Below are 55,752 nucleotides of genomic sequence, written 5' to 3' on the forward strand. Positions count from 1 at the left end.
TCTGGGATTTTAAGGTACGACAAGTGCCTGATTTCTCTACTTTAGATTGGCCTAGTTTACTGGGAGGAGGTCAACTCCCAAACGCACCCGCCGTCGCTACACGGCCGAGTTCAAAGCCGAAGTAGCCCTGGCCGCGCTCACCGAGCGCCAGCCTCTGGCCGAGTTGGCCGCCCACTACCAACTGGCTGTGGCCAAATCAGTCGCTGGGAGCTGCAGTTGCGCCAGCAGGCTGCCAAGGTCTTTGTCGAAGCGTCCGCGCCCGTCGCGGCAGCGCCGGATGTGGAGCCCCTGTACGCCGCCATCGGCCGGCTGCAGATGGAGAACGCGCTGCTAAAAAAAACGCTGGGGCCATGTCAGTAGCCCAGCAACGCGCCCTGGTTGCCTAGCCCGACCCCGGTCATTCGGTGCTGGCCCGCTGCCAAGCCCTGGGCTTGGCGCGCAGCAGTTTCTACTACCAGCCCTGCGGGGAGAGTGCGTATAACCTAGAGCTGATGCGCCTGCTCGACGAGGAGTTTACGCAGCACAATTTCAAAGGTGTGCTCGGCTTGCGCGACCATTTGCGCCTGGCGGGCCACGCCGTCAACGCCAAGCGTGTGCGCCGGCTCGTCCGCTTGATAGGCCACGAACCGGTCTATCCCAAACCGCGTTTAACTATTGCTGGTCAAGGTGTTATCCCCTATCCATGCCTGTTGCGGGACCGCCCGGCCACGGCCCCTAACGAGGTGTGGAGCACCGACATTACCTACGTGCCCATGGCCAAGGGCTTTCTTTACCTAGCCGCCGTGCTCGACTGGCACTCGCGCTACGTACTGAGCTGGCAGCTCTCTAACTCGCTTGACGTGTGCTTCTGCCTCCAGACCCAGACCCTGACCGAGGCCTTGCGCGTGGCCCCGGCTCCGCATATCTTTAATTCCAACCAGGGCAGCCAGTTTACCAGCCTGGCCTACGAACAGGCCCTGCTAGCCGCCGGCTGCCGCATTAGCCGCGATGGCCGGGGCCGCGCCACCGATAACGCCTTTATCGAACGCCTGTGGCGCACCGTCAAATGGGAGCTTACTTAACCCCGCCAACGATGGTCACCACCTGCACCACCAATTGCGGGCTTATTTTACCTACTACAATCACCGCCGACCCCACCAAAGCCTGGGAGGCCAAACGCCCGCCCAGGTCTTCGCACAACCCTCATTCACCCAAGCATAACCATATTACTTAACAAACCCCGCTAAACTGTCCAGTTTTTGGGGAGTAGTACAGCCTACCATTTGATATCAATAGGAGACCCAGGCTATAGACCTAGCGAGTGCGCCGCATTATAGGCGATAATATCATCAAGCCGGGAGTAGCGGCTAATCATGGCATCAGTCTTCTGCTTCGTCTGATTTTTGATAAACTCATTGGACTGTCCGTTGAGCTTGGCCGTGGTGATGAAGGAAGCCCGCAACGAGTGGGCCGAATACTTCTCGCCCAAATGCTCCTTTACAAGCAGATTCACGCGGCGGTCGGATAGCCGGCGGCGCGAGGGCGTGCCCGCTTCGCCGGTTTTGCCCCGCGCCAGCGACACGAATACTGGCCCTGCAGTGCGCCCGCCCAGCAATTCTACCCACGCCTTATAGGCCCGAATGGGGCAGAAAAGCGGATTGGAGGCGTAAAAAACGGCTTTTTGCTCCAACTCCCCGGCCTGATTGGTCTTGCTTTTGGGCAAACTCAGAATCAGCGCCGCATCGGTCAGCTCAATGTGCTCCAAATTTAGGCCCACCAGCTCGGAGCGGCGGAAGGCGCCGGTGAAGCCTATTAAAAGGAGTGCGCGCGCGCGTACACCCTCGGGCCTATTCAAGTCAAGCTCGGCAATGCATTTTTTTAAGTGGGCCACCGAAAACGCCGGCGCCTGCTTCTGCTTTTTACCCACCACGCGGGCCACACCCTTGCGCAGCACGTCTAGGGCCGGCGCGCTGATGGCCGAAGGCAGCCCGAGCAGCTGATGGTTTTTTTCGATGGCAGCCAGGTGCCGGTTGATGGTGGCCAGCTTACGCGGGATGTCAGCCAGGTGCGCCACGTAGCTGGCGAGCGTGGCTACGGCCGCGGGCCAGGGTGTGAACTCATGCTCGGCACAGAACGCTTCGTAACTCCGCAAGTCGGCCGAGTATGCGAGCCGAGTATTTTCTGCACCTTCGAGGCCAAGGGTCAGGTAGCGCCCGACGTTCGGCGCGACTTGGCCGGCCAGGTCGTTGGCCAGCGCCAGCGCCGGTAGGTCGCCGGTCACGGCCGGTAGGTTCTTTTTTCCTGTCGGGGCCATCTGTTTTTTGCAATTGCAAAATCTACTGGTTGCAAATGCGCTCTAAAGGTACAAAAAACTTAGGTCCGATAATGAACAGTTATGGTACCTAAGTTTGAAAACGAAAAGTTGCGATAAGTTAGTTCGGCTCGTCCCTTCTTAAGCCTAGTCACAGTAGGTCTATCAATTTGTCGGCGCTGGCTTTTAGGCTAAACTGTCGCTGTTGTCTCAGGATTTGAATAGTAGTTCTAGCAAGCTTCGTAAAAAAGTAAGCTTGCCGCAGGAAAGCCACTTAGTACTTGCGCTGAACGCCCACCGCTTTAGCTGCCGATAGCCAACTCCCGCAGCCGCTGGTGAAGCGCCGCCTGGTAGGTGTAATCCGCCCCATAGGGCACTGTTCAGGATAGGGCTTCGGCAAAAGCGGGGTGAGCCAGTAGTTCTTGCAACTGCTGCTGGGCATAGCCCCGCGCGCTGGGGTCTGCCTGGCTTAGCTCGGCTTGTAGCTCTAGTCGGTTAGCAACCAGGTGCACGATGTCTTCTAAATCCTGGCTCAGGCGTAGCTTACCCCAGCCGCGGTCCCGCAAGGCAACTAGCTTGGTGCACAGGAAATACACCGCAGCAGCCGAATGGTCGAGTTATCTGGCAGCGTATAGGGCATCGCCTGGGCAAAGCCGACTGCGTACCACGGGTTGCCGAAGCCCAGGATAGCGGGGTCGGTGGGCATCATATCGACGGTTAGCCCCTGGTGGGTCCAGCGACAAATCACGCCCGAGGCCACATCGTTGACGAAGCGCAGGGTGCGCAACTCTTCCTCCAACTGGTAAAAGGCTGGGCGCGGGGCGACTTCGACAAGGCAATCCACGTCCTCCGTGACGCGGGGCTCCGGCGGGCTAGCCGGCGTGGTGCTGTAGAGGTTAACCACGGCCCCACCCACTAAGACGACGCGCTCGCGCAAGGGCCCGAGTGCGTAAGCCACGGCCATGAGCCGGGGTAAGTTGAGGGAGTCGCTAGGCATTGGGAACTGGGGCTAAAGAATCGGCCATAATCTGCTGCTCCAGTAGTTGGCGCGCGAGGTTCACCTCCTGCGGCCGCCCCAGGCGCAGGGCATCGGTGAGGGCGAGCAGGCCGTAGAGTTGCGCATCCTGTTGCGCCGCGGCGGGGGCTTGGGCATAGAGCGGCTCGACGGCTACGCCCCACTGACTGCCAGCGGCCCCCGGCCACACGTAAGCCGGTTCGGGGCCGAACGTCTGACGCAGCGGCGGGGCACTGGCTCCCGTGGCTAGCCCCCGGGCCGGCGCGCCCAGCTGGACGGCAAACGCATAGGGCAAACCGTAAAAAAGAAAGTCGAGTAGGGCGTGGCGCTGCACAACCAGCGCGTGCGGGTCCGCCGCCAGTAGCCGACTAAAGCGGCAACGGGCGAGGGCTTCCGACACTTCCGAGGCACTTAGGTGCAATGCTCGAGCTAAGTCCTTGCCTAGCCAAGCCCGTTGGAGGTTGGCAATCAGCTTGAGCAGCAGTACCACATCCTGGGGGCGGAGACCATTGAATTTGCGCATGATTTTCAATTCGCGTATTGCGAATATAGCACCCAGTAGCTGAAGAAGCCGAGACCGTCGGCTTGTGGCCCCGCGCTTCTACTTTGAGGCTTCTGGATTTATGGTAGCCTTTGCCGAGCACACGTCGGCTTACTGGTAACAGCAGGGCGTGCTCCCGGACCTGGTGCCAGTGCTACTATCACGCTGGTTGGCACGGCGGCAAACTCCATTGTGCAACAGCAGCAGGGCTAAGCATGCTTACGGCCACGCGTTAATTAGGCGAGTTAGCGCGGGGTGGCTACCGGCGGAAAACCGGGACTCGCGAGGCTAGGACGGAGTACCGGTTAATGGGCTCATGATGGGCTCACCAAGAGCCGTTGCCCAACGATAATTCGCTGAATGAGCGCTGTATAAGCACTTTTTGCACTAACTGAATTGGCTCACGATTGGCTCATGCAGTGGGGTTCTGCCAGCCCGGCTTTCGAGGCCACTGCTCGCATTACTAGTAGAAGATACCCTCCGTACATGCGCCAGGAGTTGGGAACTAACATCATCTGTGCTAAACTGGAACCTGCGTTGTCCAAAACTGCTCAGACGAGTAGGCATACCGACTTCGCGATGACCTCGGTTTAGTCAATGGCTTTTTAGTGCGCTCCGCGCGCTGGAAGGTAAGCCCACAAGGGCGCTGGCTAGCGGTGCTGGGTAATTTCCTGGCTCATAAATTCTACCAGCTTTTCCTTGTCACCGGGGTCTCACTAGAGTTCGAGCAGAAACCCCCGCTAAGCTGCTTGCATTAGCAGAAGCCACTCGCATGAAGGCTGCGGAGCCTTCCCAAAATCAGCCAGCGCTTAAGGCTCGCAAAAGATTATAGGAAATAGGACAGCTAGCAACTCCTGCCCTTTCCTCATAAACTTAATACTCTGTGGCTGTTAGGTCTTTACAGTTGACTGTATTTCTTTAGCGGGGTTTTCTGCTCAAACGCTCATGCGACCTCTATTAAAGGTGTTCGGCGAGTCAGGCTACGCCTACGGCCGATGCAAGGTGAGCACGTAGGGCAGCAGCGCGTAGGGCGCGAAGCCTGGCTTGTTGCCCACGGCGAGCAGCCGGCCCACCAGCTTGCCCTCATGAGGAATTACTTTAATTTTCAAGGTGGTCGCCGCATGGCGTAGCGCATCCGGGGCCTCAATCAGCCCGGTGGTGGTCCCCGTAAAGGCGAGGCCTTCTTGCTGCATGTCCGTAATCGGTGCGGCGGGGTGACTGCCCAGCGCCAGCGTGGCCGACTGGCTCGCCGCCAGGTGCAGCCGCACCGGCATGGCGGCCCCGCCATCCGTGAGCGTGCCCTGCCACGGCCCCCCAAAGTCGCTGGTCAGCACAAACGGTGTGGGCGGCAGGTCGGCCGTTTCCGGCAGCGGCTGCCAGTCGGGCAGGTAGCTGGCCAGCACTTGGTTGCACACCTGCTCGGCGAGGGCGCGGCCGTTCGAGCGATTGGTGAGGACCAGGCACGCGAGCTGGCGTGAAGGGACCAGGTACATCAGCGCCGCTACGCCCGGTTGGCCGCCGTTTTTGAGGAGCACGGGCGTGCCCGACGGCAGGTGCCCGACGTTCCAGCCGAAGGTCGGAGCCACGTCGGCGCGCCCCTTCAGCACCGGCTGGAGGAGCTCGTCGAGCCAGCGGTCCGCCAGAATACGGGCTTGGCCCGGGGCCGGGCACTTCATCGTAAACTGCGCAAACCGGGCCAGGTCGTGCACGCTGGCGTACAGCTCGCCCGAACTGGGCGTGGCCGTGGTATAGAACGGAATCGGCTGGCCCCGCTCGTCGTAGCCCACCGCCCGGGCGGGCAATGGGGTAGTTTGAGGCCCAAAAAAACTGTCGTGCATCCCCAGCGGCTGCAGCACGCGGCGCGTCAGCAGCGTCCCGAAATCCGTGCCTGTCACGCGGGCCGCAATGGCCTCCAGGGCGGCAAAACCCAGGTTGCTGTACTCGTAGCACAGGCCGGGTGGAAAGGCTAACTCGCCATAGGCGTGCAACAGCGCCTCCGGGGTGGGTGCCAGGGCCGCTTCCGTCTGAAAGTATTGCTGGAACATCGGCGGCAGCCCGCTGGCGTGGCCCCCCAGGCGGCGCACAGTGGCCCCTGCCACCGGCCCGTTGGTGCCCACCAGCGGACTCTGCCGCAGGTACGTGTTGGCGGGCTCGTCCAGGGCCAGTTTTCCTTCCGCCACCAAGGTCATCAGCAATGTGGTGGTAAACGGCTTGGTGAGCGAAGCCAGGCAAAAGGGGGTACGCGGCGTTGCCTTCACGCCCTTGGACCGATTGGCCCAACCGAAGCCCTCCTGCCACACACTGCGTCCGCCATCGATAACCGCCACCGCCACGCCCGTCGCTTCTTCTTGCGCAATCGCGTGCTGAATGTGGGCGCGTATCGGCCCAAAATCAGGTTGTTTGCCGCCCGGCTTAAAAGCAAAAGAACGGTGCCCGGGTGCACCAACAGCGGGTAGCACGCCGCCAATCGAGGCGGAAAGGAGGGTGCGCAGGACATCCCGCCGGGTGGGAGAAGGAAGCATATCGTTGACGCTCATAGAAAAGCACCGCTAATGTCGAGCCAATAAATACAGCCAGCTCTTCCAGTAGTGGCTCCCTAGCAGATAGATAATGGCTGAGTCGGCTAGGTCCACAATGAATAACTAGACAAAGAAGCTTCTAAGAGCCTATCCGAATAGGTCGTCAGCATGACTGTTCTTTTCCAACCTATTTGGATAGCTTCTAAGTGTTCAGCCGGGCCGGCTACATAATGAAAGTCACGCTGGGCGCATGACATTGCGCATGTCGGGTGCTGCTCGTCACCCAGTCCTTTGTGGAAGAGCCTGCTGCTAAGTTACGTGCTGCCTTGTGTCCATCTCGCCGCTTCTGCTCACTGACTTTTCGGGCCGCGAGGCCCTCGACTACGCTACCACTCTGGCCCAACCGTTTGGGGCGCGGCTGGTGCTGCTGCACGTTCGCCGCGATTCGCTACTTGAACCGCAAGTATTCACTGGCTAAGCAACTGCCAACTCAGTAGTTGCTGTCTGCTCATCGTCCGACGCCGCCCTGCCGCCGCAGCTTGGCCGCCGGCTAAGGAAGCAAGCGTAAGGGTCCTCCTTGCCGCTGCGCTAACAGGAATTTATGCTGAACGGCAAGCAACGCTTCATCTGCCAATCCTGCGGCCGTACGAGCCGCAGGGAACTGCTAAAACAACCAAACGATAACAAAACCTGGCAAAAACTGCCGGCTCGGGCTTTACGGCCACCTCAACCGCAAGTGAGGTAATCAAAGGAGATGCTTAAGACTACCCTACTTGCTTGCAAAACCAATGTTCAAGTTAACCAGTCCGTTAAATCATGAAACGTATTTATATTCTATCAGTCATGTTACTGCTGTTCAATGGAATTGTAACCAATGGCTTTGCGCAAAGCAAAACTGATGCGGTCATCATGCTGAACGGAACAAAAAAAGAGGGAAAAGTAATTGTAGTTCAAGCAACTACCGTCAAGTTCAAGCATGCCGGGGAGGAGCTCGAGTACGAGCTGAAAAAAGAAGAAATCAGCAAAATTCAATTTGCTACCGGGCGCTTTGAGGTAATCAATGAGGCCCCACCAACTGCCGCATCTCAAGCCGCACAGCCTGCCCGGTCTGCTGCAAGTGCGACGGACCATAAAAACAAGCTAGCGGTATTGCCTTTCCAGTTTGTCACCAATGATTCCGGGTTTGAATCCGGCCAGATGGGCAAGCAATTGCAAGCTGATTGTGCCAGCTCTTTTCGTAAAAACACGTCCAGCGTACTCGTTCAGGACCCGCTAACTACGAATAGGCTGTTAGCAAAAAGCAAAATCGACATGAATGACCCCGCCGTCGTCGACCCTGAGGAGTTGGCTGCCGTGCTCGGGGTGGAGTATGTCGTATTTAGCAAAGCGGATATAATGAACAAAGGCACTAGTAGTACCGGGAGCGCCGTAACCACTTACAAGGATAAAGAGAAACAAAACCGGGATAAAAATAACCGGGACAAAAAAGCGACGGGCACGGCTGTAACGAGTACTAGTGCCATCACCTCCATAAATTACGAGACCAAGGTTGCCCTAACTATCTATACCGACCAAGGAAGCTCGTATTACGCCAAGTCTAAAAACGCGTTTGGCAACGAAGCAGATTCGTATTCAGGTTCCTTGGATTACCTGATTAAGCGTACCCCTTTCGGTAAAAAAGGCCGGTAATTCAGCCAATCCAACAAGTTAGTGAGGGCCTAGGCGCTGTCGTAGCAACTGCCACGCCGGCTCATTCTTTGCCGCGCGCCGTGAATTTGGTGCTCCCGCTACACCGGAGCGGCTACCATGTGCTTTTTTATTCACTTCACAACAAATTTCATGAAAAATCTCAAATTGTTTGCAGCAGTTGCTGCTTTCTCTTCGATTCTGTTTCTCAGTTGTGAAAAAGAAATGGATGGTCCGACTAGCCCGATTAACCCGATTTTAGATAAAGTGGAGCCAACTCCCTGCAATGTTGTCACGCCTGTCAATCTCTGGCTTGGTAAGCAATTTGCTGGTTGGAGTCCAGCGGCCAATAAAATTCTTACTAGTGAGGAGGTGGCCAAGATGGCTATTTTTCTTTCCGTGTTTTTTGAAAACAGTTCTGCAAACCAATATTATGGGGTTAAGGGGGAATACACCGTCCAGTTAACTAAAGGCTTTGAAGACCTGAAGCGTTTTTGGGACACTAAGTCGGACAACATCATTCTAGTCGCAGCGCATAGTGCCGCGCTGCAGGACCGGAATAAAATTTTTATAATGTATAAGGCCGAATATCGATACAGTGATGTAAAGGCTAATTACTACGCTGACTCGATAACCACTTTACTGAAAACCTATCCGGAGTACCTTAATGGGAATCATCCTTTTTTTACTTTCAATGGCTATGCCCACCAGGAAAAAAACTATCCTGTTGTTGGTCAAATTCAGGATAAAATTGTTTTTGGTGATGGCCTTTTGCAGGCTTTTGATGCGATTGGGTACGGCGATATTGCTCCGCAAGCTATTCTGGCCCATGAGTTTGCGCACCACATTCAGTACAATTTAGGTATAAAAGATTATGCTATCCCACTAGCCCCGGAAGGTAGCCGCCGCACCGAGCTAATGGCCGATGCGTACGCCGCGTACTTCCTCACGCACGCCCGGGGAGCAGTTCTGCCGTTGCAGCGTGTGCAACGAGCCGGGGAGGTGTTTTCTAATCTTGGTGATTGCGTGTTTGCGCTTAAAGAGCACCATGGTACTCCTACCCAAAGAAAGGCAGCCACCGCGTGGGGGTATAAACTGGCTGCCGACGCACAGGACCAAAGTTCTATTTTACCCAGCAGAGAATTTGCGAGACTATTTGATGCAGAATTGAAAAATATTGTTAAAAATTAGGCAGTGGTCTAAAATAATGTGATTGACGCGTTATGCTGGTCAATGACGATTTTGATGCGGGCGTGGTGCATGCTCAATGACTTGCTGAACGAATCAGAATTTGCGCACGAGTACACCGTAGCGCTGGCGCAAGGAGCAGTTGAGGGCTTCGACCACGTTAGTTTGGCCGGCCTCGTCACGCCGGTACGCGTACAGCGGTAGCACGGCGGCGTAGGCCGGCCACTCGTCGGTATGGTACCAGCAGTGGCAACGGTAGCGGGCCGGCAACGCGGCCCAGAGCCGGCGGCAGGTGGCCGTGCCGGGGGTGCCCAGCACCCAGGCCACGATGCGCCGGCTGGCCCTCTCCAAGGCCAGCCACAGCCACACTTTTCGCCGTTTGCGGCCCATAAACGTCCACATTTCATCAAGTTCAAGCACTTCCCAGCGCTTGCGTTGGGCTTTTTTGGGTCGCAGGCGCGGTAGGGCCGGGGACGCTTGCGCAGCTTTTTTTTGCCAGTTTAGCCACGGTCATGCGCGAAACGCCGGTGGCTCGCACGGTACTGCGCTGCGAGTTGCGCTCAGCCAGCAGCTTTTCCACTTGCGCGTAGCTGGCCGCCCGTGCCGGGGCTGCCGGCTGCAAGTAGCCCTGGTAGCCGCAAGCGGTGCATTGGTATTTGGCTCGTCCGCTATTGCTGCCATTTTTGCGAACATGCTCACTTGAACAGCGCCCGCACAAGTGAACCGTGATTATCATATCGCCAATACGCTATGCACATGAGGCTAGACCACCGCCAAAAATTTGTCCTCGGCACCGGGCAGCTTGGTTGTGGTAAAGACGCTTGATACGGTGTCGTTGAAGGAATGCAGGAGCTGGGCATCGGCCTGGAGGGCCGGAATGAGGGCCGCTTGGTTGGGGTTAGCCTGGTTTAGTCGAAGCTGGTATAGGATGTACTGGTCGGGTTTGGCTCGCAAATTCTGCGCCCCGATATTGCTATTGGGCGTGGGTACCGAGCTTAGATGTAAGGGAGCGGGCGGAGTGGGTACTTCTTCGTCTTGCGCGGCCATCGGGAGGGGATTAAGGGTTAGCAGAAAGCCGAAACTAACGGGGGCTCTTCACCGGAGCCACGTCCCTCCCGATGCTACCAGGCCATTGCCGGAACAGCGTCAGCTAGGGGTTCGACGCGACGAAACTAGCGGCCCCTCCCAAACGCCTGGCGAATACTTGACCAATGGTCAGAAATAGGGTCTGAGGTGCCGCTCCGGTACACGAACGGCGCCTAAAAAGGGCCCCTCGAACCCATGGAGCCTGCTCAGGTTTCTAGAAAAGACGCAAGTGGATTGGCCGCATTCTCCACTCAACCGCAAGCTTGCCCAGGCTTACCACATAGCTTGGTTATTGAAGTAGACAAACTAAACCGGACAGCAAGGGTCCAGAAAGTCCGCCTGGGCAAACCACCAGCCCCACGTTGCCGGGCTTAGGTGCCGAGCCATGTAATGATGCACGGAGTGACCATGCCGCTCCAGCAGATAGCGGGCGAACAAAGAGGAATCGTAGCGGCCAGGAAAGGCCTTCTTGGACGACAGTGCCTCGTAGAGCACTTGTTTGCGCTGCCAGAGCAGTTGGTCAGCAAACGTCACTGCGCACTGGTCCGCTTGGCGATAATAATTCAACTCGGCAGTTACGTCTTGCTCCGGCAGCGTTGGCCGGCTAGGCCGAGGTACCGCGAAGAGACTACGCTTGGGAGTATTCGTAGTAGCCATATGGGGGTTGCTCAAGAGTCAAAGGCAGGCTTGTTGGCTGGGCGCAGTTCCTACCAGTGCGCCCGGCGCAGCTTCTCGGGCTGCAACACCCGGATGTTCTTGGGCGTCAGTTCAATCAAACCGTTTTGGTTGAACTCGCTCAGGGTGCGGATGAGCGATTCGGGGGCCGTGCCCACCATGGCGGCCATGTCATCGCGCGTGAGCTGGATGCTAGCGGCCGGGTCGTCGCTGGTTTGGGCGTGCAGGTGCAGCAGGGTGTCGGCCACGCGGCGGCGGATGGAGTCGTAGGCCATGGCCAATAACTGCTGCTCGCGCTCGCGCACGCGGCCCGCCAGCAGGCGGATAAACTGCTGGCCCACAGCCGCATTGCGCAGCAATAATTGCCGAAAGTCATCGGCCGGAATGTAGACCAGCTCGGCATCGTCTAGGGCCACGGCCGAATCGCCGTGGGCGGTGTGCTCCAGCAGGGCCAGGTAGCCGAAAAACTCGCCGGGGCCGTAGAGGCCGGTTATCAGCTCCTTGCCGCCGTCAGTGGTTTTCACGGTTTTTACCCGGCCGGCTTGCACGAAGTAGACGCGCGCCGGCTCGTCGCCCTCGTGGTAGATGTCCTGCTTGCGGCGCACGGCGTGGGCGCGGCGGTCGGCCGAGAGGCCTTCGAGCTGGCCCACGGCGCGGGCATCGTCCAAGAACTCCCCTAGGCCGCTGGCGCGCAGGTCGTAGTCGGGCTTGAGGTGCTGGAAGCGGGCCAGCCGGCCGCTAATGGCGCTCAGCAGCTCCGTCTCGCTGAAGGGCTTGGTGAGGTAGTCGTCGGCCCCCAGCTCCATGCCGCGGCGCTGGTCGGTGCGCTCGGTTTTGGCGGTGAGAAAGATGAACGGCACGCCCGCGAGCTGCGGGTTTTGGTTGAAAATGTGCAGCACCCCGTAGCCGTCGAGCACCGGCATCATAATGTCGCAGATAACCAAGTCGGGCTTTTCGGCCAGCGCGTGTTCGACCCCGAGCTTGCCGTTTTCGGCGGCTTGCACGGCGTAGCCGGCCAGGGTGAGCAGCTCGGCGGTGTTTTCGCGGATAAACGCATCGTCCTCAATCAGCAGAATCGATTTCATAGGGAATGGTGACGGTGACGGTAGTACCCTGGCTCAGCGTGCTTTGCAAATCAATCGTGCCGCCCATTAGCTCCAGATAGCGGGCGATGATGTAGAGCCCCAGTCCAGTGCCGGGCACGGTGCTGACGTTGCGCGCCCGAAAAAAGCGCTCGAACAGGTGGGCCTGGTCTTCGGGCGAAATGCCCACGCCCTGGTCGGCCACACTGACCACTAGCTGGCTATCACGGCAAGCGGCCTGCACGGTCACCACCGAGTTTTCGCCCGAATACTTGAGGGCATTCGAGAGCAAATTCACCAAAATCTTGCGCAGCAGTGACGAGTCGAGCCGAAACGGGTCGGGGCAGGCCACTTGGCGCACGATGGTTTGGCCGGGCTTGCGCAGGCTCTGCACATCGGCTAGGGTTTCGGTCAGCAGCGTGTTCAGGTCAAAGGTGGCGGAGTGAGTTTCAACCTTACCCTCCTCGATGCGGCCCACGGAGAGAAACTCTTCCAGAATGGCATTCAGGTGGTTGACGGAGGTGTGGATGCGGTCGAGGTGCCGCAGGCGCTGAGGCTGCTGGTCGCCGCCGGGGTACTTGCCGATGAGCGTGGCCGAGGTGAGCACCGCCGTGAGCGGGGTGCGAAACTCGTGCGAGGCCATGCTCACGAAGCGCGACTTGAGCTCGCCCAGCTCCTGCTCGGCGGCCAGAGCCAGGGTCAGTTCCTGGCCGCGCTTTTCGAGTTGCTCCAGGGTGCTGAGCAGGGCGTGGGTGCGGTCGGCCACTTTCTGCTCCAGGTCGGCGTTGAGGCGAATAACGTGCTGCTGCTGGGTAAGCAGTTCCTGCTCAGCGGCGTGCTTCACCGTCGTATCCAGGATGTAGGCCACCACGTAGAGCTCTTCATCGAGGTAGAAGTAGCTCAGGCTCACCTCGACCGGAAAGACTGAGCCGTCCTGGCGTTGGCCATCCAAGGCGCGGTGCGCGCCCATGCTGCGCACCTGCGGGTCGTGGTTGAAGGAGGCGCGCAGCTGCTCGTGGTGGAGACCAGCGGCATCGGGCACCAGCATCTCGATGCGCTGGCCCAGCAGCGTGGCCTGCGAGTAACCAAACAGTTCGCCGGCTAAGCCATTGGCCGACACCATGATGCCACTCCTGTCGCAGACGATGATGCCGATGGTGGCGTTGGTAAACACGGCCTCAAAGCGGCGCACGCTGTGGGCCAGCGCCCGCTCGGCCCGCTGGATGGGGCTCTGCGCGGCCATGCACACCAGCAGCGCGGGCTGGCCCTCTGCCTCAAAATAGGTGAGCCGCAGGTAGGCCTGCACTGGCTCGCCGGTGTGGCGCCGGATGGCGGCCTCCTGCTCGTGGTGTCCCTCACGCTGGGTCAGTTCGCAGAGGGTACGCCACTCGTCGGTGGTCCAGGGTGGGGAGCGCAGCGAGTGGTCGGGGTCGGCCAGAAACTCGGTTTCCGAGGTGTAGCCCAGCAGCTGCACCGCCGCCGGATTCACCTGCGTAAACCACCCGAGGGCCACATCATAGATGCCCACAAACTCGCGCGAGTGCGTGTAGAGCAGGTTGGCGAGCGCGGGGGTGTAGGGAACGGGCAGCATGGGTAGGCGGGGCGGGCTAGGGCAGGATATCCGACAAAGGTCGACCTTAATGAGGCAGCAAAACCTGATAAAAATCAGGTGGTTGGGGTACCAAACGTCATGCCGGCCGGGTAGCTGGGGCCAATACTTTTGCGTCCTCCTCTATTCCCTAGCCGTGTCCGTTACCTCCCTGCTTGCCGAAACCGGCACCATCGCCCGGTTTGCGGGGCGGTTTTTCCGCGAGGGATTTCGGCCGCGCTACGAGGTGCAGGAGTTTCTGTATCAGTGCTATGCCATCGGCTACCAGTCGCTGCCGCTGGTGGGTATTACGGGCTTCATCATGGGGCTGGTGCTCACGCTGCGGCTGCGGCCCACCATGGTGCAGTTCGGGGCCGAGTCGTGGATTCCGGTTATGGTGGGCCTCACCATCATTCAGGAGCTGAGCCCCATCATCACGGGCCTGATGGTGGCCGGCAAGGTGGGCTCCAACATCGGGGCCGAGCTTAGCTCGATGCGCGTGACCGAGCAGATTGACGCCATGGACGTGTCGGGCACCAACCCCTTTAAGTACCTGGTGGTCACGCGGGTGCTGGCGGCCACGCTCATGGTGCCGGTGCTCACGCTGCTCTCCGATGCCATCGGGCTGTTTTCGGCCTTTGTGGGGGTCAATATGCAGGGCTCGACTACGCTCATGCTGTTTATCAACCACATAGTGGGCCGGCTCACCTTCGGCCAGGTGCTGCCGGCGGTGATAAAAACCTTCTTTTTCGGCTTCGCCATCGGTCTCATTAGCTGCTACAAAGGCTACTACGCCAGCAACGACACGGCCGGCGTGGGCCGCGCCGCCAATTCGGCCGTGGTGGCTGGCTCGCTGGCCGTGTTCCTGCTCGACCTGGTGGCCGTGTTGGTGAGCACGGCGCTGGGGCTTATTTAACTATCAACCAGGTAATTGCCTTGTTTTTTATGCTCCCCACCCCTGCTCCCGCTGCTGCCGTTGCCACCCCGCCCGCCCCGGCCGGGGCCGTGCTCACGGTGGCCGGTGTGAGCCTGACCTTCGGCGAAAACCACGTGCTGCAAGACTTTTCGCTGACGCTCAACCGGGGCGAAAACATCGTGGTCATGGGCAAGTCGGGCGCGGGTAAGTCGGTGCTTATCAAGTGCATTATCGGCCTGCTGCGGCCCGATGCGGGCACCATCACGGTGCTGGGCCAGGACGTGGGGTCCCTCGACCACGCCGGCCTCGACCGGCTGCGTACTAAGCTGGGCTTCCTCTTCCAGAGCAACGCCCTCTACGACTCCATGACGGTGCGCGAAAACTTGCTTTTCCCGCTGCGCCGCCAGTGGCTGGCCCACACCCCGGCCCAGGAAACCGAACTGGTGAAGCAAGCGCTGGAAGACGTGGGCCTGGCCGACACGGCCGAACTGCTGCCCGCCGCCCTCTCGGGCGGGATGCGCAAGCGCATCGCGCTGGCCCGCACCCTCATCCTGCGGCCCGACATCATTCTCTACGACGAGCCCACCACCGGCCTCGACCCCATCACGGGCCGCGAAATTGACCACCTCATCCGGGCCGTGCAAACCAAGTACAACACCTCGGCCCTCATCATCTCGCACGACCTGGCCTGCGTGCGCCTCACCGCCGACCGCGTGGCCCTGCTCGCCGAGGGCCGCTGCTACGCCGAGGGCACCTACGCTGAGGTGAGCGCGAATGCCGACCCGCAGGTACACGACTTTTTTGTCTGATTGTCAAAGAATTATAAAAAACAAAAGCCGTCATACTCATCTGGTGGCCACGCAGTGAAGCATCTCTATCGCTTGTTCCAAGCCATTCAACGAAGCGGTAGAGATGCTTCACTGCGTGGCCGCCAGATGAGCATGACCCGTATTTTTTAATCGGAATATACATTCCTCTCCCCAATTATGCCCCAAAACTCCCCCGGTAATACCGTGCGCCTTGGCCTGTTTATGGTGCTAGGCGTCGGCTTTTTGCTGGCGCTGCTGTACCTGATGGGCCGCCAGCAGAATCTGTTCGGCCGCAGCGTGGTGGTGCGGGCCGATTTTCGCAACGTGTCGGGCCTGCTCACGGGCAACAGCGTGCGCCTGGGCGGCATCAACGTGGGCAGCGTCAAAGCCATTGACCTGCTGAATGATAGCACCGTGCGCGTATCCATGAGCCTGAGCAAAGATGCCGAGGGCTTCGTGCGCCAAAATGCGGTGGCCACCATCGGCACCGACGGGCTGGTGGGCAACACCATCATCAACCTCACGGCCCAGGCCGCCCCCGCCCCGGCCGTGCAGGCGGGCGACGTGCTGCGCACCAAAACCCCGGCCAGCATCGACGCCATGCTCGGCACGCTCGACATCTCGAATAAGAACCTGGTGGTCATCACCCAAAGCCTGCGTCGGATGACTACCAAGCTCGACACCAGCGCCCTCTGGCAATTGCTGAATGATAAGCAATTACCCGCTAATGTGCGCCAAAGCCTGGGCCACATCGTGGCCGCCAGTGCCCAATTGCAGCACGCCGCCACCGATGCCGCGCAACTCACGCAAGGTGTGCGCCAGGGCCGGGGGCCTCTGGGCTACCTCGTGACGGACACCAAATTGCCTGCCCAGCTCGGGCACGCCGGCCGGCAGCTGGCCAGCACCACCGACACGCTGGCCGCCACCGTGGCCGGCCTGCGGCACCAACTACTGGCCGGCCGCGGCCCCGTCCACACGCTACTGGCCGACACGGCCGCCGCCCGGCAGGTGCGTCAGAGCCTACGCAACGTGCAGCAGAGCACCCAGAAGCTCGACCAGAGCATGACGGCCTTGCAGCACAACTTCCTGCTGCGCGGCTATTTTAAGAAGCAGGCCAAGCAAAAAGCCCGGGCGGCCGCCGACTCAGCGGCTCACCTAGGGCGGTAGCAGGAAGCTGATTAAACGAAAGCTACCGTTAACCTTAAGTCGATTAGTATGATACATATCAACTACTTGCGCCTGAATAGTCATACCGGGGGGCACGGAAAAATGGTAGTTTTACCGCTAGCTACTTTTTCTGCTGTAAGCCGCTCGACCGCCATGCCTTTAGCTACCGCTTTGCCTAATTCTTCCCCGGCCGCCGAGGCCACGGTGCTGCTGGTGCTGCTGCCGCCCGTGGGCACGGCCCAGCCGGTACGGGCAGCCACGCTGGCGGCGCTCCAGGCCTTGCAGCAGCGGCTGGGGAGCGTCATCCGGGTGCTGACCGTGGACGAGGGCAGCTACCCGGTGGTGGTGCACAGCTTTGCGCCCGTCGATTTGCCGGCCTTTGTGCTGGTGCGGCGCGGCGTGGAGCTGTGGCGCCGGCAGGGCCTGCCCGAAGGCGAGTTTATCGTGGCGGAGCTACTGAGCAAGCTCGCGCCGCCCGGCGCGGTGGAGCCAGCGGCCGGCTAGGCGCAATCGGGTGTTTTTTTGCACTCAAAATCAGCTGATAATCATGCTTAGTAGTGCAGTTTGCCTACTGCTACGTATGACGGGGACGGGGAAATTACCCGGCTGTTTCGGGTGGGCGCTACTTCACGCTGCTACTATGGGCCTCTACCACCTTCTTTACCAGAGCCAGGCGCTACGGCCCTTCGATACGGCGGCGCTCACCGCCCTGCTGCACCAGGCCCGCACTTTCAACCGCGCGCATCACCTTTCGGGCCTGCTGCTGCACACGCCCGATGGGCGGTTTTTGCAGATTCTGGAGGGCGAGGAGGAGGTGGTGCGAACCTTATACTACGGCCACATTGTGGCCGACCCGCGCCACCACCGCTGCCGTTTGCTGGGGGCCGGGGCCTGCGCCGAGCGCAGCTTTGCCGACTGGAACATGGGCTTCCGCATCGCCAACGCCACGGAGCTGCACGCGCTGCTGGCGGCCGCTACTCCCGCCGAACTCGTGTTATTCGCCCCGCAGCCCCGCGTGCGCCCCGAACTGCTTCAGGTGCTGCTGAACTTCGTGGCCAACCACGAATTCGAGCCTAACGGCTACTTATAGCCGTCAACCGACGGGTCATAAACAACAGGCAGCTAGCCAACTAACCCGAAGCTGCAAATTGTCACCTCCGGGCCTGATTTCCGTCATGCTACCCGCTTTGGAGGGGGCGTAATCTTGTCTGGCTACTCCCGCACCGCGCTCGCCGGCCCGGGCGGGCAGCACTCACTAAGTATTACCCCCTCCCTGATGAAGAACGAACCTCTCTTATCCAACCTTTACGACACGCACGAGCAAGCCGAGCAGGCCGTGGAGGAGTTGCAAGCCAGCGGCTACAACTTAAAGCAGCTCTCCATCGTGGGCCAAGGCGCGCACACCGAGGAGAAAGTGGTAGGCTACTACAACCTCGGCGACCGGATGCTGAACTGGGGCGGCACCGGGGCCTTTTGGGGCAGTATCTGGAGCCTATTGTTCGGCTCCGCTTTCTTCTTGGTGCCGGGGGTAGGGCCCCTGTTGCTGGCCGGGCCGATAGTGGCCGCCTTGGTCGCCGCCCTCGAAGGCGCGGTGGTGGGCGGCACCATCAGCGCGCTGGCCGGAGCGCTGGCCAGCATCGGCATCCCCGAAAACAGCGTGCTAGACTACGAGACGGAAATCAAGGCCGGCAAATACCTGCTCGTGGCCCACGGCACGGCCGCCGAGGTGGCCCGCGCCCGCGAAATCCTGGGCGTAGGCGAGCTGGCGGCGGCGTAGCCCGATAACCCAACCCATTGGCAGGCGCGGGCCAGGTGAACTTCACCTGGCCCGCGCTTTTACGGTCCGGTCGCCACGTTGTGGCTAATCATCAATGCGTTATGCGTCAGAAAATCATTGTCGGCAACTGGAAGATGAACACCACGCTGCCGGAAGCCACGGCCCTGCTGGCGGCCATCGCTCAGAGCCTGCAAGCGGACGCGGCCCCGCAAGTAACGGTGGTGGTGTGCCCGCCGGCACTGTACCTAACTACGGCGCGGGCCTACCTGCTGCCCGGCAGTGGGGCGTGGGTGGGGGCGCAAAACTGCGCCGCGCAGGCGGCGGGGGCCTACACGGGCGAGATTTCGGCTTCGATGCTGCACTCCGCCGGGGTAGCGTACGTGGTGGTGGGGCACAGCGAGCGGCGGCACTACTTCGGGGAAACCAATGAGGTAGTGGCAGCCAAGGTAACCAGCGCCCTCGCCAGCGGCCTGCGCGCCATTTTCTGCTGCGGCGAATCGGCTGAGCTGCGCGCCGGGGGCGATTACCTCGGCTTTGTTAAAAACCAGCTGAGCGAGAGTCTTTTTCAGTTACCGGCCGAGGCGTTTAGCCGCCTACTCATCGCCTACGAGCCGCTGTGGGCCATCGGCACGGGGGTGGCGGCCTCGGCGGCGCAGGCCCAGGCCATGCACGCCGCCTTGCGCCAACATATTGCTGGCCAGTATAGTATGCGTATCGCGCAGGGTATTCCGCTGCTGTACGGCGGGAGCGTCAGGCCCCAAAACGCGGCGGCGCTTTTCCGCAAACCTGATATAGATGGCGGTCTGATTGGCGGTGCTTCGCTGCACGCGCCCGAATTCCTGGCCCTAGTGCGGGCGGCGCAGCGGGCGGCGGCCCAGGCCGATGCCGTCGGGGCCACCCGCTAGCCGTAGAATGCGGGTAAAATCACCTGTCACCCCCATGAAAATCAGTCCTTTGGCCGGCAAGCCGGCCCCGCCCGAAATCCTGGTCAACGTGCCCCAGCTCGTCGCGGCCTACTACACCGACGCGCCCGACCCCGCCGTGGCAACCACGCGCCCATTGGCGGGCTGAAAGTAACGACGCAGAACGGCTGGTTTGCCGCCCGCCCCTCTGGCACGGAAGCCATCTACAAGATTTACGCCGAGAGCTTTTTGGGGCAGGAACACCTAACCTCAATTCTGACGCAGGCCCAAGCCATGGTCGATACCGCCCTGGCCACTTCTACCTCTCCCCAATCCCCGGCAGCATGAACGCGGATAACCTGAATTTCAGCCGCTACCACGGGTTTTTGCCTGCCGAAACGGCTGGCCTCGACACGCTGGTAGCGTTGGCCCTAGACCTGCAATGGTCGTGGAACCACGCGGCCGATACGCTCTGGCGGCAGCTCGACGCCGAGCTGTGGGAGCGCACCCACAACCCCTGGGTAGTGCTGCAAACCGCCTCGCGCGAGGCCCTGCAACAGTGCCTCGCCGCCCCCGCTTTTCAGGCGCAAATGGCCGCGCTGCTGGCCCACAAGGAGCAGGTTGCCGCTAGCCCCAAGTGGTTTCAGGCCCAGCACCCGGACTCGCCGCTCACCTGCGTGGCGTATTTCAGCATGGAGTACATGCTGAGCGAGGCGCTACCCATTTACGTAGGCGGGCTGGGCAACGTGGCCGGCGACCAGCTCAAAGCGGCCAGCGACCTGGGCGTGCCCGTGGTGGCGGTGGGCCTACTCTACCAGCAGGGGTATTTCCGGCAGGAAATTGACCGCCAGGGCGCCCAGCAGGCCCTGTTTCCCTACAACGACCCCGGCCAGTTGCCCATTACCCCGCTGCGGCTGCCCAGCGGCGAGTGGCTGCGGCTGCCGATTACGCTCTCGGGCTTCCCGGTGTGGCTGCGCACCTGGCAGGTGCGGGTGGGCAGTATTATGCTCTACCTGCTCGACAGCAACGACGCGGCCAACCTGCCGGTGCACCGCGGCCTCACGGCCGAGCTGTACGGCGGGGGCATGGAGCTGCGCATTCAGCAGGAAATCATCTTGGGTATTGGCGGCTGGCAGCTGCTTCAGGCGCTGAATATTAAGCCCGAAGTGTGTCACCTCAACGAGGGCCACGCGGCCTTTGTGGTGCTGGAGCGCGCCCGCACGCTGATGCAGGCCACCGGCCTGTCATTCGAGGCGGCGCTGGCCGTGACGCGCCCCGGCAACCTGTTTACCACCCACACGGCCGTGGCGGCGGGCTTCGACCACTTCAGCCCGGCGCTGATGAGCCAGTTTCTGGGCGATTACGCCCGGCAGGAATTAGGCCTTGATTTCGACGCGCTCATGGCCCTGGGCCGACTCAGCCCGACCAATCCGGACGAGAGCTTCAACATGGCGTTTCTGGCCATTCGGGGCGCCGGGGCCGTGAACGGCGTGAGCCGCCTGCACGGCGCGGTGAGCCGGCAGCTGTTCGGGGCGCTATTTCCGCGCTGGCCCACCGGGGAGGTGCCCGTGGGCCACGTCACCAACGGCGTGCACATGCCCAGCTGGGACGCCGAAGCCGCCGATGCCCTCTGGACCACCGCCTGCGGCAAGGACCGGTGGCGCGGCGACCTCGACGCCTTAGCCGCGCACCTCGGCCAGGTGCCCGACGAGCCCCTGTGGCAACTGCGCACCAGCTGCCGCCAGAACCTGGTGGCCTACACCCGCGCGCGGCTGACCCGGCAGTTCACCGTGTCGGGCCAGCCGCCGGAGCTGGTCGATATCGCCAGCAAAGTATTCGATGGGAATACCTTAACCATCGGCTTTGCCCGCCGCTTCGTGGCCTACAAGCGGCCTAACCTGCTGCTGCACGACCCCGAGCGGTTCATTCGGCTGCTGACCAACCGTGAGCGGCCCGTGCAGCTGGTACTGGCCGGCAAGGCCCCACCCTTCGACGAGGGCGGCAAGGCCCTGATTCAGCAGTGGATGCAGTTCATTGCGCAGCACAACCTGTACCAGCACGTAGTCTTTCTGAGTGACTATGACCTGCTGCTAGCCGAGCACCTGGTGCAGGGCGTCGATGTGTGGCTGAACACGCCCCGCCGGCCCTGGGAGGCCTGCGGCACCAGCGGCATGAAGGTGCTCGTGAACGGCGGCCTCAACCTCTCGGAGCTCGACGGCTGGTGGGCCGAGGCCTACACCCCCGCCGTGGGCTGGGCGCTGGGCGACGAGCAGGAGCACGGAGACGACCCCGCCTGGGATGCCGCCGAAGCCACCGCGCTCTACACCCTGCTCGAAACCCAGGTAGTGCCCGAATTTTACCAGCGCGACGCGCGCGGTATCCCCGCCCGCTGGGTCGAGCGGATGCGCCAGAGCATGGCCACCCTTACCCCGCAGTTCTCGGCCAACCGCACCGTGCGCGAGTACACGGAAGGCTACTACCTGCCCGCCGCCACCCGCTACGCCCAACGGGCTGCCAATAAGGGCGCGGCCGGTGCGGCCATCGTGCAGCTACGCCAGAAAATTGATAATGAGTGGGATAAGCTAGCCTTTGGTGTGGTGCAAACGGAGGCCGTCGCCAATGGCTACCTGTTTCACGTGCCCGTGAGGCTGGGCGTACTACCCCCCGACCAGGTGCTGGTGGAGCTGTACGCGAACGCCCTTCCCGGCGAGGCACCCCTGCGCATTCCACTGGTGCCGGACGCGGCCCGCAGCGCCGACGGTACTTACCACTACCAGGCTTTGGTCACAACCACCCGGCCCGCTGGTGATTTCACGGCCCGCATGCTGCCCACCTACGAGGGCATCGCGGTGCCGCTGGAAGACGGCCGGATTCTATGGCAGCACTGAGGGGCCCCGGCGAGCGTCGTTTTCCGCTCCTTTAACAATTGATTTTTCACGGGCCGCTACGCGGCGCTTATTTTCCACTTCCTCATGCAAGCCCCTACCCCTCCTTCCACGCCAGTAACCACTGGCCAAACCTTCAAACAGTTAAAAATCAAAGGACTGGCTATCAGCGCAACGGCCCTAGGAGCTCTCGCGGTCGGGGCCCTGGCCATCGGCGCGCTGGCCGTGGGCACCCTGGCCATCGGGCAGCTGCGTCTGAACCGGGGCACCATTCGTCGGCTGCGTATTGGCCGGCTGGAAGTAGACGAATTAATCGTGCATCAGCCATCACCACCCACGCGCGGGTAGACGCGGCAAGCCTCGCCTTATCACGCGCAACGAAGCGGTTTACTTACTGCCCCGGTGGTTTTACCCTATTTATTTAACAACACCCAACTTTTTTCTCCTATGACTACTCCCGCATCTTTGGCCGCCACCCCGGCCGCTGGCATCGCGTCGGCTCTGCTTATTACCGGCGCTACAGGCAACATCGGCACTGAACTCACCAAGCAGCTCGCCGCCCAGGGCGTGTCCTTCCGGGCGATGGTGCGCACCCCGGACGCACCGTCGGCGCAGGCGCTGCGGGCCTTGCCGGGGGCGGAGGTCGTGGCCGGCGACTTCGACGACCCGGCCAGCCTGGGGCGGGCGTTGGCCGGCATCGAGCGGGCGTTTCTGCTCACGCCCTCTTCGGCGCAGGCCGAAGCCCAGCAGCTGGGATTTGTCGAGCAGGCCCGGCAAGCCGGGGTTCGCCACCTGGTCAAGCAGTCGCAGTGGGCCGCTGCCGCCGACTCGCCGGTGCGGTTTTTGCGCTACCACGCCGCGGTCGAACAAGCCATCCGGGCCAGCGGCCTGGCGTACACCTTCCTGCGGCCCAATCTGTTTATGCAGGGCTTGCTGGCGTTTAAGGCCGCCATCCAGCAGCAGGGCCAGTTTTTTGCCCCTATCGGCGAGGCCCGCGTCAGCGTCGTGGACGTGCGTGATATCGCTGCTGCCGCCGCCGCCCTGACCGCGCCCGGCCACGCCAACAAAACCTACGACCTGACCGGCCCGCAGGCGCTCACCCACGCCGAGATGGCCGCCGGGCTGAGCGCAGCCCTGCACCGCCCCATCACGTTTGTGGACGTGAGCCCGGAAAATCTACGGCAGTTTCTGCTCAAGATGGGCATGAACGCCTGGATGGCGGACGGGCTGGTGGAGGATTACGCCCACTACCACCGCGGCGAAGCCGCCACCCTGGCCGGGGGCGTGCAGGAGGCAACCGGCCAGCCCCCGCGCACTTTCGCCGCGTTTGCCCGCGACTACGCGCCGGCGTTTGGCTAGGTGTATGGTCCCGGAGGATGGCGGGTTCTCGTTACGACGGTATACTGTTGTCGAATTGGTTTTGAGGTAAAATGCTATTTTCGGAGGCATCGCCAGTAAACCGGCTACGACAGTCGTGGCCTCGTAAAACCGGCTACCAGGGAAGTACGCCCCCCGGCTCCGTGAAGGTGCCGGTAGGCCCGTCCACGTCAAGGGCCATGCGCACGATGTCGCGCGCACCCTGCTCGACGGTCTCGGTGCCAGTGAAGTTATATCAGAGCCGTTTTTGTGTGGCCCGGGCTCACCACGTTGACGCTGATGTTGGTCTGCTCCAGCTCAATGGCGAAGGCCAAGGTCACGGCGTTGAGCGCAGTTTTGGAGGCGGCATACCCCACGCTGAACAATGGCCGGTACGCCCCACTGGGGTCGGCGGCGAGCGTAAGCGAGCCGAGCCCGCTCCCGACGTTGATGATAGGGGTAGCGCAAGAGTAAGAACAGAAATTCCCGTTATGGAAATATGATGGGTGTTAGTGCCTCAGAAAACGTCCGTTTTTCGAGACGACCGCCCACGCAGATTTTTCCTGCCGATGTTTTCTGTTCCAACTCTTATACTACCCCCGGCAGTGCGTCTCAGCCACGATAGCCGTGCGGGCCTTCTTAATAGCATTATGAACTCAAACATAGAAGCTTCTAAGCGTAGTATTATTCCCCTGCTGCTATAAAAAGACCAAGTGGTACAACTGTCTCATTTTTGAGTCATGCTGACTTCGGCTCTCTGATAGGGTAATAAGCTAAGAAGGCAGGCAACTGAGTCCGAAGTTTTGCCCTATTCGTTTAACAACACCCGTTATTCATCGTAGGAGCAGCCCACCGTCTACTGCGTATTGACTTCCCGTCACATATGCCGAGTCGGAAGAAAGTAAGAACAGGGCTACAGCAGCTGCTTCTTCAGCCGTGCCGGCGCGCCCCAGTGGTACTTGTCCAACGATAAACTGCTCAAAATTCGTGCGGGCTTCTGGCGAGAGAAAGTCCCGGAAGTTCGTGTCAATTGGGCCCGGTATGAGCACATTGACCCGGATACCACGCGGCGCAAGCGCCACGGCCCACGAACGGGCTAAGGCCACCAATGCTCCTTTTGTAGCGGCGTACAGACTTGTCAGCGCGGCCCCTTCATAAGTGGAGCTAGATGAAGTGAGGACGATAGAAGCGCCTGACTTAAGTAGGGGGGATAGCTGAACCAACTGCAAGACTGGCCCGCGAACGTTAGTGGCCATCATCTGGTCGAATGCTTCGACAGTTACTGATTCTGGTGTCCCTAGCGCCGCGTAGCCCGCATTGAGCCATACGCCGTCCAACGGCCTAAGAGCGCGCACGGCAACAGCTAGTGCTTCTGCATCCAACGGTCGCGCCGCGTCATTAGCCAAGAAGTCAATATCCTTCGGCAACTCTTCTCGGAGCGCGGTAAGTCGCTCTGGGTGGCGGCCTGTAATGAGCACTTGGCCTCCCTCCGCGACAATCCGGCGGGCTCCGGCCAGGCCCATACCGCTGGTACCACCCGTAATCAAAACAAACTTATTTTGAAACCGATTCATGTTCAAAAGGAGAGAATAGTTGGCGTTCGGGTTGGAGGTTCTACCCTGTTTGTTTAACAACACCCCATTTACGGCAGTACCACGGCCGTGCGCAACTGGCGCGGCAAGCTGGTGCTGGGCACGCCCGGCGGCGAGGCTCACTTGGTGGTGCATCGTTTGGGAGTGTACGTGAAAAAAGGGGCTCAGTGGTGCTTCGTAGCGGGCCAGGACACGGGGGTAGCCCCGCCCGGCCCGCTCCGTGGCGAGCAGAAATAAGCCGGCAGCAGTTCCGGCGCAATGACGACCAGACGCTACTTTAGCCGCACCTCATACGGCACGGCCATGCCCAGCAGGGCCGCGTGCACCTGCGCCTCCGTGGCCGGGCCGGTGATGCTGAGCTCCGCCACCAGGCCGCGCTGCTTGTCGTCGCGCACCGCGATGGTGTGCCCCGTGAGGCCGGGGATGGTGGCCAGCTGGCGGCCGTAGCTGCGCGTAATTTCCTGCTTGACCAGGGCCGGCTTGAAGATTTTGCCGATGGCGGTGAGGGGCAGCTCGGCGGCGATGTAGATGTTTTTGGGCACGGCGGCCCGCTCCGGGATGCGCGCCTCGGCGAAGGCCAGCAGCTCGGCTTCCGTCACCTGCTGGCCGGCCACGAGCGTGACATAGGCCACGGGCAGCTCGCCGGCGTGGACGTCGGGGCTGCCGATGGCGGCGGCCAGGGCCACGGCCGGGTGAGCCGCTAGGGCTTCCTCAATCACCTTGGGGTCGATGTTGTGGCCGCCGCGGATGATGAGCTCCTTCTTGCGGCCGGTGATGTAGAAGCTGCCCTGAGCATCGACCCGGCCCAGGTCGCCGGTGTTGTAGAACGGGCCCTGGCCGTCGCCGGTGTCCACCCAAAGGCCCTGGTTGTGCTCGGGTTGCAGGTAGCCGCCGAAGATGTTGCTGCCGCGTACCACGATAACGCCGCTCTCGTCGGGGGCGGCCTCGCGCTGGTACTGGCCGGTTTGCTCATCCAAGATGAGCACGCGCACGTCCTGGAAGGGCACGCGCAGGCCGATGCTGCCGGGCATGGGCGGCCCCGCCACCGGCCCCACCGTGCTGATGCAGCTGCCCTCGGTGAAGCCGTAGCCCTCGACCAGCCGCAGTTGGGTGCGCGCCTCGAAGGCCCGAATCAACTCGACGGGCAGGGGCGCGGCCCCGCAGATGGCGTAGCGCAGCGAGCTGAGGTCGTGCCCGGCCACCGGCAAATCGAGCAAACGGCTGAAAATAGTGGGCACGCCGCTGAACAGCGACAGGCGGTAGTGCGCCACCAGGTGCCAGAAATTGTTGAGAATGCCCGGCCCCCGGTAGCCCTGCGGGCTGCCCAGCACCACGGTGTGGCCCAGCAGCCACGGCACGCTGCCCGTCACCACCACGCCATTGACGTGGAACAGCGGCAGGCCGCAGAAGAACACCAGCCGCTCGGCCGTCGCCTCGCCGCCCAGCAGCTGCGCGGCCGAGTAGCTCACGCTGGTGAGGTTGTAGTGGGTGAGGGGCGCGATTTTGGGTTGGCCCGTGGTACCCCCGGTGTGGAAGTAGCAGGCCACGTCGGTGGGCCGCAGGCGGCGGCCCGACACGAGGCGGTCGGCGGGCTGGCGGCGGCGGGCGGTGGCAAAATCGACCACCCGCCGGCCGGCCAGCGCGGGGCGGCCCTGGGCCAGGCGCAGCGCCCCCACGGCCAGGCGCTGGGCCAGGGGCAGGTAGGGCAGCATATCAACCGTGACGATGGTGTGCAGCGTGGGCACCAGGGCCGCCACGGCCTGCGCTTTCTGCCAGAGGTCGGTTTGGGGGAAGGCCCGCAGCGTGACCAGCACCTTGGTGCCCGACGCATTCAGGATGTCGGCGATGTGGGCCGGCTCCAGCAGCGGGTTGATGGGGTTCACGATGCCCGCCGCCTGCCCGCCCCAGAGCGTAAAGTGCGTTTCGGGCAGGTTGGGCAGCAGGTACGACACCACGTCGGTGGGGCCCACGCCCAGCTCGTGCAGCAGGTTGGCCGTCTGGTAGCAGTGCGCCAGCAGCTGCTGGTAGGTGAAATCGACCGATTCGGTGGGGCGCTCGCCGCTGAACACGAAGCGCAGCGCCAGGGCCTGCGGGTTGCGGGCGGCCCCGCGCTCCAGCAGGGCCAGGGTGTGGGCGGGCACCGGGCGGGCGGCCAGCGGCGTTGCTTCCAGGGCCAGAATATCGGCCAGGTTCTGATAACCAGACATGAGTGGGTGGGATTGGGATTGAATGGGAACGCCGCGCCGCCGGCGCGGGCTACGCGGCGGGCGTGGGCGGCGCGGGCTCCGGGGGCACGGCCGACGCGGGCAGCGAGGCAAAGGCCTGTTGCAGGGCGGCGGTGCCTTTCTCGGTCAGGCCCATGCCAATCAGGGTGAAGTAGAGCTGCGTGAAATGCTCTACCTGCTGCGCCTCGGTGCGGTCTTCGGACAGGATTTCGGCGTACACCACCCAGAAGTTTTCCAGGATGAACGTGGCATCCACCAGCATGAGCAGCTGCTGCGGGTGGGCCGGGGGGCGGTAGTAGCCATCGGCCACGAGCTGCGAGAACAGCGCCATCAGCTCCTGCCGCCGCCGGGCAATGTGCTGGCGGTAGTGCTGCCGCACGGGCTCCACGGTGCGCATGATGCCGGCCCAGTCGAGCATCAGAAACTTATAGCGGTATATGATGCGCGTGGCTTCGCGCACGCTGCCCAGCAGGTGGGCAAACTGCACCTCCACCGTGCCGCTGGTGAAGGGCGTGACGTGGGCCTCCAATTCGTCAATCCAGCGCAGGTAAAGGGCATTAATCAGGTCGTCTTTCTTGCGGAAATAATAGCTGAAATGCCCCAGGCCAATGCCCAGCTCCGTGGTGATGTGCCGCACGGTGGTCTGGCTCACGCCCTGGCTGTTGAAGCGGGCCAGGCCGGCCGTCAAAATCTGCTCTTTAATGTCCATTCGTCGAAAAGAAAGCCGCCGCCAAAAAGTTGGCCGCCGTTCCAGACCGAAAACTACGAACAAAAATTATGACTTTGTCATAATCCGTGTATATTTGTCCTATGACAACGCAAAAGAAAGTCTGTGCCGCGTTTACCGAATCCTACTTAACGCATTTAAAATCAATAGCTTATTTGGAGATTACCGCCGCGATTCGCGCAGCGTCCGGCGCGGTTATTTGCCCGCCCCAGGAGGTCTTGCAAGGGTAGTAACTAGCGGGGTCGCTCTTTTTTTGTCCGCGTACTATGACTTTGTCCTAAATTTTTCAATTTCCCTCGTTTCGTCATGGCTGCTTCCTCTCTTATTTCGACGGCGGGCCCGGTGCGGGCGGCCCGGCTCCAGCACACCGTTTTCTACGTGCGGGATATGGACGAATCGCGCGAGTTCTACGAGTCGGTGTTCGACCTCCAGTTTTCGGCCAAGAACCACCCCGACAGCAGCGCGGCCATGCGCCTGTCGGCCAACACGATGAATTTTTTCAGCTTCGGGCATTACCACCACGATATCTGCCTGGTAACCAACCCGAACGTGCAGCTCGACCACGACGAGTTTCTGTATTTCTCGATGCAGCTGAACCCCGACACGCTCCCGCTGGCCGAGCTGCGGACGCGGCTACAGCGGCGCGGGGTGGCCGTGCGCGAAGGCAGCGTGCTGAAATCGCGCACGCTGATGCCGGGCCAGGCCGCCATTCACTTCCCCGACCCCAACGGCCACTGGCTGGAAGTGCTGGGCTAGCGCCTGCTCCCGGCTTTCCCATCCCTTTACTGCCCCTCGTCATGGCCCGTATTCACCCCAACCCGCCCCACCTGAGCAAGTTCAAAACCCGCATCAGCCCGCTGCTGCGGCTGCCGCTGGTGCGGGAGCTGATTTTGCTGCCCGCCACCCTCACCGGGAAGCGCCGCTCCAATAAAACGTTCGATTATGGCGTGTTTCAGCCCTCGGGGGTGCGGCAGCTGGGGCAGCACTCGCTCTACGTGGAAAACCTGGACCGGGCCATTGCCTGGTACGAGCGGGCGGCGGGCCTGGTCCTGGCCCGCCGCGCCGCGCCCGAGCCGCACCCGTTTGCGCCCGGCACCGTGCTGCACTGCGCCTACCTGAGCGCCAGTGACCAACCCGAATGCCTGGTGCTCATCGAGCGGCGCAACGCCCGCAACCAGGTGGTGGAAACCTCCGACCGGGGCTTCTTCCACATTGCCTTCGAGCTGGCAGCGGGCCAGACCACGTTTGCGCTGGCCCAGCAGCTGCGGGCCCAGGGCTACTTCGTGAGCTACGGGCCGGTGAAGCATAACAACGCCCCCGGCGGCGACGGCGAAACGGGCGGCAACGTGGCCCTCTACGTGTACGACGCGGACGGCCACAACATCGAGTTTTTCTACGACATGGACACCATCGAGAACTACCGCCAGCGCTACGGCACCCGCAAGGGCACCGAACGCTCGGGCTGGACCAGCGCCACCCCCCAGGCGTGACGCAAGCCCCGGTCCGCCGGCTTTTTCAGCCGGCCGACCGGTTTTCGTTGCTAAGCCAGGAGATACCAACGACAACCGGTCGGCCGGCGAAAAAGCCGGCGGACCGGACCGGCTCCGCACCAGCCCTTAAACACAAATAACTCGCTTTCAAATGCTTAACGCTGCGTCATCTTATCTGATTCCGGGCCTGGCGGCGGTGCTGACGCTGGTGTTTGTGGGCGCGGCGGTTTCCAAATTGGCCGGGAAGCAGGTGGCTTCCTACCGCCGGTGGGGCCTGCCGCTCGCCTTCATGTACGCGCTGGCCGTGGTGGAGCTGGCCGGCGCGGCGCTGCTCTGGGTGCCGCGCTTCCGGCTGCTGGCCGTGGGCGGGCTGGCCCTGCTGATGGTGGGCGCGGTGCTGGTGCTGCTACGGCACCGGATGCCCGCCGCCCACGTGCGCGTGCCGCTGCTGGTGCTCGCGCTGCTGCTGGGCCTGGGCTACCTGGTGTGGCCGCCGGCCAGCCCGCTTCTTTTTTCGATTTCACGCTAAGCTTTTCCCGCCTCATGGGTTACTCCCTCGTTCATTATCAGGTGGCTACGGCCGCGCCCCGGTGGGGCGTATTGCACCAGCGGCGCATTGCGCCCCTGCCCACGGCCCATGCCTCGCTGCGGGCGCTGCTGCTCGGCGGCGGGCTGGCCGAAGCCGCGGCGCTGGCCCGGCAGCCCGGCGCGGCCACGGTGCCGCTGGCCAGCGTGCGGCTGCTTTCGCCCCTCACGCGGCCCACGCGCCTGCTCTGCCAGGGCCTCAACTACGCCGACCACCGCGCCGAGTCGGGCCACGCCCGCGAATCGAGCCACAACCTGTTTTTTCGCAAGGACGAAAGCGCCCTGACCGGGCCGCTCGACGCGGTGGTGATTCCCGCGGGTTGTCAGCTCTTTGACTACGAGATTGAGCTGGGGCTGGTGCTGGGGCAGGACATCGATGCGCCGCGCACCATCACCGAGGCCGAGCTGCCGCAGGTGGTGGCGGGCTGGCTGGTGGCCAACGACTACTCGCCGCGCGACCTCATGTTTCGGGCCACGTTCCGGCAGTGGTACCGGGGCAAAAGCTACCGCACGCTGTGCCCGGTGGGCCCCTACCTGTTCATCCCCGACGCGGCCGACTGGCAGCGCCTCTACGAGCTGGAGCTAACGCTGACCGTGAATGGGCAAGTGCGCCAGCAGGCCCGCACCAGCCAGCTCATTTTCAAGCCCGCTGAAACCCTCAGCGAAGCGTCCACTTTCACCGACCTGGCGGCCGGCGACTGCCTGCTCACCGGCACGCCGGGTGGGGTGGCCATTGTGGCCCCCAGCGCTTTCAAGCAGAAAATGGCCGGCCTGTTTTTCAACAACGACCAGCAGGTGGACAAGCTCGTGGCCCTGCAAGCCGGCAACGGCCGCTTCCTCCAGCCCGGCGATGAGGTGAACTGCCGCATTCGCACCGCCGACGGCCAGCTGGATTTGGGCGAATTGAACAACCGCATCGTGGCCGCATCCGCCTCACCCCCTAGCCCCCTAGCCCCCTCTCCGAAAAGGAGAGGGGGAACTAGCCTCTAGTTGTAGTCGGACGAAGACTAGATTTTTAGAACTAGCACTAGTTCCCCCTCTCCTTTTCGGAGAGGGGGCTAGGGGGTGAGGCGAACGCCAGCACGACGACGCTACGCAACACCAGCCAGAAGTTAAGAACCTGTTTATCTGCTCCCCAAATCCCACCCCACTGCACATGGCGCAACCTGCTGAAATTTACGACGTGCTCATCGTTGGCCTGGGGCCTACGGGGGCGGTGCTGGCCAATATTCTGGGCCAGTACGGCTGGTCAGTGGCCGGCATCGAGCGCGAGGAAGACCTGTACTACGCGCCCCGCGCCGTGCACTTCGACGACGAGATTCTGCGCGTGTTTCAGTCCATCGGGCTGGCCGGGGAAATCGAGCGCACCAGCGAGGCGTTCTGGGGCATCGAAATGCCGCTCACGCCCACCGGCAAACCCATGTACCGCACTCCTATCGGCACGCAGGATTATCGCTACGGCTACCGCGGGGCCTACTGGTTTCACCAGCCTACGCTTGAGCAGCACTTCCACGACGGGATGAAGCGGTATGCCAACGTGGTGACCTACCTGGGCGCGGAGGTAACGGCCATCGCGCAGGATACCAGCGGGGTAACGGTGACGGTGCGCCACCCGGACGGGCGCACCGGCCCGCTGCGCGCCCGCTACCTGGTGGGCTGCGACGGGGGCAAGAGCCTGGTGCGCAAGGCGGCCGGCCTCACGCTCACCTCGGCCGATTTTGAGGAGCCCTGGGTGGTGGTGGATACCAAAACGATTTCGGGCAAGAAAGACCCCAACCTGCCCAAAGAGCACCGCCAGTACTGCAACCCCCACCAGCCCGTGACCTACGTGCCAATGGCCGGCAACTACTACGAATGGCAGTTTATGGTGACCGGCGGCAAAACCGAGCAGCAGGCCACCGACCCCTACCTGGTGCGCCAGCAGCTCAAGCCGTTCGTGGACCTGCGCACGATTGAAATCACGCGCATTGCCTACTACAAATTTCACGCGCTGTGGGCCGAAAAGTGGCGCAACGGCCGCCTGCTGCTGGCCGGCGACGCGGCCCACCAGATGCCGCCCTTCCTGGGCCAGGGCATGTGCGCGGGCGTGCGCGACGCGAACGTGCTGGGCTGGCGGCTCGACCTGGTCCTGCGGGGCCAGGCCACGGAGCAGCTGCTCGATACCTACGAGTCGGAGCGCAGGGCGCACGTCCGGCACATCATAAACGGGGCCATGTTTCTGGGCAGCCTCATCCAGACCAAGAAGCCCTGGGTGGCCTTTTTGCGCAACAACCTGATGTTTCGGCCGGCCCAGGCGCTGCCGGCGTTGCGTAAGTTCATTTATGAGCAGGCCAACCGCAAGCGGCCAATCAGCCACGGCCTGCTGGGGCAGCGGCGGCCCCAGCTGGTGGGGCACCTGGCCATTCAGCCCAAGGTCAGCCCCGCCACCGGCACGCCCGTGCTGCTGGATGAAGTGCTGGGGCCGGGCTTTGCCGTGCTGGCGCGGGCCAGCGCCGCGCCCGCGCTGCGGGCGCAGCTGGCCCGGCAGCCCCTGCCGGTGGCCTGCCGCCTGGTGGCCTTCGCCCCCACGAGTGCCCCGGCGGCCGAAGCCATGGGCGACACCGACGGCCGGCTAATGGACTGGTTCGCGGAGCACGGCGTGGATTTCGTGCTCATCCGGCCCGACCGCTACGTGTACGACGGCGGAAAAGTGACTGATTTTGCTACCATCGCGGCGGACTTTACCCGGCAGTTTCCCGCGGTGGCCCACCTCCAACCCGCCGTTGCCTGATGCTGACCACCGACGTACTGATAATCGGCGGGGGCCCGGTGGGCCTCACGCTGGCCCTGGCCCTGAGCCGCTTGGGCGTGCAAGCCACCCTCGTGAACGAGCGCCCGGACACGACCAGCCAGCCCTGGCCGGAGGCGGTGAACTGCCGCTCGATGGAAATATTCCGCCAGCTGGGGCTGGCTGAGGCCATCCGGGCCCAGGGCAACCCGCGGGCGGCCAGCCAAGCCGTGGCCTACGCCCCGGCGGCCAGCGAGGGCCAATATGGCCCCTACGGCTTGCTCGACGGCCGCCGGCACCTGGCGTACCAGTCCGTGGCCGAAGCCACCGCCACCATCCGGGCCGGCACCGATGGCAGCCTGCCGCTGGAGCCCATGCAGCGCATCGCGCAAGCGCAGCTGGAGCCGGTGCTGCTGGACCGCGCCCGCGCCGAGGCCGCTATCGACCTGCGCTTTGGCTGGAAACTCTTTGGCTTTGAGCAGGACAATGACGGGGTTACGGCCCTGATTCAGCACGTAGAAACCTGGAAAAACCAGCACGTCCGGGCCCGCTACCTCATCGGCTGCGACGGGGCCGACAGCCGGGTGCGCAACTTCCTCAACATCGACTACGACGGCCTGCGCGACGTGACGAGCGAGGCGTTCCGCATCCACCTGCGGTCGAGTGAAATCAGGGAATTATTTCCCCAGCGGGAAGCCTACTGGCACACCTGGCTGTGCCGGCCGGGCTTCGCGGGCCTGCTCGTGGCCCCCGACGCGCACCGCGACGACTACGTGCTGCACCGGGCCACTGGCCCCGGCCCCGGCGAAACCGTGGAGCAGCTGGTGGACGCGGCCCTGGGCCGGCAAGTGCGCTACAAAATCGTGCAAAGCGGCCCCTGGAGCCCGCAGTCGCGGGTGGCCGAGTCGTTTGGGCGCGGGCGCGTGTTCATTGCCGGCGAGGCCACCCACCAGTACCTGCCCCCCGGCGGCCTGGGCCTGGACACCGGCCTGGCCGAAGCCCACAACCTGGCCTGGAAGCTGGCCGCGCTCGTGCAGGGCTGGGGCGGCGACCACCTGCTGGCCAGCTACGAGGCCGAGCGCCGGCCCGTGGCCGGCCGCAACCGCGACCACGCGCAGCAGTGCGCCGCCGCCGCCGCCGCCATCCTGACACCCCTGAGCCCGCACCTGCTCGATAACTCCGTAGCCGGGCAGGAGGCCCGGCGGCAGGCCCAGGCGCTGTTCGAGGCCGAAATGCCCCGGCTTTATGAGTCGCTGGGCATTGAAATCGGCTACCGCTACCTGGCCTCGCCCGTGGTGTGCCCCGATACCGAAGTGGAGCCGGCCGGCCCGGCGCGCCAGTACCTGCCCACCACCCACAGCGGAGCACGCTTGCCCAGCGCCTTCCGCGAAGACGGCACGGCGGTGTTCGACCTGCTGGGGGCGGGCTTCACGCTCCTCATCCTGGGCGGGTCGGCGGCCCAGGGCATGCCGCTGCGGGCCGCCGCCGAAGCCGTGGGCGTGCCCCTGCAAATCCGGGTGTTTCACGAGCCGCAGCTGGCCCGCATCTACGAGAAAAAATTTGTGCTCGTGCGCCCCGACCAGCACGTCGCCTGGCGCGGCAACACCCTGCCCGACAATTGCTTGCCCCTTTTGCACCGGGTGCGCGGCGCGGGCTGATAACCTTCCTCATAGCAACTTATTATATGAAAAAAACACTGCCCCGGCCCGCGCTGCTGTTTGCGCTGGCCGCGCTGGCCGCCCTGGCCGGCTGCCAGAGCAAGCCCGACGCCACCCAGCAGGCCCCGCCCGAAACCGCCGTAACGGTGCTCACGCAGCCGGTGCGCAGCATCAGCCAGAACCAGGCGGTGCCGGTGAGCGGCGCGCTCGAAGCCGACCAGACCGTGAACCTGGGCTTCGTGCTGGCCGGGCAGGTGCGGGAAGTGCGGGTGCGCGAGGGGGGCGCGGTGCGCAAGGGCCAAGTGCTGGCCACCCTCGACGGGGCCAGCTACCAGTTTGCCCTGGACGCGGCCAACGCCGCGCTGGCCCGCGCCCAGGACCAGTACGGCCGCCTCAAAATCATGTTTGACCGGGGCAGCCTCACGGCCAGCGACTTCAACCAGGCCCAGACCGCCGTGGCCCAGGCCCGCGCCCAGCAAGACCAGGCGGCCAAGAACGTGCGCGACACCCGCCTGCTGTCGCCCCTCACCGGCCACCTGGCCCGGCGCGGCACCGAGCCCGGCCAGGTGGTGGGCCAGGGCACGCCGGTGTTCACCATCGTGAGCGACGGCCGGCTGGTGATGCGGGCCGCCGTGCCCGAGTCCGAAGTGGGCGAAACCCGCGTGGGCCTGCCGGCGCGGGTTCGCATTCCGGCCCTCGACTCCACCTTCACGGGCCGCATCGAGGCGGTGGGCCCGGTGGCCGACCCGGCCTCGCGCACCTACTCGGTCAAAATTGCCCTGCCCAACGCGGGTGGCCTGCTTCGGCCCGGCATGGTGGCCGAGGCGGCGCTGCGCTCGACGCGGCAAGTGCAGGCCCTCACCGTGCCCGGCGAGGCCGTGGTGCGCGACGCCGACCAGCTGACCTACGTGTTCGTGGCCGACGCGCAGCGCCGGCGGGCCTTCCGCCGCCGCGTGGCGGTGGGCAGCGTGCTCGACCAGGGCGTGGAAATTACCAGCGGCCTGCGCGCTGGCGAGCAAGTGGTGGTAGGCGGGCAGCAGCGGCTGCGCGACGGGGCCGCCATCCAACTTTCTACCCCCCCTTCCTCCGCGCTATGAACGTCGTAAAATCATCGCTGCGCAACCCGCAGGTGACGCTGGCCGTGCTGCTGCTGGCCTTTCTGGCCGGGGCGTACTCGCTGCTGACCATGCCCCGGCGCGAAGACCCCAAAATCACCGTGCGGCAGGGGCTGGTGATAGCCTACTTTCCGGGGGCCAACGCCGTGCAGGTGGAGGAGCAGGTGACCCAGAAGCTGGAGGAATACCTGTTTCGCTTTGCCGAGGTGCGCAAGGCCAAAACTTACTCGACCACCCGTGATGGCCAGGTGATTATCAACGTGGAGCTGAACGAGAGCGTGAAGGAGCCCGACGTGTTCTGGTCGAAGCTGCGCCACGAGCTGAACACGGCCAAGGCCGTGGACCTACCCCAGGGCGTGCGCGGGCCGCTGGTGAACACCGATTTTGGCGACACCGTGGCCATGCTCGTGGCCGTGGAGTCGGAGCGGCTCAGCTACGAGGAGCTGAAGCAGTATTTGCAGACCATCGAGGCCGGGCTGCGGCGGGTGAAGGGCGTGTCGAAAATAAAGCGCTACGGCGAGCAGCCCGAGCAGCTGGCCCTCACGGCCAGCTCCGAAAAGCTGGCCCAGTACAACCTCAACCTGCAACAGGTGGCCCAGGTGGTGCAGTCGCAAAACAACATCAGCCCCAGCGGCGACGTGAAGGTGGGCACCGCCGACGTGCCGCTGCACACGGCCGGCCCCTTCACGTCGGAGCAGCAGATTGCCGACCAGATTGTGGGGGCCTCGCAAACTGGCCAGGTCATCCGCATCCGCGACGTGGCCGCCGTGCAGCGCCGCTACGCCGAGCCCACTTCCCTGATTCGGGTGGACGGGCGGCGGGCCCTGCTGCTGTCGGTGGAGATGCTGGAGGGCAACAACATCGTGGATTTTGGCAAGGCCGTGCGCGCCCAGCTCGCCGAAACGCGTCCGCTGCTGCCCGCCGATTTGGCCGTGAGCACCATCGTGGACCAGCCGGAAGTGGTGCAAACCAGCATCAGCCACTTCGTGCGCGAGTTTTTCCTGGCCATCTTGTCGGTGGTGCTGGTGTGCATGCTGCTGCTGCCGTTCAGCATTGCCTCGGTGGCGGCAATGGCCATTCCGGTGACGGTGGCCGTGACGTTTGCCGTGATGAATGCGCTCGGCATCGAGCTGCACCAGGTGTCGCTGGCGGCGCTCATCGTGGTGCTGGGCATGGTGGTGGACGACGCCATCGTGATTGCCGACAACTACGTGGAGCTGCTCGACGAGGGCCTCGACCGCTGGGAGGCGGCCTGGCGCAGCGCCACTAACCTGGTCATTCCGGTGCTTACGGCCACGCTCACCATCATCGCCTCGTTCCTGCCGATGGTCATCCTCACCGGCTCGGTGGGCGAGTTCATCCGCAGCCTGCCCATCACCATTGCCGTGGCGCTGGCCTCGTCGTTCGTGGTGGCCATGGTGCTCACGCCGCTGCTCTGCTACACCTTCATTAAGAAGGGTTTGCACGCGGTGGCCGGCCCCAAGCCGGAGGCCGCCCCCGAGGCCCCCGCGAAGAAAAAGTTCTCGCTGCTCGACCGGATGCAGACCGGCTACGAGCGGCTCCTGGGCGTGTGCATGCGGGCCCCGGTGCTCACCATCGGCCTGGGCTTTGCTTCGATAATCGCGGGCGGGCTGCTGTTTCGCACCGTGAAGCAGCGCTTTTTCCCGGCGGCCGAGCGCAGCCAGTTCGTGGTCGAAATCTGGATGCCCACCGGCACCCGCCTCGAAACCACCCGGCAGGCCGTGGCCCGCGTGGAGCAGGTGCTCAAGCAGGACAAGCGCGTGGTGGACTACGCCAGCTTCGTGGGCACGGCCGCGCCGCGCTTCTACTACAATTTCAGCCCCGAGCCGCCCACCCCCAACTACGGGCAGCTGCTCGTGAACACCCACACCGAGGAGCAAACCAACGAGCTGGCCGCCGACCTCACCCGCCGCGTGGCCGACCTCGTGCCCAACGGCCGGCCGCAGGTGCGCCTCATGCAGCAGGGGGCCCCCACCAAAGCGCCCATCGAGGTGCGCATCATCGGCGACGACGTGGTGCAGCTCAAGCAGCTGGGCCAGCGGGTGCAGCGCCTGCTGGAGGGCGAAAAAGGCCACTACCTGGTGCGTACCGACTTCATGAACGACTACTACGGCCTCACCGTGCGCCTCAAGCCGGAGGCCAGCCGCCTGGGCTTCACCACCAGCAGCGTGGCCCAGACCATCGGCACGGGCTTCGCGGGCGCGCCGGTGGCCACCTGGTACGAGGGCGACAACCCGCTGAGCATCGTGATGCAGCTCGACTCGGCCCAGCGCAGCAACTACAACGGCCTCGAAAACCTGTACCTGGCCTCGCCCGCCACCGGGGCGCGGGTGCCCCTGCGCCAGGTGGCCGACCTGGTGCCCGAGTGGCAAACCGGCCGCCTCATGCACCGCAACGGCGTGCGCACCCTCACGGTGCAGAGCGAAACCACGGGCGGCGTGCTGCCCTCGCAGCTGCTGAAGGTGGTGCAGCCCAAAATCGCGCAGCTGCGCCTGCCGCCCGGCTACCGCATCGAGTACGGCGGCGAGGTCGAAAACCAGAAGGAAACCTTCGGGCAGATGGTCATGGCCCTGGGCATCAGCCTGGTGCTCATCTTCCTCATCCTGCTCTTCCAGTTCCGCAACCTCAAGGAAACGTTTTTGGTAATGAGCAGCATTCCGCTCAGCTTGTTCGGGGCCATTATGGGGCTGGTGCTCACGGGCAATCCGTTCGGCTTCACGGCTTTTCTGGGGCTGATTAGCCTTTCGGGCATCGTGGTGCGCAACGCCATCATCCTGGTCGATTTTGCCAACGAGCTCATCGTGCACCACGGCCTGGACGTGCGCACGGCGGCCATCGAGGCCGGCAAGCGGCGGCTGCGGCCCATTTTCCTCACCACCATGGCGGCGGCCATCGGCGTGCTGCCCATGATTTTGTCGGGCTCGCCGATGTGGAGCCCCCTGGCCAGCGTCATCGCCGTGGGCCTGGTGTTTTCCATGTTCATGGCCCTGCTCGTCATCCCGGTGCTGTTTTCGCGCGTGGTGAAGCTCGAAGACAAGCTCTCGACGGTGGCCGGCGAAGACGATGCCGACGTTGCCCCATCCGTTACGGCCGCTCCGGCCCCAGCCCATTAGCCTCATGCCTACGTACTTGCCCACTCCCGGCGGGCGGCGGGCCCTGCTGGCCGCCGCCCTGCTGCTGGCCGGCGGCCCGGCCCTGGCGCAGCAGCCGGCCCCCGCTGCTCCCGCCCCCGCACTCCCCACCGAAACCACCGCCGAAGCCCGCGCCCTCACGCTCGACCAGGCCCTCGACCTGGCCCTGACGCAAAACCGCCGCCTGGCCATTGCCCGCGAAAAGGTGCAGGAAAACCGCTTCAAGGTGGCCGAGGCCCACGCCAAATACTTCCCGCAGCTCACCGCCACCGCCCTGGGCAGCTACGGTAGCAACAAGCTGAACATCAGCATACCGCGCGGGGCGCTGGGCGTGTACCCCAGCACCGGGCCCATTCCGGGGGCCGACGTGCCCCTGGTGGAAGGCAGCCACACCGTGGTGGCCGCCAACGCCCAGCTGGCCCAGCCCCTCACGCAGCTCGTGAAGGTGCGCACGGGCGTGCAGGTGGCCCGCGCCGACCAAGCCCTGGCCCAAACCCAGGTGCGCCAGGCCGAATGGCAGGTGCGCCAGGGCGTCGAAAAGCTCTACTACGGCCTGCTCATTGCCGGCCAGCAGCAGCGTCAGGCCGAGCTAAGCCTGCAAGCCGCCCAAAAGCAGCGCTACGACGCCGAAAGCGCCCGCCTCGCCGGCAAGGCCCTGCCCGCCCAGCTGCTGGGGGCCGATGCCAACGTGGCCGACCAGGAGCAGCAGCTCCTCAAGCTGCAAAACCAGGCCGCCGACTACGCCGCCGACCTCAACCAGGCCCTTGGCCTGCCCGCCGATGCCCGCCTGGCGCTGGCCCTGCCCGCGCCGCCGGCCACCGCCCCGGACCCGCTCGAAACCTACCTCGCCCACGCCGACACCGCCAGCCTCGACAACCGCCTCGCGGCCCAGAACCAGGCCAAGGCCGTGCTCGGCGTGCGGGCGGCCCGCCAGCAGTACATCCCCGATTTATCGCTGACGGCCAACTACGTGCGCCTCAACGGCATCCCGCTGCTGCCCCCCAGCAGCTTCCGGGCCGGGGCCCAGCTCACCTGGAACATCTACGACTTCGGGGGCCGCCAGGCCGTGCTGAACCAGCGCCTCTCGCAGCAGCGCCAGGCCGAGGAAAACCAGCGCTACACCCAGCAGCAGGTAACCGGCGAAGTGCAAAAAGCCTACCGCCAGCTGCGCCAGGCCACCGCCCTCACCGCCGCCGCCCAAAAGGCCACCGACCTGCGCACCGCCGAGCTAAAAATCAAGCAGGACCAGGTGGCCACCGGCCTGCTGCTGCCCGCCGAGGCCCTCACCACCCAGGCCACCCTCGCCAAGGCCCAGGCCGACCTGCTAGCCGCCCAGCTCAACTACCGCCTGGCCCTCAGCGAGCTGCACCGCGCCGCCGGCGAGGCCCGCTGAGGGACTTGGGTCCGTTTGGCTTTCTCGTGTACAAAAAGACGGTTTTGTTTTCACGGTTGCTGTTCGCTGTTCATTGGCCCTCGGCCCAAATACTTGCAAATTAGGCACTTGTCTCAAACGCAACAAGGCTACCAGACAGGTGTAGGCCTGTGCTGAATGGGTAGCAGCGGGACGTGTATTGCTACTGTTGAGGCAATAAAGCCAATCGGTTCTTCGCCCGATAGGTTAAGAAAAGCCTTGGTCCTCTTTGGCCAGCCGACCCGGTGGGCGCCTGCCGGCGCATTGCTCAGCGGCAGGTCTGGGGGCCCTTGCGCCGGCTTCAAAAGTTTGGTCCAAAAGTTTATTGTCTCTACCAGCATGCGCTCTTGCTTTGGACACAGTTTTCCAAGTGGTCAGCCAGCCCCCACCAGGGCACGGTGGGGGCTGGCTGACCTTAGCGCGACTGCACTAACCCCCTGACATAGTCTTGCAAGGTAGTGGTGCCGCGTAGCGGAGCGGTAGGCAATTCAGCTTGTTGTTCTAGGGTAAGGGCTGTCATCGCGGCCATTGAGTTAGCCGCCTTTTCCGAAAAACCTTGTTTGGTTAGGGAGGGTAGCCATTGGTCACGCGGTATCTCCACGGCCTGCACTGGCTTTGCCAACGCGGTAGCGAAAGCGGCCGCTACGTCGGCCGAAGAATAAGCAGCAGGCCCTTCGACGTAGTGTAAGCCCGTGCGGTCGAGCGGGTCGCGCAGCAAGCGGGTCGCGACCTGCCCAATGTCGTCGGGCGCGACCATTGGCAGCGTAAAGTCGGGCGGATAGAGCGTGAGCACCTGCCCTTGCTGTCGCGCAATGGGGAAGGACATGTCCCAGTTGCTCATGTAGTAGGCTGCCCGGATGATGGTGGTCGGGATGCCAGTGGCCACTAGCCCCTGTTCCAATTCGTAAAGTACCCCCAAATCACCAATCTGGTCTCCCGGCTGTGCGCCGTAGGTCGATTCAGCCACGATTTTCTCGATGCCTGAGCCGGCCAGGGCCGCCAGAATAGCGGCCACACTGCGGCGCTCCTCCGTGGCTGTATCGGTCGCGGGCGGGGCGGGTGGGTTGAGCACAAACAGCCGTTTGCCTCGCTGCAAGACGTGGCGCAGCTGGTCTACCTCGTGCACATCCACGACCGCCACCGTGGCTCCCTGCTGCTGCCACTCGGCTGCTTTATTGGGGTCACGGGTTACAACCGTCACCGCTTCGCCCGCGGCCAACAGGCCCCGCGCCACCGCCGACCCGACATGGCCCGTAGCTCCTAATACAATGTACATCGTGCTGATTAGTAAGAAAGTAAAAAGAACAACCGCCCGTGAGCCGGAGTAGCAGCGCAAACGTACCGGCTGCTTGTGACAAGGGTTTGTCAGGGAGCATCTACTTAGCTGCGCAACGAGGCAAAATAATGAGGGAGCGTGAGCGTATGGGGAGCAAACGCTTCCGTTAGCGGCAGTGGCCGGCCATGGCGGCGGTGAGGCCGGGCGCGGGAATAGCTACTGCTTCGGGCAAAGGGGTTGGGGCGAGTAAGGCACTGGTAGGCAAGGGCGGTAGGAAAAGAAAAGCAGCGGGCGGCGTAGTCTGTCGCTTCACATTAAATAGAAAGTCTCGGCCGCGAGCGGCGTGGGCACCTGCACCTCGCCCAACAGTTGCCGTAGGTTGATTTCAACGGTGCGGGCCAGGGCCGTGACCGGGGTATCGGTGGGCGCGTTGCGGAAGGGGTCCTGCAGCTCGCGGGCGGTGCGCTCGAGTAGGAAAAAGGTAGAGGCCGTAGTCAGCAGCACCGGGATTTCCCAGAGGCCAATGGTCTGGACCAAACCCAGCGAGAGCGTGAGCAGAAACAGGTAGATGAAGAAGTGCACCAGCCGCCGGTAGCTGGCCGGAAACACCGTATTCTTGAGTCGCTCGGCTTGGCCCAGGGCGTCGCAGAGCCGCACCAGCGTGGCATCCAGCTGCACTTGCTGGAAGGCATTCAGGGCACCCTGTTGGTACAATTCTTTGAGCTGGGCAGTGTGCAGGGCCAGCAGGGCCAGCGGCTTATTGGCTTGCAGATGGGTGTAAGCCAGTTCCTTCGTTGGCAGGTAACGGGTAAGTGTAGCAGTGGGGTCGAGGCCGCGCAGCGTTTCCCCCAGGCAGTAGCACCACGCTATCTGGCGGTGAGCTAGTGCCCGCAGCGGGGCCGCCAATAGCTCCTCCGGCACGAAGCCACTGGCTTGGAGCACCAGCGTGCGCGAATCGTTGACGATGGCCCCCCAGATTTTGCGGGCCTCCCACCAACGCTCGTAGGATTGGTTGGTTTTGAAGGCCAGCAGCAGCGAAATCAGGCTGCCCAGGATGGTGGGCAGCTGCAACGGCACGGGCGGCAGGTAGGCCCCCAGGGCCAGCTTCAGAAAGTGAAAGAAGCTGGAAATCAGCAGCACCCGCACCACATCGGGCCAGATGCCCCGAAAGATATAGTGGGCGGGCAGCTTGGTATCGAGCAGCATGGCGGGAATGAGCAGGAACGGCGAACGCTGGCCTACGCGGCCAGCAGCATGTGGCGGGCGGCGGCCTCCGAGTCGAAGCCCGCCAGCTGGCCGTCGGCGACCCGCGCCAGCACCAACTCGGTGGCCAGGTGCCCAAAAAAGTTTTCCGCGAACACCACGGCGTGTCGCCGCAGCCCGGCCTGTTGGGCGCGCGGGTACCAGTCGGTAGCCATCCAGTCGGCCAGCTCTTCCCACATCAGGTGCGATTCGCTGCGGTCGTCGAGGAGCAAGTGGCAGTGGAGGGGCGGCAATTCGTGCAATATCTGTTCGTAGCCGGCCTGGGTCGTGGCGGGGGTTTGCGCTGGGCCCCAACGCGCGTGCAGAAAGTTGTCAACCAAATCGTATTCTAGGACGAGCGCGGGAGATTCGGACAAAAGCCAGTAGCGCATAAGGAAAAACGGGGAAACCGGCCAGCCAAATGGCTGACCGGTAACTGATTAGTAGTGTATTATTTCGAACGTCGGGGGTAGGCGCACCGGCTAAAACGGGTCGGTAACGGCGCTCACGCGGATGAGCTTTTTATTGACAAACTCCTCGATGCCCAGCGCCGCCAGCTCGCGGCCGTAGCCCGAGCCCTTAGTGCCACCAAACGGCAGGTCGGCCTGCGTCCAGGTGGGGTGGTTGATGAAGACCATGCCCGTGTCGAGCTGGTCGGCCACGCGCTGGCCGCGCGCCACGTCCTGCGTGAAGACCGAGCCGCCCAACCCAAACGGCGAGTCGTTGGCCAGTACGATGGCCGCCGCCTCGTCGGCCACCCGGTAAAAAGCCGCCACCGGCCCAAATAGCTCCTCGTAGTACACGGGCATGGCCGGCGTGAGCCCGCCCAGAATGGTGGGCTCCATAAAGGCGCCCGGCCCGGCCACCCGGTGGCCGCCCAGCAGCACCTGCGCGCCATCGTGCACCGCGCGCTGCACCTGCTCGGCCAGCTGCGCGGCGGCGGCTTCGCTGCTCATTGGCCCCAGCTCGGTGGCCGGGTCCATGGGGTCGCCCACCTTCAGCTGGCCGAGTCGGGTTCTGAACTTTTCCAGGAACTCATCGGCTACTTCTTCCACCACGATGAAGCGCTTGGCGGCCACGCAGCACTCGCCGTTGTTGTTGATGCGGCCCACCACGGCCCAGCGCACCGCCTGGTCAATATCGGCATCTTCGAGCACGATAAACGCGTCGCTACCGCCCAGCTCCAGCACCGATTTTTTCAGGTTTTTACCGGCCTCGGCGGCCACGCTGGCCCCGGCCGCCTCACTGCCCGTGAGCGAAACGCCTTTGATGCGCGGGTCGCCGACCAGCGCCGAGGCCCGCGCCCCGCTCAGCAGCAGGTTGGTGTAGAGGCCCGCCGCGGCCCCGGCTTCGTGGAATAGCCGCTCGATGGCGATGGCGCACTGCGGCACGTTGGAAGCGTGCTTTACCAGCACCACGTTGCCAATCATCAGGTTGGGCGCGGCGAAGCGGGCCACCTGGTAAAAGGGAAAATTCCAGGGCTCAACGCCCAGCAGCACGCCCACCGGGCTGGGCCGCACTACGGCCGAGCCCAGCGCCGGGCTCAGTGTTTCGTCGGCCAGAAACTCGGCCCCGTGGCTGGCATAGTAGTCGAAAATATCGGCGCTCAGGCTGATTTCGCCTTCCGCCTGCGCCAGCAGCTTGCCCATTTCCAGGGTGATGAGGGTGGCCAAGGCCCGCTTTTGCGCCCGCAGCCCATCGGCTACGCGGTGCAGCAGCGCGGCCCGGTGGGAGTAGGTCGTGGTTTTCCAGGCCGCGAAGGCCGTGGCCGCCTGGGCTACGGCCGCCTCGATGGCCAGGTCCGTCATTTCCTCAAAGGAGCAGACGACCTGGTTGGTGGCGGGGTTGATGGTTTGAATGGCCATAAAGAGGTAAGGGTAGTTGGCAGCGGCTTACGAGGCGGTTTTTTCCTGCAAGGCTTTCACCAGCTCATCCGAGGCGGCGTCGCTGTAAATGCTGTAGGCGTTGACCAGGGTGCCTTTCAGGTTGAATTTGGGCGATGAGATGGCGTACACTACGGCCTCGTCGTCGGGGTCCGAAGCGCCTTCGAAGCGGTAGTGCCGGTCCACCACAAACTCGTGGGGCGAGAGCAGAATGGCCGAGCGCCGGCCGGCCAGGTACTGGTTGCTCAGGTTAAAATCCTCGGTGTAGCCCTCTTTCTGGAGTTGGGCGAGCACGGCCGAAAGGGTGGTCATCGGTTCCATACGGAGTGGGGGTAAGCGAGCCAACGACGGCGGTTTAACTGCGTAGCCCACGCTGCTTAAAACGCGTGGCCGAAGCAGCATTAGTTGTTGGCGATGGTGACGGCTTGGTGGAGGTGCTCGTCCGTGGTCAGTTGGGCCACCATAAAGGCCGCCAGGTCCGCGCGGGTAATCTGGTGGGCGTTCTCGCCCGTCTCAGCCTCAAAGACACGCACTTGGCCCGTGGCGGGGGCGTCGGTGAGGATGGCGGGGCGCAGAATCACCCAGTCCAACTCGCTCGCCTCGACCGCGCCTTCCATCGCCGTTTTATCCTGGTCGGCGCCGCGCAAAAAAGTCGCGACCAGCAAACGCTCATAAAAGGGCGCATTCGCGATGCTCTCCCCCACGCCCAGCATGGACGTGACCACGAGCCGGCGCACACCGTGGTGCTGCATGGCCGCGATGATGGCGTGGGCGGCGCTCGGTTCGAGGGTCGTGACTTTATAAGGCGTTTTGCCGCCAATCGTGTCCAGCACCGCCTCCTGGCCGAGGACGGCGGCGTCCATTGCGGCGCTATCGGCCGCGTCCCCTTCGACGACGCGCACGTTTGCCGGGGCGGTGTACTCGGTGGCGTGGTGCACGAAGGCGGTGACGTGGTGGCCCGCAGCCACTGCTTGCTCTACTACTGCGCGCCCGGTTTTGCCGGCGGCTCCGATGACTAGCACGTTCATAGTTTCACCCTGATTGGTAAGTTGTCCGGGTAGATTATTCCGCCCGAAGCATTGCCTGACTACCCGCCTACCGCCCGTGGTCGAAATCGATGAGTAGGTCGTTGTCCACGAAGCGTGCGCCCGCATCGTAGGCGTCGTAGGCGGCCGTGTCGCGGTCGAGCCAGGTAGCCACGGTGCCGGTGAGGGTGGCGCGGCCTTTTTCGACCAGCACTTCAATGGCCTGGTTGTGCAGGCTGGCCGACCAGAAATAGCGGTTGCGGATGCGCTCGGCCAGGGCGAAATCGGGGTTAGGGCGCGGCCGAGCGGAGGTCTGGTAGCCGTCAAAATCAGGGCTACCGGGCACAGTAACCCAGTTGTCTAGTTCAGCCACGCCGTTCACGCCCGAAGCCACCGCCCCGGCCTGGACCTGCTCAAAGTGGCTGGTTACCTGCCCGTAGAGGTGGGCCTTGCCGTTGCGCACGTACACGCTGAAGTCATTTAGGCCCACGTAGGGGTCGCGGGCCAGCGCTTCGCGGATGGTCTGGCCGATGTGCAGGTCGGGAATAAAGCGGTTGGTGCGCACTTTCAGCAGGTTATGCACGTCCCACACGCCCACGATGTGACGGGCGTCGCGCTCGGCCTCCTGCTTAGCGCGCAGGTTGGATACCGCGCCGCTCAGCGTGACCACGCCGTTGCGGACCGCCACCAGCGGCTGGTACGACAGCACCCGCGGGTCGTAGCGGAAGGCATCGCGCACGGCCTGCGCAATGTCGGCATCGGAGCGGGCGGCCAGCTTATCGCGCCGCAACTCGGGGCCCAGGGCCCAATAGGCTACCTCTAGGTCGCGGGCCTCCACGCGGGTGGCGCCGGCTTGGTAGGCCGTGGCTTCTACATGAGTTTTTTCGGCCGCCGTGCCCACCGTGCCGCTCAGGTGTACTACCCGGTCAGTGGTGCGCACTTCTACCAGGGCGCTGTTCACCCGAATGTCCCAGGCTAGCAGCTCGCGGATTTGGGTGCTGATTTCGTCGTCCGAATTCTCAATTTTACCCCACTGCACCAGTAAGTTGTCGAATACGAGGCGGCGCACGCCCCGCACACCCCGCCCCACGCGCAGCACCAGCTCTTTCTCGGCCCACGTTTGCACGGTGCCGGTGAGGGTGAGCACCCCATCCGCGGCGGCGGCCTGCACCGGGTAGTTGGTGGTGGCGGGGTCGTCGGCCAGTGCCTGGGTCACTAAGCGCCGCAGCTCCTCGTCGGGCACATCAGGGGTGCTGATGAGCAGCTCGTTGACGACCCCGCGCACGCCGCGCAGGTTCAGGGCAATTTCCTCGGCCCGCTCCCGCGAGAGCAGGTTGTCGGTGATGCCGGTCAGCAGCACGATGCCCTCGTGGGTCACCACGCCAATCAGGTGCGCGGCTACCCCTTTTTTGGTCAGGAAGAACAGCTCGATGGCGGCCGTGATGTCGGCATCGGCCACGTGCTCAAGGGTCTGTTCAAAAGTTTCGAGGGTCTGCATGGTGCGAACTGGAAGGGAAGAGAAATGCAGGGACTTGGCGCCGCCCGCAGCGAGTGGGGCGGCGCCAGCAAAATTCGCCGTTCCCTCCCGCCCTTATCCTGACGATAATCCTTGGAAAGGATGACGTTTGTCAAGCAGGCCCCCACCCCCACCCTAGGCCCGCACAAACCACTCGACCGGCCGGCGCGGGGTCACGGGCGCGGCGTAGCTTTCGACGTAGCCCAGGCGCAGCACGAACTGCACGGGCGCGCCCAGGCCCAGGCGCTGGCCCAGGCCAGCGGGGCCGGGGGCTTCCTCCAGCACCTGCGTCATAGGGTGGATGGCGATGTTCAAGGCCTTCGCCCGCAGCCAGATGCGGGCCAGCCGCCGGCCGGTAGCCAGCAGCGCGGGCACCGACTCGTCGGGGCTGGTGAGCACGAGCCAGCCGCCGTGCGTGGCCAGCTGGTCGGCCACTTGCGCGAGCCCGCGCCGCCGAAAATCGGGCGTGAGCACGCGGGCGCTGTCGTAGAAATGCCGCACCAGCCAGCCAGCGGGGCCACTGATGCCCATGCCGCTGGCGGTGAGGCCGTCGCGGTGGCGCTGCACGGCGGCGGGCCCCCAGCGCACCCAGTGGGCCAGTTCGCGCTGGGCCGGGTCGTGGGCGGTTTGGCGCTGGTTGGCCGTCAGCGTGGCGGTGGTGAGGTAAGTGCCCAACTCGGAGGTGGGGGGCAGGAAGTGGCAGTGCGCGGCCTCATTGGCGACCAGCCGCTGCACATCAGCGGGCTGAATGGGCACGGCCGAAAACCCCGTGCGCAGGGTGCGCCGGCCCAGCAGCGCCGTGAGGTCGGGGTAGGCGGGGCCGGGGCGGCGTTCGAGTTGCACTGCCAGCACGTCGGCGGCCTGGCAGGTAGTGGCCAGCACCCGCCAGCGGCACTGGTAGCCGAAGTGGGCGGCGGCGTATTCCATGCTTTGGGCAAAAGCGCCCAGCGAGAGCATGGTTTCGCGCTGGGTAGGGTCTACCATCGGCAGCCAGCCGCGCGGGTCGTTGCCGATAACCCAGTGGTAGGGCCCCCGCAGGCGCACCGTCCAGGGCTGGGTATTGTGGCCGCTGGGCGCCAGCGAAGCCAGGTATAACATCCGGCGCGCATCGGCGGGCAGCTGGGCCGGGGAGAGCGGACTAGCGGGCGCATCTGCCTGACGCTGGGCCGTGCGGGCGGCGGCTTGGTCCCAGGCGTAGTATCCCAGCAGGCCGGTGCCAGCAGCTGCCGCAGCGGCTACCGGCAAGAAGTGGCGACGGTTCATTTTCAGGCGGTGGCTTACAGCGCGGTTTGCTCGTGGCTCAGGTCGTAGACATTGCCGCCGTCGGTGCGATGGTCGGGCGCGGGCGGCGTGGGGGCGGCGGACGGGTGGCCGTAGTCGCCGTAGCGAGGCGTGCCCGCGTGAGCTGTGGCGGCCAGCTCAGGGGTAGCAGACTGTCTGGCACCGGGCACAGGAGCGGGCATGGGCAATGGTTTCTTTTTCATGACGAAAGGGGAAAATGGCAAGTGAATAATCGGAGAGATAGGCAAAACGCTGGCTCCTTTAAGAAGCCGGGCTGAGCCCAGTGAGCACTACGCTGGCGTACTCGGCCGCAGTGGCAGGGCTGGCCGGCGCGGCCACGGGCACCGGCACGGCCGCCGTGGGCAGCACCAGTACCGGCACGGGGCAGTCGGCCAGTAGCCGCGCCGTCACGCTGCGGTGAAACAGCTCGCCCAGGTAGCTGCGCTGGCGGGCAAACACCACCACTAGGTCGGCCTGAGTATCGCGCACGGCGGCCAGCACGCCCTCCGCGTAATTGTCTTCTACATAACCTCTTACCTCGGGGGTAGGCAGCCCATCCACCAAGCCGCTATCCTGCACGGCGCGCAGGGCCGCCGCGCAGCCCAAGTCATCCTCCACGCCGCCCGAAACGTGGGCCACCACCAGCTCGGTACCAGGCAGGGCCAGCAGCGCGTGCAGGGAGCGGGCGGCCGGCGCCAGGGCGAAAGCTTCGCGGTCGGCGGCCAGCAGGATGCGGCGCGGGGCCTGGTCGGCCGGGGCGTGGGCGGGCACTATCAATAGCGCGTGCTGGCCGGCGCGCAGCAGCTCGGCGCAGTCGGCCAGCACGCTAGCGGCCGGAAGCTCCGGGTTGGGCTGGCTGAGCACGAACAAGGCCGGGTGGTAGCCGGTGGCCAGGTCGCGGGCAATGGCGGGCAGCAGGTCGGTGGTGACGACCACGGTGGCGGGCGTGCGCAGCTCGGCGGCCTGCCGGTGCAGGGCGGCCGTGGTGTCGGCTTCGGTGGCCAGCTCGGCCTGGCGGAAGCGCTGGCCCACTATTTTATACGGGTCGAACAGCGCGGCGCGGTTGACGTGCAGCAGCACGAGTTTGCCACCTAGGGCTTGGCCCAGCGTATCGGCGTAGCGCTCGGCGTGGCGGGCGGCGGCGTAGAAGCCGGCAAAAACAACGAGGGTAAGGGCCATGGTGGGAAAAATTGACGAAGGAATGGGAGTAGAAAAAGTATCATTCCGCCACGGGGCTTAGCTGGGCCGCGAGCAGCAGCACGGGCACCTGCGAGTAGCGAATAACATCGGCGATAACGCTGCTATTGAACACTTTATGCGCCCAACCGTGACCCTGGTCGAGCAGTGCCACCAGGTCGGCTTCCAGCTCATCGGCGGCCAGCCAGATGCCCGACGCCGGGCGCGCGTCCACCACCTTGCGCAGCTCGGCCTGGGCCAGCGCCGAGGCCAGGCCGCACTGCCGGGCCGCGCGCAGCCCGGCCTGACCATCGGTGGGCTCGTCGGGCGACACGACGGTAGCCACGAACGCCTGGCACCCCAAAATGTCAAACTGTGGCCCCAGCCGCCGCGCCTCGGGCGAGAGCTGAAAGGACCGGTCCTCCACGGCCAGCAGCAGGCGGCGCGGCGGGTGCAGGTCGGCCGGGGGCAGGTTTTCGGGCACTAGCAGCAGGGGGTAGCCCGTCTGGTGGGCCAGGGGCAAGGGGCGGTTACTAATCCACTCGTTGAAGGGGCCATCCGTGGCGGTGAGGCCCGCAACTAGCAGCAGGGGCTGGTACTCGGCCAGCACCTGCGCCACGGCACCCGCCCAGTCGGCCTCCACTACCTGCGTGGTGGCTGGCAGGGGCAGCTCGCTGGCTTTTTGCTGAAGCAGCCAGCTGTCTTCCTGCACGAGCCCTCGCATGGCGGCGTGCATGGCCACCGCCATGCGGGGGCTGGTGAAAGGCATCGAAAACACGTGCACCAGGTGCAGCGCAGCCCCCAGCGGGGCGGCCAGCGCGGCGGCGTAGGCGCAGGCCCGGTCACCGGCGGGCGAAAAATCGGTGAGCACAACGAGGGTGGGCTGCATAACCAAGGGGGTAAGGCAGTAGCACCAGCCGGCACAGGCGGATGCTGCTCAAATAATTGATTAGGCCGGCATGAGCGCGGCGGGTTTCGGCAGCGACGGGGCCACCGGCGCGGGCCGGGGGACAGCCATAGAAGTAGCACGCCGACGCAGGATGAGCTTCTGCAGCTCGACCGCCCAGAACACCAGGCTGGACACGGCCAGCGTAATGCCCAGTTCGGCCACCGTGAGGCGCTGGGTGCTAAACAGGCGGTTGCCGAACGGCACGTAGAGGATGAGCAGGTGCAGTACTACCGTGACGGCCACCGCCCCCAGCATGGGCTTGTTGGAAAGCAGCCCGATGCTGAAAATGGACTCGCGCCGCGAGCGGATGGCCAGTGCCAGCCCCAACTGGCTGAAGCAGAGCACGGTGAAGGCCATCGTCTGCCAGTGGGGCAGGCCCTGCTGGATGGACCAGGCCTGCATAGCGATAGTGAGGCCACCCACCAGCAGCCCCACGCCCATAATGAACCAGCCCAGGCCATCGGCGAAAATGGTCTGGCGTGGGTCCACGGGCGGGCGCTGCATGCTGTTTTTCTCCGAGGGCTCGTAGGCTAACGCCAGGCCGGGCAGCCCGTCGGTTATCAGGTTAATCCACAGAATGTGAATGGCCAGCAGCGTAATGGGCAAGCCCAGCAGCGGGGCAAAAAACAGGGTCGTGATTTCGCCTACGCTACCGGCCAGGATGTAGCGGATGAACTTGAGGATGTTATCGTAAATCCGCCGGCCGTGCTTCACCGCCTCCACGATGGTGGCAAAGTCGTCATCGAGCAAAATCATGGCCGCCGCCTCCTTGGCCACCTCCGTGCCGTTGATGCCCATGGCAATGCCGATATCGGCGTTTTTGAGGGCCGGCGCGTCGTTCACCCCGTCGCCGGTCATGGCCACAAACTGGTGCTTGGCTTGCAACGCACTGATAATGCGCAGTTTCTGGGCCGGGTCTACGCGGGCGTACACCCGCACCTTTTCCACCACGGCGGCGAAGGCGGGCTCATCCAGCGCCGTCAACTCCGGGCCGGTCAGTACTAATTCTTCTTGGGAAGAAATAATGCCGAGCTTCTCGGCAATGGCTTTGGCGGTGAGCTTGTGGTCGCCGGTAATCATGACGGGGATGATGCCGGCCGCCTTGCACTCGGCCACCGCCTGCCGGGCTTCCTCCCTAGGTGGGTCAATGAGGCTGGCGAAACCCAGGAAGGTGAGGTCGTTTTCGATGGCGGCCGGGGTGAGGTCGGTGGGCAGTTCGGGCAGCATTTTGGCCCCGTAGGCCAGCACGCGGTAGCCCTGCGTGGCCTGCGCATCCACGCGCCGGGTGAGGTCGGCCACACTACCCTGCTGACTGTCGGTAAGCTGCTGATAGAGCGAGCCGGCGGCCCCTTTGGTGAGCACCAGCACGCCGTCCGGGGTTTGGTGCAGGGTCGTCATGCACTTGCGTTCGGAGTCGAACGGCAGCTCGGCCAGGCGCGGGAACTGCGCTTCCAGGGCGGGGCGGGCGTAGTCTTTCTCCGCCGCGTACCGCGCCAGCGCTACCTCGGTCGAGTCGCCCACCCACTTATCGTCGGGGCCATTGCTGGCGTCGGTGTTCAGGGCCAGGGCCGTTAGCAGCGCGTTGCGGTCGGCCAGCCCGGCGAGCTGCACGGCTGGCACTTCGTAGAGGTCCTCCACCGTCATCTGGTTGAGGGTGAGCGTGCCCGTCTTGTCGGTGCAGATGTAGGTGACCGAGCCCAGCGTTTCCACGGCCGGCAGCTTGCGCATCAGGGCGTGGCTTTTCATGAGCCGGCCGGCCCCCAGTGCCAGCGAGATGGTGACCAGCGCGGGCAGGGCCTCGGGCAGCGCCGCAATGGCCAGCGAAATGGCCACCAGCAGCAGGTTTTCCCAGGGCTCGCCCCGCAGGCAGCCGATTCCAAAAAAAAGGGCTCCCACCGCCAGCGCGGCCACCGACAGGCGCTTGCCCAGCGTGCCCAGCCGCTTTTGCAGCGGCGTGATGACTTCGGCCGTTTGGATGAGAGCGGCGATTTTGCCCAGCTCGGTGCGCATGCCGGTGGCCACCACGTAGGCCGTGGCCCGGCCGTTGGTCACGGACGTGCCCTTGTAGCCCAGGTTCAGGCGGTCGCCGAGCGGGTACTCGCCGGGGGGCAGGGCGTCCACGGTTTTCTCCACGTTGCTGGATTCGCCGGTCAGCGACGACTCGTCCACTTTCAGGGCGTGGGTTTCCAGGAAGCGCACGTCGGCGGGAATCACGTTGCCGGCTTCGAGCAGCACCACGTCGCCGGGCACTAGCTCGGAGGTGGGCACCTGCTGGGCCTGGCCATTGCGCAGTACTTGGGCGTGGCTGGCCGCCATCTTTTGCAGGGCTTCGAGGGCCTTGTCGGCCCGGAACTCCTGCACGAAGCCAATCACGGCATTCAGCACCACGATGGCCAGGATGACGTAGGCCGACTTGGCCTCGCCGATGAGCACCGACACCCCGGCGGCAGCCAGTAGTACCAGAATCATCACGTCGGCCAGCTGGTGCAACAGCAGCTGCCAGATGGTTTTCTGGTGCGTGTCAGCCAGCTGGTTGGGGCCGTGCTCGGCCAGCCGCTGCCGGGCGGTGGCGGCGTCGAGGCCGGTGGGGGCAGTGGCCAGCTCGCGGGCCACGTCGGCCACTGGGGCAAGGTAATAGTCCATAAATTGAGGGGGCGGGTGGCCGGGGAAGGGCAGCGGGGAGCAGCTCGCTCGCTTCGTCCGCACGATGGAGGTGTACTGCGCCACGCGAACTGTTTCCTTCGTCCGCCTGACCTTTCCTGGGCCAGCGCAAGCCTCCTAAGTTGTTACGCTGCAAGGTTCCGGCAAGTACCCGCTCCGGCCCATGACAAAAATCAGGAGCCGGCCTGACGATAGTCAGGACCGTGCAGCGGGCGCTGGCGGAACCTTTGCTAAACCCCGCCGGCCAGCTCCCATGCTGGCCGGCGGGGTTTCTCCCCCACTTTTTAGTTTACCGACTATGACACCCGAAACCCCCAAAAACAAAACTGGTAAAGTATTGCTCACCGCCCTCGCCGGAGCTGGCCTAGGGGCCTTTGCCGGAGTCCTGCTCTACTCCCAAAAAGGCATCGAGCGCCGCCGCAAATTCCGCAACCTGCGCGTGGACCACCGCCTGCGCCTGCGCGGCGACTGGAACCAGCTCAAGGGCAAACTCAAACACACCTACACCCAGCTCACCGACGAAGACCTGACCTACGTGGAGGGCCAGGGCCACGAGCTGGTGGCCCGCCTGCAAGCCAAGCTGGGCAAGCGCAAGCGCCAGATTGTGAAGATGCTGAACGCCTTGTAACCTACCCGCCCCGAGCCAGGGCCGGCCTGCTGGCCCTACCTTACGGCCAGTAAAAATGCCCTCAACGCAAGGTGAGGGCATTTTTCATGTTCTGAGCTGGCACTTCGGGCTCGCTACCTATCACCTCAGCGAGCGGCGCAGCAATTGCGCGTTTAGGGCCACGATGACGGTGCTCGCGCTCATGAGCACCGCGCCCATGGCGGGGCTTAGCACGAAGTGCGGGTAGAGCACTCCGGCCGCCAGCGGCAGGGCAATGACGTTGTAGCCCGTGGCCCAGAACAGGTTCTGGCGCATCTTACTATAAGTGGCTTTGCCGAACTCCACGAGGTTGGTGATGTCGGTGGGCCGGCTGTTGACCAGGATGATGTCGGCGGTTTCGGCCGCGATGTCGGTGCCCGAGCCCACGGCGATGCCTACGTTGGCCTGCGCCAGGGCCGGGGCGTCGTTCACCCCGTCGCCGGTCATGGCCACGAACTGGCCCTGGGCCTGCAAGTCTTTGACGATTTTGACTTTCTGGTCGGGCAGCACCTGGGCGTACACGCCGTCGAGGTCCAGCTCTTTCGCCACCGCATCGGCCACTTGCTGGTTGTCGCCGGTCGCCATGTACACCTTGATGCCCTGGGCCTTGAGGCGCTGCACGGCCTCTTTCGAGTCGGGGCGGAGGCGGTCGGCCAGGGCCACGTAGCCAGCCAGCTGGCCATCGAGCAGCACAAAAACTACCGTTTCGGCCGCGTTGCCGCTGGCGTCCGGGGGTAGGGCAATGTGCTGCGCTTCGACGTAGCCGGGGCTGGCCACCACCACCGCCTGGCCGGCCACCGTGGCCGTTATACCCTTGCCTGGCAGCGAGTTGAAGTCCTGCACGACGGGCAGGATAAGGCCCCGCGTGTGGGCTTCGCGCACGATGCCCTGGGCAATGGGGTGCTGCGACTGCTGCTCCAGGGCGGCGGCCAGACCCAGCAGGCTGGCTTCGTCGAGGCCGGCGGCCAGTGCTTTTACACGGGTCACGCCAAAATTGCCTTCGGTCAACGTGCCGGTTTTATCGAATACCAGGGCCGTGATGTTGCGGGCTTCCTCGAAGGCCGTGCGGTTGCGAACCAGCAAACCCTTGCGGGCCGAGATGGACGTGGAAATGGCCACCACTAGCGGAATGGCCACGCCCAGCGCGTGGGGGCAGGCCGTGACCATCACCGTGACCATGCGCTCGATGGCAAACGCCGCGCCCTTGCCCAGCCACAGCCAGACGGCCAGCGTGCCCAGGCCCCCCAGCAGCGACACGGCCGTGAGCCAGCCGGCGGCGCGGTCGGCCAGGGTTTGGGTCTGCGACTTGGTTTGCTGGGCCTCGGATACCATCTTCACTACTTTGCTCAGGTAGCTGTCCGCGCCCTGGTGCGTGACCCGGATGGTGAGCGCGCCTTCGCCGTTCACGGACCCGGCGATGACCTTAGCGGCGGTCTCCTTCGGTACCGGCACACTCTCGCCCGTGAGCATACTTTCGTTCACGGCACTGCGGCCGGCCGTCACTTCGCCGTCAGTGGGAATTCGCTCACCGGGCCGCACCAGCACTAGGTCCCCGACGACCAGGGCCGCGACTTTCACCTCGTTAATTTTATCGCCCTGCTTTTGATGGGCCTCGGCCGGGAGTAGTTGCACCAGCAGCTCCAGCGCGCGCGAGGCCCCGGCCACGGACCGCATTTCCAGGTAGTGGCCCAGCAGCATAATGTCAATGAGGGTAGCCAGCTCCAGAAACAGGTCCATGCCCCGCAGCCAGCCCACGGCCACGGCCACGCTGTAGCCGTAGGCCACGCTGATGGCCACCGCCACCAGCGTCATCATGCCCGGCTGCCGGCTGCGCAGCTCCCCCACCGTGCCGCTGAGAAACGGCCAGCCGCCGTAGCCATAAATGGCCGTGGC

55 protein-coding genes (1 of these 55 only partly in view) are annotated in these 55,752 nt (G+C 63.9%); 28 read left to right on the top strand and 27 right to left on the bottom strand.

The features are described 5' to 3' along the window. Positions 1-404 precede the first annotated feature (404 nt). A complete protein-coding gene (locus tag ACYVGC_RS22840) occupies positions 405-1,061 on the top strand; it encodes an IS3 family transposase (protein WP_460586155.1) in 657 nt (218 codons plus the stop codon). After that, complete coding sequence (locus ACYVGC_RS22845; protein ID WP_460586156.1) at positions 988-1,200, top strand: integrase core domain-containing protein; 213 nt, start codon at positions 988-990, stop codon at positions 1,198-1,200. The genes ACYVGC_RS22840 and ACYVGC_RS22845 overlap by 74 nt, the downstream gene beginning before the upstream one ends. Positions 1,201-1,285: 85 nt before the next feature. Here ACYVGC_RS22845 and ACYVGC_RS22850 read toward each other — a convergent pair whose 3' ends face one another. The 5 genes from ACYVGC_RS22850 to ACYVGC_RS22870 form a co-directional block, all read right to left on the bottom strand. Further along, a complete protein-coding gene (locus ACYVGC_RS22850) occupies positions 1,286-2,293 on the bottom strand; it encodes a site-specific integrase (protein ID WP_460586157.1) in 1,008 nt (335 codons plus the stop codon). Positions 2,294-2,670: 377 nt separating this feature from the next. Then, positions 2,671-2,856 (bottom strand): hypothetical protein, encoded by a 186-nt coding sequence (locus ACYVGC_RS22855; RefSeq protein ID WP_460586158.1) that lies wholly within the window; start codon positions 2,854-2,856, stop codon positions 2,671-2,673. 5 nt (positions 2,857-2,861) lie between these two features. Continuing rightward, complete coding sequence (locus ACYVGC_RS22860) at positions 2,862-3,287, bottom strand: hypothetical protein (protein WP_460586159.1); 426 nt, start codon at positions 3,285-3,287, stop codon at positions 2,862-2,864. Further along, positions 3,280-3,828 (bottom strand): hypothetical protein, encoded by a 549-nt coding sequence (locus ACYVGC_RS22865; RefSeq protein WP_460586160.1) that lies wholly within the window; start codon positions 3,826-3,828, stop codon positions 3,280-3,282. The genes ACYVGC_RS22860 and ACYVGC_RS22865 overlap by 8 nt, the downstream gene beginning before the upstream one ends. A gap of 1,004 nt (positions 3,829-4,832) precedes the next feature. Continuing rightward, positions 4,833-6,368 carry a serine hydrolase domain-containing protein gene (locus ACYVGC_RS22870; RefSeq protein WP_460586161.1) on the bottom strand — a complete coding sequence of 512 codons (1,536 nt, stop codon included), beginning with the start codon at positions 6,366-6,368 and terminating at the stop codon, positions 4,833-4,835. A 325-nt stretch (positions 6,369-6,693) separates the two neighbouring features. Here ACYVGC_RS22870 and ACYVGC_RS22875 point away from each other — a divergent pair, with 325 nt between their 5' ends. The 3 genes from ACYVGC_RS22875 to ACYVGC_RS22885 all read left to right on the top strand — a co-directional run bounded on the left by ACYVGC_RS22875 (position 6,694) and on the right by ACYVGC_RS22885 (position 9,242). Further along, on the top strand, positions 6,694-6,843 hold the full coding sequence (locus ACYVGC_RS22875; protein WP_460586162.1) for a hypothetical protein: 150 nt from the start codon (positions 6,694-6,696) through the stop codon (positions 6,841-6,843). Positions 6,844-7,181: 338 nt separating this feature from the next. Beyond that, positions 7,182-8,054, top strand: a complete 873-nt coding sequence (locus tag ACYVGC_RS22880) for a hypothetical protein (RefSeq protein WP_460586163.1) — start codon at positions 7,182-7,184, stop codon at positions 8,052-8,054. Between the two features lie 150 nt (positions 8,055-8,204). Next, positions 8,205-9,242 carry a hypothetical protein gene (locus ACYVGC_RS22885; protein ID WP_460586164.1) on the top strand — a complete coding sequence of 346 codons (1,038 nt, stop codon included), beginning with the start codon at positions 8,205-8,207 and terminating at the stop codon, positions 9,240-9,242. Between the two features lie 93 nt (positions 9,243-9,335). Here the strand turns inward: ACYVGC_RS22885 and ACYVGC_RS22890 are convergent, their stop codons facing one another. The 5 genes from ACYVGC_RS22890 to ACYVGC_RS22910 form a co-directional block, all read right to left on the bottom strand. Beyond that, a complete protein-coding gene (locus tag ACYVGC_RS22890) occupies positions 9,336-9,629 on the bottom strand; it encodes an IS1 family transposase (protein ID WP_460586165.1) in 294 nt (97 codons plus the stop codon). A 22-nt stretch (positions 9,630-9,651) separates the two neighbouring features. After that, positions 9,652-9,975, bottom strand: a complete 324-nt coding sequence (locus ACYVGC_RS22895) for a transposase (RefSeq protein ID WP_460586166.1) — start codon at positions 9,973-9,975, stop codon at positions 9,652-9,654. 26 nt (positions 9,976-10,001) lie between these two features. Beyond that, positions 10,002-10,286 (bottom strand): hypothetical protein, encoded by a 285-nt coding sequence (locus ACYVGC_RS22900; RefSeq protein ID WP_460586167.1) that lies wholly within the window; start codon positions 10,284-10,286, stop codon positions 10,002-10,004. Between the two features lie 746 nt (positions 10,287-11,032). After that, a complete protein-coding gene (locus ACYVGC_RS22905; RefSeq protein ID WP_460586168.1) occupies positions 11,033-12,085 on the bottom strand; it encodes a response regulator in 1,053 nt (350 codons plus the stop codon). Further along, complete coding sequence (locus ACYVGC_RS22910) at positions 12,063-13,673, bottom strand: sensor histidine kinase (protein ID WP_460586169.1); 1,611 nt, start codon at positions 13,671-13,673, stop codon at positions 12,063-12,065. Before ACYVGC_RS22910 ends, ACYVGC_RS22905 begins: the two co-directional genes overlap by 23 nt. Before the next feature lie 154 nt (positions 13,674-13,827). Between ACYVGC_RS22910 and ACYVGC_RS22915 the strand changes: the two genes are divergently transcribed. The 12 genes from ACYVGC_RS22915 to ACYVGC_RS22970 all read left to right on the top strand — a co-directional run bounded on the left by ACYVGC_RS22915 (position 13,828) and on the right by ACYVGC_RS22970 (position 23,485). Next, positions 13,828-14,586, top strand: a complete 759-nt coding sequence (locus ACYVGC_RS22915; RefSeq protein ID WP_460586170.1) for an MlaE family ABC transporter permease — start codon at positions 13,828-13,830, stop codon at positions 14,584-14,586. A gap of 29 nt (positions 14,587-14,615) precedes the next feature. Then, positions 14,616-15,395: an ABC transporter ATP-binding protein gene (locus ACYVGC_RS22920; protein ID WP_460586171.1), complete on the top strand. Its 780-nt coding sequence runs from the start codon at positions 14,616-14,618 to the stop codon at positions 15,393-15,395. Positions 15,396-15,572: 177 nt separating this feature from the next. After that, the gene (locus tag ACYVGC_RS22925; protein WP_460586172.1) at positions 15,573-16,562 is read left to right on the top strand and encodes an MlaD family protein; all 990 of its coding nucleotides are present in this window, start codon (positions 15,573-15,575) and stop codon (positions 16,560-16,562) included. Positions 16,563-16,733: 171 nt separating this feature from the next. Beyond that, positions 16,734-17,066: a thioredoxin family protein gene (locus tag ACYVGC_RS22930; RefSeq protein ID WP_460586173.1), complete on the top strand. Its 333-nt coding sequence runs from the start codon at positions 16,734-16,736 to the stop codon at positions 17,064-17,066. A gap of 136 nt (positions 17,067-17,202) precedes the next feature. Next, a complete protein-coding gene (locus ACYVGC_RS22935) occupies positions 17,203-17,652 on the top strand; it encodes a BLUF domain-containing protein (protein WP_460586174.1) in 450 nt (149 codons plus the stop codon). Between the two features lie 186 nt (positions 17,653-17,838). After that, entirely contained in the window at positions 17,839-18,339 is a 501-nt protein-coding gene (locus tag ACYVGC_RS22940) for a general stress protein (RefSeq protein WP_460586175.1), read from the top strand. Between the two features lie 101 nt (positions 18,340-18,440). After that, complete coding sequence (tpiA, locus tag ACYVGC_RS22945; RefSeq protein ID WP_460586176.1) at positions 18,441-19,244, top strand: triose-phosphate isomerase family protein; 804 nt, start codon at positions 18,441-18,443, stop codon at positions 19,242-19,244. Between the two features lie 34 nt (positions 19,245-19,278). Beyond that, a complete protein-coding gene (locus ACYVGC_RS22950) occupies positions 19,279-19,410 on the top strand; it encodes a hypothetical protein (RefSeq protein WP_460586177.1) in 132 nt (43 codons plus the stop codon). Further along, positions 19,407-19,589 (top strand): hypothetical protein, encoded by a 183-nt coding sequence (locus ACYVGC_RS22955; RefSeq protein WP_460586210.1) that lies wholly within the window; start codon positions 19,407-19,409, stop codon positions 19,587-19,589. Before ACYVGC_RS22950 ends, ACYVGC_RS22955 begins: the two co-directional genes overlap by 4 nt. Then, positions 19,586-22,129 (top strand): glycosyltransferase family protein, encoded by a 2,544-nt coding sequence (gene glgP / locus ACYVGC_RS22960; protein ID WP_460586178.1) that lies wholly within the window; start codon positions 19,586-19,588, stop codon positions 22,127-22,129. The genes ACYVGC_RS22955 and glgP overlap by 4 nt, the downstream gene beginning before the upstream one ends. An 84-nt stretch (positions 22,130-22,213) precedes the next feature. Beyond that, complete coding sequence (locus ACYVGC_RS22965; protein WP_460586179.1) at positions 22,214-22,474, top strand: hypothetical protein; 261 nt, start codon at positions 22,214-22,216, stop codon at positions 22,472-22,474. 99 nt (positions 22,475-22,573) lie between these two features. Continuing rightward, positions 22,574-23,485 (top strand): SDR family oxidoreductase, encoded by a 912-nt coding sequence (locus ACYVGC_RS22970; protein WP_460586180.1) that lies wholly within the window; start codon positions 22,574-22,576, stop codon positions 23,483-23,485. Between the two features lie 248 nt (positions 23,486-23,733). Here the strand turns inward: ACYVGC_RS22970 and ACYVGC_RS22975 are convergent, their stop codons facing one another. Then, entirely contained in the window at positions 23,734-23,868 is a 135-nt protein-coding gene (locus tag ACYVGC_RS22975) for an SDR family NAD(P)-dependent oxidoreductase (protein WP_460586181.1), read from the bottom strand. Positions 23,869-24,315: 447 nt separating this feature from the next. Next, positions 24,316-25,056 (bottom strand): SDR family oxidoreductase, encoded by a 741-nt coding sequence (locus ACYVGC_RS22980; protein ID WP_460586182.1) that lies wholly within the window; start codon positions 25,054-25,056, stop codon positions 24,316-24,318. A gap of 87 nt (positions 25,057-25,143) precedes the next feature. Here ACYVGC_RS22980 and ACYVGC_RS22985 point away from each other — a divergent pair, with 87 nt between their 5' ends. After that, positions 25,144-25,311, top strand: a complete 168-nt coding sequence (locus ACYVGC_RS22985) for a hypothetical protein (RefSeq protein ID WP_460586183.1) — start codon at positions 25,144-25,146, stop codon at positions 25,309-25,311. Between the two features lie 35 nt (positions 25,312-25,346). On the opposite strand, the gene ACYVGC_RS22990 is transcribed toward ACYVGC_RS22985, so the two are convergent. Then, on the bottom strand, positions 25,347-27,281 hold the full coding sequence (locus ACYVGC_RS22990; protein WP_460586184.1) for an acyl-CoA synthetase: 1,935 nt from the start codon (positions 27,279-27,281) through the stop codon (positions 25,347-25,349). 49 nt (positions 27,282-27,330) lie between these two features. Then, positions 27,331-28,008 carry a TetR/AcrR family transcriptional regulator gene (locus ACYVGC_RS22995; protein ID WP_460586185.1) on the bottom strand — a complete coding sequence of 226 codons (678 nt, stop codon included), beginning with the start codon at positions 28,006-28,008 and terminating at the stop codon, positions 27,331-27,333. Between the two features lie 324 nt (positions 28,009-28,332). Between ACYVGC_RS22995 and ACYVGC_RS23000 the strand changes: the two genes are divergently transcribed. From ACYVGC_RS23000 to ACYVGC_RS23040, 9 genes are all read left to right on the top strand, one after another. Next, a complete protein-coding gene (locus tag ACYVGC_RS23000; protein ID WP_460586186.1) occupies positions 28,333-28,782 on the top strand; it encodes a VOC family protein in 450 nt (149 codons plus the stop codon). Between the two features lie 41 nt (positions 28,783-28,823). Next, positions 28,824-29,516 carry a VOC family protein gene (locus ACYVGC_RS23005; protein ID WP_460586187.1) on the top strand — a complete coding sequence of 231 codons (693 nt, stop codon included), beginning with the start codon at positions 28,824-28,826 and terminating at the stop codon, positions 29,514-29,516. A 151-nt stretch (positions 29,517-29,667) separates the two neighbouring features. After that, on the top strand, positions 29,668-30,045 hold the full coding sequence (locus ACYVGC_RS23010; RefSeq protein ID WP_460586188.1) for a DoxX family protein: 378 nt from the start codon (positions 29,668-29,670) through the stop codon (positions 30,043-30,045). Between the two features lie 14 nt (positions 30,046-30,059). Beyond that, positions 30,060-31,091, top strand: a complete 1,032-nt coding sequence (locus ACYVGC_RS23015; protein ID WP_460586189.1) for a fumarylacetoacetate hydrolase family protein — start codon at positions 30,060-30,062, stop codon at positions 31,089-31,091. A gap of 166 nt (positions 31,092-31,257) precedes the next feature. Beyond that, entirely contained in the window at positions 31,258-32,871 is a 1,614-nt protein-coding gene (gene mhpA / locus ACYVGC_RS23020; RefSeq protein WP_460586190.1) for a bifunctional 3-(3-hydroxy-phenyl)propionate/3-hydroxycinnamic acid hydroxylase MhpA, read from the top strand. Then, positions 32,871-34,526, top strand: coding sequence for an FAD-dependent monooxygenase (locus tag ACYVGC_RS23025; protein WP_460586191.1), 1,656 nt, complete (start codon positions 32,871-32,873; stop codon positions 34,524-34,526). Before mhpA ends, ACYVGC_RS23025 begins: the two co-directional genes overlap by 1 nt. A gap of 26 nt (positions 34,527-34,552) precedes the next feature. Next, positions 34,553-35,623: an efflux RND transporter periplasmic adaptor subunit gene (locus tag ACYVGC_RS23030; protein ID WP_460586192.1), complete on the top strand. Its 1,071-nt coding sequence runs from the start codon at positions 34,553-34,555 to the stop codon at positions 35,621-35,623. Then, complete coding sequence (locus ACYVGC_RS23035; protein ID WP_460586193.1) at positions 35,620-38,775, top strand: efflux RND transporter permease subunit; 3,156 nt, start codon at positions 35,620-35,622, stop codon at positions 38,773-38,775. The genes ACYVGC_RS23030 and ACYVGC_RS23035 overlap by 4 nt, the downstream gene beginning before the upstream one ends. Before the next feature lie 4 nt (positions 38,776-38,779). After that, on the top strand, positions 38,780-40,186 hold the full coding sequence (locus ACYVGC_RS23040; protein ID WP_460586194.1) for a TolC family protein: 1,407 nt from the start codon (positions 38,780-38,782) through the stop codon (positions 40,184-40,186). Between the two features lie 433 nt (positions 40,187-40,619). Here ACYVGC_RS23040 and ACYVGC_RS23045 read toward each other — a convergent pair whose 3' ends face one another. From ACYVGC_RS23045 to ACYVGC_RS23100, 12 genes are all read right to left on the bottom strand, one after another. Next, the gene (locus ACYVGC_RS23045; protein ID WP_460586195.1) at positions 40,620-41,480 is read right to left on the bottom strand and encodes a Rossmann-fold NAD(P)-binding domain-containing protein; all 861 of its coding nucleotides are present in this window, start codon (positions 41,478-41,480) and stop codon (positions 40,620-40,622) included. A gap of 309 nt (positions 41,481-41,789) precedes the next feature. Then, positions 41,790-42,686 (bottom strand): bestrophin family protein, encoded by an 897-nt coding sequence (locus ACYVGC_RS23050; RefSeq protein WP_460586196.1) that lies wholly within the window; start codon positions 42,684-42,686, stop codon positions 41,790-41,792. A 32-nt stretch (positions 42,687-42,718) separates the two neighbouring features. After that, positions 42,719-43,099 carry a hypothetical protein gene (locus tag ACYVGC_RS23055; RefSeq protein WP_460586197.1) on the bottom strand — a complete coding sequence of 127 codons (381 nt, stop codon included), beginning with the start codon at positions 43,097-43,099 and terminating at the stop codon, positions 42,719-42,721. A 105-nt stretch (positions 43,100-43,204) separates the two neighbouring features. Beyond that, entirely contained in the window at positions 43,205-44,587 is a 1,383-nt protein-coding gene (locus ACYVGC_RS23060) for an NAD-dependent succinate-semialdehyde dehydrogenase (RefSeq protein WP_460586198.1), read from the bottom strand. A 27-nt stretch (positions 44,588-44,614) separates the two neighbouring features. Further along, positions 44,615-44,926: a phosphoribosylpyrophosphate synthetase gene (locus tag ACYVGC_RS23065; RefSeq protein ID WP_460586199.1), complete on the bottom strand. Its 312-nt coding sequence runs from the start codon at positions 44,924-44,926 to the stop codon at positions 44,615-44,617. Between the two features lie 80 nt (positions 44,927-45,006). Beyond that, a complete protein-coding gene (locus tag ACYVGC_RS23070; protein WP_460586200.1) occupies positions 45,007-45,627 on the bottom strand; it encodes an NAD(P)-dependent oxidoreductase in 621 nt (206 codons plus the stop codon). Between the two features lie 73 nt (positions 45,628-45,700). Next, positions 45,701-47,128 carry a BON domain-containing protein gene (locus tag ACYVGC_RS23075; protein WP_460586201.1) on the bottom strand — a complete coding sequence of 476 codons (1,428 nt, stop codon included), beginning with the start codon at positions 47,126-47,128 and terminating at the stop codon, positions 45,701-45,703. A 153-nt stretch (positions 47,129-47,281) separates the two neighbouring features. Continuing rightward, on the bottom strand, positions 47,282-48,409 hold the full coding sequence (locus tag ACYVGC_RS23080) for a nitroreductase family protein (protein ID WP_460586202.1): 1,128 nt from the start codon (positions 48,407-48,409) through the stop codon (positions 47,282-47,284). 14 nt (positions 48,410-48,423) lie between these two features. Continuing rightward, positions 48,424-48,630, bottom strand: a complete 207-nt coding sequence (locus ACYVGC_RS23085; RefSeq protein ID WP_460586203.1) for a hypothetical protein — start codon at positions 48,628-48,630, stop codon at positions 48,424-48,426. Positions 48,631-48,688: 58 nt separating this feature from the next. Continuing rightward, positions 48,689-49,606 carry a universal stress protein gene (locus tag ACYVGC_RS23090; RefSeq protein WP_460586204.1) on the bottom strand — a complete coding sequence of 306 codons (918 nt, stop codon included), beginning with the start codon at positions 49,604-49,606 and terminating at the stop codon, positions 48,689-48,691. Positions 49,607-49,646: 40 nt separating this feature from the next. Then, positions 49,647-50,492: a universal stress protein gene (locus ACYVGC_RS23095; RefSeq protein WP_460586205.1), complete on the bottom strand. Its 846-nt coding sequence runs from the start codon at positions 50,490-50,492 to the stop codon at positions 49,647-49,649. A gap of 60 nt (positions 50,493-50,552) precedes the next feature. Beyond that, positions 50,553-53,195, bottom strand: a complete 2,643-nt coding sequence (locus tag ACYVGC_RS23100) for a cation-translocating P-type ATPase (RefSeq protein ID WP_460586206.1) — start codon at positions 53,193-53,195, stop codon at positions 50,553-50,555. 316 nt (positions 53,196-53,511) lie between these two features. On the opposite strand from ACYVGC_RS23100, the gene ACYVGC_RS23105 reads away from it, so the two are divergent. Further along, the gene (locus tag ACYVGC_RS23105; RefSeq protein WP_460586207.1) at positions 53,512-53,841 is read left to right on the top strand and encodes a CsbD family protein; all 330 of its coding nucleotides are present in this window, start codon (positions 53,512-53,514) and stop codon (positions 53,839-53,841) included. Between the two features lie 120 nt (positions 53,842-53,961). On the opposite strand, the gene ACYVGC_RS23110 is transcribed toward ACYVGC_RS23105, so the two are convergent. Continuing rightward, a protein-coding gene (locus tag ACYVGC_RS23110; protein WP_460586211.1) for a heavy metal translocating P-type ATPase crosses the window boundary here: on the bottom strand, positions 53,962-55,752 show its 3' portion. Its footprint extends 198 nt past the window's final position; only the last 1,791 of its 1,989 coding nucleotides appear in the window; its start codon lies off the right edge, out of view; its stop codon occupies positions 53,962-53,964.

The organism is Hymenobacter arcticus, assembly GCF_054779975.1.

Bases quoted from the DNA above. Each gene is read 5' to 3' on its own strand.
- ACYVGC_RS22950 (WP_460586177.1), top strand. From the start codon at position 19,279: ATGAAAATCAGTCCTTTGGCCGGCAAGCCGGCCCCGCCCGAAATCCTG.
- ACYVGC_RS22935 (WP_460586174.1), top strand. From the start codon at position 17,203: ATGGGCCTCTACCACCTTCTTTACCAGAGCCAGGCGCTACGGCCCTTC.
- ACYVGC_RS23075 (WP_460586201.1), bottom strand. From the start codon at position 47,128: ATGCAGACCCTCGAAACTTTTGAACAGACCCTTGAGCACGTGGCCGAT.
- ACYVGC_RS22860 (WP_460586159.1), bottom strand. From the start codon at position 3,287: ATGCCTAGCGACTCCCTCAACTTACCCCGGCTCATGGCCGTGGCTTAC.
- mhpA (WP_460586190.1), top strand. From the start codon at position 31,258: ATGGCGCAACCTGCTGAAATTTACGACGTGCTCATCGTTGGCCTGGGG.
- ACYVGC_RS23005 (WP_460586187.1), top strand. From the start codon at position 28,824: ATGGCCCGTATTCACCCCAACCCGCCCCACCTGAGCAAGTTCAAAACC.
- ACYVGC_RS22965 (WP_460586179.1), top strand. From the start codon at position 22,214: ATGCAAGCCCCTACCCCTCCTTCCACGCCAGTAACCACTGGCCAAACC.
- ACYVGC_RS22850 (WP_460586157.1), bottom strand. From the start codon at position 2,293: ATGGCCCCGACAGGAAAAAAGAACCTACCGGCCGTGACCGGCGACCTA.
- ACYVGC_RS23100 (WP_460586206.1), bottom strand. From the start codon at position 53,195: ATGGACTATTACCTTGCCCCAGTGGCCGACGTGGCCCGCGAGCTGGCC.
- ACYVGC_RS23050 (WP_460586196.1), bottom strand. From the start codon at position 42,686: ATGCTGCTCGATACCAAGCTGCCCGCCCACTATATCTTTCGGGGCATC.
- ACYVGC_RS23105 (WP_460586207.1), top strand. From the start codon at position 53,512: ATGACACCCGAAACCCCCAAAAACAAAACTGGTAAAGTATTGCTCACC.
- glgP (WP_460586178.1), top strand. From the start codon at position 19,586: ATGAACGCGGATAACCTGAATTTCAGCCGCTACCACGGGTTTTTGCCT.
- tpiA (WP_460586176.1), top strand. From the start codon at position 18,441: ATGCGTCAGAAAATCATTGTCGGCAACTGGAAGATGAACACCACGCTG.
- ACYVGC_RS23025 (WP_460586191.1), top strand. From the start codon at position 32,871: ATGCTGACCACCGACGTACTGATAATCGGCGGGGGCCCGGTGGGCCTC.
- ACYVGC_RS22980 (WP_460586182.1), bottom strand. From the start codon at position 25,056: ATGAATCGGTTTCAAAATAAGTTTGTTTTGATTACGGGTGGTACCAGC.
- ACYVGC_RS23045 (WP_460586195.1), bottom strand. From the start codon at position 41,480: ATGTACATTGTATTAGGAGCTACGGGCCATGTCGGGTCGGCGGTGGCG.
- ACYVGC_RS22920 (WP_460586171.1), top strand. From the start codon at position 14,616: ATGCTCCCCACCCCTGCTCCCGCTGCTGCCGTTGCCACCCCGCCCGCC.
- ACYVGC_RS23030 (WP_460586192.1), top strand. From the start codon at position 34,553: ATGAAAAAAACACTGCCCCGGCCCGCGCTGCTGTTTGCGCTGGCCGCG.
- ACYVGC_RS22905 (WP_460586168.1), bottom strand. From the start codon at position 12,085: ATGAAATCGATTCTGCTGATTGAGGACGATGCGTTTATCCGCGAAAAC.
- ACYVGC_RS22865 (WP_460586160.1), bottom strand. From the start codon at position 3,828: ATGCGCAAATTCAATGGTCTCCGCCCCCAGGATGTGGTACTGCTGCTC.
- ACYVGC_RS23085 (WP_460586203.1), bottom strand. From the start codon at position 48,630: ATGAAAAAGAAACCATTGCCCATGCCCGCTCCTGTGCCCGGTGCCAGA.
- ACYVGC_RS23090 (WP_460586204.1), bottom strand. From the start codon at position 49,606: ATGGCCCTTACCCTCGTTGTTTTTGCCGGCTTCTACGCCGCCGCCCGC.
- ACYVGC_RS22890 (WP_460586165.1), bottom strand. From the start codon at position 9,629: ATGGGCCGCAAACGGCGAAAAGTGTGGCTGTGGCTGGCCTTGGAGAGG.
- ACYVGC_RS22910 (WP_460586169.1), bottom strand. From the start codon at position 13,673: ATGCTGCCCGTTCCCTACACCCCCGCGCTCGCCAACCTGCTCTACACG.
- ACYVGC_RS22900 (WP_460586167.1), bottom strand. From the start codon at position 10,286: ATGGCCGCGCAAGACGAAGAAGTACCCACTCCGCCCGCTCCCTTACAT.
- ACYVGC_RS22870 (WP_460586161.1), bottom strand. From the start codon at position 6,368: ATGCTTCCTTCTCCCACCCGGCGGGATGTCCTGCGCACCCTCCTTTCC.
- ACYVGC_RS22990 (WP_460586184.1), bottom strand. From the start codon at position 27,281: ATGTCTGGTTATCAGAACCTGGCCGATATTCTGGCCCTGGAAGCAACG.
- ACYVGC_RS22895 (WP_460586166.1), bottom strand. From the start codon at position 9,975: ATGATAATCACGGTTCACTTGTGCGGGCGCTGTTCAAGTGAGCATGTT.
- ACYVGC_RS22995 (WP_460586185.1), bottom strand. From the start codon at position 28,008: ATGGACATTAAAGAGCAGATTTTGACGGCCGGCCTGGCCCGCTTCAAC.
- ACYVGC_RS23065 (WP_460586199.1), bottom strand. From the start codon at position 44,926: ATGGAACCGATGACCACCCTTTCGGCCGTGCTCGCCCAACTCCAGAAA.
- ACYVGC_RS23060 (WP_460586198.1), bottom strand. From the start codon at position 44,587: ATGGCCATTCAAACCATCAACCCCGCCACCAACCAGGTCGTCTGCTCC.
- ACYVGC_RS22885 (WP_460586164.1), top strand. From the start codon at position 8,205: ATGAAAAATCTCAAATTGTTTGCAGCAGTTGCTGCTTTCTCTTCGATT.
- ACYVGC_RS23040 (WP_460586194.1), top strand. From the start codon at position 38,780: ATGCCTACGTACTTGCCCACTCCCGGCGGGCGGCGGGCCCTGCTGGCC.
- ACYVGC_RS23000 (WP_460586186.1), top strand. From the start codon at position 28,333: ATGGCTGCTTCCTCTCTTATTTCGACGGCGGGCCCGGTGCGGGCGGCC.
- ACYVGC_RS23010 (WP_460586188.1), top strand. From the start codon at position 29,668: ATGCTTAACGCTGCGTCATCTTATCTGATTCCGGGCCTGGCGGCGGTG.
- ACYVGC_RS22880 (WP_460586163.1), top strand. From the start codon at position 7,182: ATGAAACGTATTTATATTCTATCAGTCATGTTACTGCTGTTCAATGGA.
- ACYVGC_RS23015 (WP_460586189.1), top strand. From the start codon at position 30,060: ATGGGTTACTCCCTCGTTCATTATCAGGTGGCTACGGCCGCGCCCCGG.
- ACYVGC_RS22970 (WP_460586180.1), top strand. From the start codon at position 22,574: ATGACTACTCCCGCATCTTTGGCCGCCACCCCGGCCGCTGGCATCGCG.
- ACYVGC_RS23095 (WP_460586205.1), bottom strand. From the start codon at position 50,492: ATGCAGCCCACCCTCGTTGTGCTCACCGATTTTTCGCCCGCCGGTGAC.
- ACYVGC_RS23035 (WP_460586193.1), top strand. From the start codon at position 35,620: ATGAACGTCGTAAAATCATCGCTGCGCAACCCGCAGGTGACGCTGGCC.
- ACYVGC_RS22845 (WP_460586156.1), top strand. From the start codon at position 988: ATGGCCGGGGCCGCGCCACCGATAACGCCTTTATCGAACGCCTGTGGC.
- ACYVGC_RS22940 (WP_460586175.1), top strand. From the start codon at position 17,839: ATGAAGAACGAACCTCTCTTATCCAACCTTTACGACACGCACGAGCAA.
- ACYVGC_RS22925 (WP_460586172.1), top strand. From the start codon at position 15,573: ATGCCCCAAAACTCCCCCGGTAATACCGTGCGCCTTGGCCTGTTTATG.
- ACYVGC_RS23080 (WP_460586202.1), bottom strand. From the start codon at position 48,409: ATGAACCGTCGCCACTTCTTGCCGGTAGCCGCTGCGGCAGCTGCTGGC.